This window comes from Dendronalium phyllosphericum CENA369 (genome assembly GCF_016056275.1).
GTDB lineage: Bacteria > Cyanobacteriota > Cyanobacteriia > Cyanobacteriales > Nostocaceae > Dendronalium > Dendronalium phyllosphericum.
In genome coordinates, this window is sequence record NZ_JAECZA010000038.1 from 1 (window position 1) to 43,736 (window position 43,736).

General features: G+C 42.2%; 39 protein-coding genes. 16 read left to right on the forward strand and 23 right to left on the reverse strand.

The features are described 5' to 3' along the window. Window positions 1–200 precede the first annotated feature (200 nt). A complete protein-coding gene (rplI, locus tag I8752_RS11350) occupies window positions 201–659 on the forward strand; it encodes a 50S ribosomal protein L9 (RefSeq protein WP_214432420.1) in 459 nt (152 codons plus the stop codon). 91 nt (window positions 660–750) lie between these two features. Then, window positions 751–3,393 carry a replicative DNA helicase gene (locus I8752_RS11355; protein ID WP_214432421.1) on the forward strand — a complete coding sequence of 881 codons (2,643 nt, stop codon included), beginning with the start codon at window positions 751–753 and terminating at the stop codon, window positions 3,391–3,393. Between the two features lie 263 nt (window positions 3,394–3,656). On the opposite strand, the gene I8752_RS11360 is transcribed toward I8752_RS11355, so the two are convergent. Continuing rightward, on the reverse strand, window positions 3,657–4,955 hold the full coding sequence (locus I8752_RS11360; protein WP_214432422.1) for a glycosyltransferase family 4 protein: 1,299 nt from the start codon (window positions 4,953–4,955) through the stop codon (window positions 3,657–3,659). 287 nt (window positions 4,956–5,242) lie between these two features. On the opposite strand from I8752_RS11360, the gene I8752_RS11365 reads away from it, so the two are divergent. Continuing rightward, window positions 5,243–5,701 (forward strand): hypothetical protein, encoded by a 459-nt coding sequence (locus I8752_RS11365; protein ID WP_214432423.1) that lies wholly within the window; start codon window positions 5,243–5,245, stop codon window positions 5,699–5,701. A gap of 7 nt (window positions 5,702–5,708) precedes the next feature. Here the strand turns inward: I8752_RS11365 and I8752_RS11370 are convergent, their stop codons facing one another. Then, on the reverse strand, window positions 5,709–6,917 hold the full coding sequence (locus I8752_RS11370) for a NupC/NupG family nucleoside CNT transporter (protein WP_214432424.1): 1,209 nt from the start codon (window positions 6,915–6,917) through the stop codon (window positions 5,709–5,711). 229 nt (window positions 6,918–7,146) lie between these two features. On the opposite strand from I8752_RS11370, the gene I8752_RS11375 reads away from it, so the two are divergent. Further along, window positions 7,147–7,410, forward strand: a complete 264-nt coding sequence (locus I8752_RS11375) for a peptidase (protein ID WP_214432425.1) — start codon at window positions 7,147–7,149, stop codon at window positions 7,408–7,410. A 43-nt stretch (window positions 7,411–7,453) separates the two neighbouring features. Here I8752_RS11375 and I8752_RS11380 read toward each other — a convergent pair whose 3' ends face one another. Together I8752_RS11380 and I8752_RS11385 are read right to left on the reverse strand one after the other, a co-directional pair. Continuing rightward, window positions 7,454–8,230, reverse strand: coding sequence for a hypothetical protein (locus tag I8752_RS11380; protein WP_214432426.1), 777 nt, complete (start codon window positions 8,228–8,230; stop codon window positions 7,454–7,456). A 101-nt stretch (window positions 8,231–8,331) separates the two neighbouring features. Continuing rightward, window positions 8,332–9,753: an amidohydrolase gene (locus tag I8752_RS11385; protein ID WP_214432427.1), complete on the reverse strand. Its 1,422-nt coding sequence runs from the start codon at window positions 9,751–9,753 to the stop codon at window positions 8,332–8,334. 83 nt (window positions 9,754–9,836) lie between these two features. Between I8752_RS11385 and I8752_RS11390 the strand changes: the two genes are divergently transcribed. Further along, window positions 9,837–10,616 (forward strand): cysteine hydrolase family protein, encoded by a 780-nt coding sequence (locus tag I8752_RS11390; protein WP_214432428.1) that lies wholly within the window; start codon window positions 9,837–9,839, stop codon window positions 10,614–10,616. A 131-nt stretch (window positions 10,617–10,747) separates the two neighbouring features. After that, a complete protein-coding gene (locus I8752_RS11395; protein WP_214432429.1) occupies window positions 10,748–11,203 on the forward strand; it encodes a cupin domain-containing protein in 456 nt (151 codons plus the stop codon). Window positions 11,204–11,300: 97 nt separating this feature from the next. Here the strand turns inward: I8752_RS11395 and I8752_RS11400 are convergent, their stop codons facing one another. The 4 genes from I8752_RS11400 to I8752_RS11415 form a co-directional block, all read right to left on the reverse strand. Then, a complete protein-coding gene (locus I8752_RS11400; protein ID WP_214432430.1) occupies window positions 11,301–12,704 on the reverse strand; it encodes a ferredoxin:protochlorophyllide reductase (ATP-dependent) subunit N in 1,404 nt (467 codons plus the stop codon). A 215-nt stretch (window positions 12,705–12,919) separates the two neighbouring features. Continuing rightward, window positions 12,920–13,660 (reverse strand): DUF5331 domain-containing protein, encoded by a 741-nt coding sequence (locus I8752_RS11405; RefSeq protein WP_214432431.1) that lies wholly within the window; start codon window positions 13,658–13,660, stop codon window positions 12,920–12,922. A 30-nt stretch (window positions 13,661–13,690) separates the two neighbouring features. Then, window positions 13,691–14,557, reverse strand: a complete 867-nt coding sequence (gene bchL / locus I8752_RS11410) for a ferredoxin:protochlorophyllide reductase (ATP-dependent) iron-sulfur ATP-binding protein (RefSeq protein ID WP_214432432.1) — start codon at window positions 14,555–14,557, stop codon at window positions 13,691–13,693. A 525-nt stretch (window positions 14,558–15,082) separates the two neighbouring features. Next, window positions 15,083–15,355 (reverse strand): TIGR02450 family Trp-rich protein, encoded by a 273-nt coding sequence (locus I8752_RS11415; RefSeq protein WP_214432433.1) that lies wholly within the window; start codon window positions 15,353–15,355, stop codon window positions 15,083–15,085. Between the two features lie 238 nt (window positions 15,356–15,593). Here I8752_RS11415 and I8752_RS11420 point away from each other — a divergent pair, with 238 nt between their 5' ends. The 5 genes from I8752_RS11420 to I8752_RS11440 all read left to right on the forward strand — a co-directional run bounded on the left by I8752_RS11420 (window position 15,594) and on the right by I8752_RS11440 (window position 21,078). Continuing rightward, window positions 15,594–16,505: a hypothetical protein gene (locus I8752_RS11420; RefSeq protein ID WP_214432434.1), complete on the forward strand. Its 912-nt coding sequence runs from the start codon at window positions 15,594–15,596 to the stop codon at window positions 16,503–16,505. A 305-nt stretch (window positions 16,506–16,810) separates the two neighbouring features. Continuing rightward, window positions 16,811–17,086, forward strand: coding sequence for a DUF2281 domain-containing protein (locus I8752_RS11425; protein ID WP_214432435.1), 276 nt, complete (start codon window positions 16,811–16,813; stop codon window positions 17,084–17,086). Further along, a complete protein-coding gene (locus I8752_RS11430) occupies window positions 17,083–17,496 on the forward strand; it encodes a type II toxin-antitoxin system VapC family toxin (RefSeq protein WP_214432436.1) in 414 nt (137 codons plus the stop codon). The genes I8752_RS11425 and I8752_RS11430 overlap by 4 nt, the downstream gene beginning before the upstream one ends. A gap of 239 nt (window positions 17,497–17,735) precedes the next feature. Beyond that, on the forward strand, window positions 17,736–20,354 hold the full coding sequence (gene clpB, locus I8752_RS11435; protein ID WP_214432437.1) for an ATP-dependent chaperone ClpB: 2,619 nt from the start codon (window positions 17,736–17,738) through the stop codon (window positions 20,352–20,354). Window positions 20,355–20,592: 238 nt separating this feature from the next. Beyond that, window positions 20,593–21,078: a molybdenum cofactor biosynthesis protein MoaE gene (locus tag I8752_RS11440; RefSeq protein WP_214432438.1), complete on the forward strand. Its 486-nt coding sequence runs from the start codon at window positions 20,593–20,595 to the stop codon at window positions 21,076–21,078. Window positions 21,079–21,157: 79 nt separating this feature from the next. Here the strand turns inward: I8752_RS11440 and I8752_RS11445 are convergent, their stop codons facing one another. The 4 genes from I8752_RS11445 to alaS form a co-directional block, all read right to left on the reverse strand. Next, the gene (locus I8752_RS11445; RefSeq protein ID WP_214432439.1) at window positions 21,158–21,397 is read right to left on the reverse strand and encodes a type II toxin-antitoxin system Phd/YefM family antitoxin; all 240 of its coding nucleotides are present in this window, start codon (window positions 21,395–21,397) and stop codon (window positions 21,158–21,160) included. 216 nt (window positions 21,398–21,613) lie between these two features. Beyond that, the gene (locus I8752_RS38000; RefSeq protein ID WP_263985298.1) at window positions 21,614–21,736 is read right to left on the reverse strand and encodes a hypothetical protein; all 123 of its coding nucleotides are present in this window, start codon (window positions 21,734–21,736) and stop codon (window positions 21,614–21,616) included. 213 nt (window positions 21,737–21,949) lie between these two features. Continuing rightward, window positions 21,950–22,888, reverse strand: coding sequence for a hypothetical protein (locus I8752_RS11450; protein WP_214432440.1), 939 nt, complete (start codon window positions 22,886–22,888; stop codon window positions 21,950–21,952). 155 nt (window positions 22,889–23,043) lie between these two features. Further along, complete coding sequence (gene alaS, locus I8752_RS11455) at window positions 23,044–25,686, reverse strand: alanine--tRNA ligase (protein WP_214432441.1); 2,643 nt, start codon at window positions 25,684–25,686, stop codon at window positions 23,044–23,046. Between the two features lie 280 nt (window positions 25,687–25,966). Between alaS and I8752_RS11460 the strand changes: the two genes are divergently transcribed. Beyond that, window positions 25,967–26,170, forward strand: a complete 204-nt coding sequence (locus I8752_RS11460; protein ID WP_214432442.1) for a heavy-metal-associated domain-containing protein — start codon at window positions 25,967–25,969, stop codon at window positions 26,168–26,170. A 766-nt stretch (window positions 26,171–26,936) separates the two neighbouring features. Then, window positions 26,937–27,962 (forward strand): GGDEF domain-containing protein, encoded by a 1,026-nt coding sequence (locus I8752_RS11465; RefSeq protein WP_214432443.1) that lies wholly within the window; start codon window positions 26,937–26,939, stop codon window positions 27,960–27,962. 67 nt (window positions 27,963–28,029) lie between these two features. On the opposite strand, the gene I8752_RS11470 is transcribed toward I8752_RS11465, so the two are convergent. Then, a complete protein-coding gene (locus tag I8752_RS11470) occupies window positions 28,030–28,704 on the reverse strand; it encodes an ATP-dependent Zn protease (RefSeq protein WP_214432444.1) in 675 nt (224 codons plus the stop codon). An 81-nt stretch (window positions 28,705–28,785) separates the two neighbouring features. Next, complete coding sequence (gene leuS / locus I8752_RS11475) at window positions 28,786–31,386, reverse strand: leucine--tRNA ligase (RefSeq protein WP_214432456.1); 2,601 nt, start codon at window positions 31,384–31,386, stop codon at window positions 28,786–28,788. A gap of 87 nt (window positions 31,387–31,473) precedes the next feature. On the opposite strand from leuS, the gene I8752_RS11480 reads away from it, so the two are divergent. After that, window positions 31,474–31,902, forward strand: coding sequence for a gamma-glutamylcyclotransferase family protein (locus I8752_RS11480; RefSeq protein WP_214432445.1), 429 nt, complete (start codon window positions 31,474–31,476; stop codon window positions 31,900–31,902). Window positions 31,903–31,943: 41 nt separating this feature from the next. On the opposite strand, the gene I8752_RS11485 is transcribed toward I8752_RS11480, so the two are convergent. The 3 genes from I8752_RS11485 to I8752_RS11495 form a co-directional block, all read right to left on the reverse strand. After that, window positions 31,944–32,558 (reverse strand): anti-sigma factor family protein, encoded by a 615-nt coding sequence (locus tag I8752_RS11485; RefSeq protein WP_214432446.1) that lies wholly within the window; start codon window positions 32,556–32,558, stop codon window positions 31,944–31,946. Between the two features lie 155 nt (window positions 32,559–32,713). After that, on the reverse strand, window positions 32,714–33,370 hold the full coding sequence (locus tag I8752_RS11490; protein ID WP_214432447.1) for a sigma-70 family RNA polymerase sigma factor: 657 nt from the start codon (window positions 33,368–33,370) through the stop codon (window positions 32,714–32,716). A gap of 796 nt (window positions 33,371–34,166) precedes the next feature. Then, window positions 34,167–34,442 carry a hypothetical protein gene (locus tag I8752_RS11495; RefSeq protein ID WP_214432457.1) on the reverse strand — a complete coding sequence of 92 codons (276 nt, stop codon included), beginning with the start codon at window positions 34,440–34,442 and terminating at the stop codon, window positions 34,167–34,169. Window positions 34,443–34,553: 111 nt separating this feature from the next. Between I8752_RS11495 and I8752_RS11500 the strand changes: the two genes are divergently transcribed. Beyond that, window positions 34,554–35,378 carry a L,D-transpeptidase gene (locus I8752_RS11500; RefSeq protein WP_214432448.1) on the forward strand — a complete coding sequence of 275 codons (825 nt, stop codon included), beginning with the start codon at window positions 34,554–34,556 and terminating at the stop codon, window positions 35,376–35,378. A gap of 179 nt (window positions 35,379–35,557) precedes the next feature. Here the strand turns inward: I8752_RS11500 and I8752_RS11505 are convergent, their stop codons facing one another. The 5 genes from I8752_RS11505 to I8752_RS11525 all read right to left on the reverse strand — a co-directional run bounded on the left by I8752_RS11505 (window position 35,558) and on the right by I8752_RS11525 (window position 41,550). Continuing rightward, window positions 35,558–36,100: a late competence development ComFB family protein gene (locus I8752_RS11505; protein ID WP_214432449.1), complete on the reverse strand. Its 543-nt coding sequence runs from the start codon at window positions 36,098–36,100 to the stop codon at window positions 35,558–35,560. Window positions 36,101–36,220: 120 nt separating this feature from the next. Next, on the reverse strand, window positions 36,221–37,156 hold the full coding sequence (locus I8752_RS11510) for a M23 family metallopeptidase (protein ID WP_214432450.1): 936 nt from the start codon (window positions 37,154–37,156) through the stop codon (window positions 36,221–36,223). 936 nt (window positions 37,157–38,092) lie between these two features. Further along, the gene (locus I8752_RS11515; RefSeq protein ID WP_214432451.1) at window positions 38,093–38,797 is read right to left on the reverse strand and encodes a DevA family ABC transporter ATP-binding protein; all 705 of its coding nucleotides are present in this window, start codon (window positions 38,795–38,797) and stop codon (window positions 38,093–38,095) included. Window positions 38,798–39,047: 250 nt separating this feature from the next. Further along, a complete protein-coding gene (gene devC, locus I8752_RS11520; RefSeq protein ID WP_214432452.1) occupies window positions 39,048–40,220 on the reverse strand; it encodes an ABC transporter permease DevC in 1,173 nt (390 codons plus the stop codon). Window positions 40,221–40,353: 133 nt separating this feature from the next. Next, window positions 40,354–41,550 carry an ABC exporter membrane fusion protein gene (locus I8752_RS11525; RefSeq protein ID WP_214432453.1) on the reverse strand — a complete coding sequence of 399 codons (1,197 nt, stop codon included), beginning with the start codon at window positions 41,548–41,550 and terminating at the stop codon, window positions 40,354–40,356. Window positions 41,551–41,912: 362 nt separating this feature from the next. On the opposite strand from I8752_RS11525, the gene I8752_RS11530 reads away from it, so the two are divergent. Then, on the forward strand, window positions 41,913–42,530 hold the full coding sequence (locus I8752_RS11530; protein ID WP_214432454.1) for a TetR/AcrR family transcriptional regulator: 618 nt from the start codon (window positions 41,913–41,915) through the stop codon (window positions 42,528–42,530). A gap of 168 nt (window positions 42,531–42,698) precedes the next feature. Here the strand turns inward: I8752_RS11530 and I8752_RS11535 are convergent, their stop codons facing one another. Beyond that, complete coding sequence (locus I8752_RS11535; protein ID WP_214432455.1) at window positions 42,699–43,472, reverse strand: sulfite exporter TauE/SafE family protein; 774 nt, start codon at window positions 43,470–43,472, stop codon at window positions 42,699–42,701. Window positions 43,473–43,736: the final 264 nt, after the last annotated feature.

A 43,736-nucleotide genomic window follows, 5' to 3' on the forward strand; every position in this document is an offset into this window, starting at 1 on the left:
GCGTCCCCGCGTCCCCGCGTCCCCGCGTCTCCCCATCTCCCTCATATTTTTCTCAGGGCTAATAGTTGCGATCGCCCCCTGCCTTTCGCTAGGATCTGTAAGCTTTAGGGTATAGGCAAAGCTACTTGGGATACTACATATATGTGAGCTATCCTGCCCAAACCTAAGTTAATGAGATTTTACAGGAAAAACGAAAAACAATGGTGAAACGCGTGCAGTTAGTATTGAATCAAGATGTCAGCAAGCTGGGAAAATCCGGCGACTTAGTGGATGTAGCTCCCGGCTATGCTCGTAATTATTTGATTCCCCAGAATTTGGCAACTCATGCCACTCCCGGTATTCTCAAGCAAGTAGAACGTCGCCGCGAGCAAGAGCGTCAACGGCAGTTAGAACTCAAACAACAAGCTTTAGAACAAAAAGCAGCTTTAGAAGGAGTTGGTAGCTTGAAAATTGCCAAGCAAGTTGGTGAAAACGAAGCAATTTTCGGTACTGTCACCAATCAAGAAGTCGCGGATGCAATTCAGGCTGCTACCAGTCAAGAAGTCGATCGTCGTGGTATTACCATCCCCGATATTGGCAAACTCGGTACTTATAAAGCCGAAATTAAGCTACATTCGGAAGTAACCGCACAAATTGATATTGAAGTTGTAGCTAATTAATTGTTAATTAAAAATTAAAAATTAAAAATGAGTCAAGTAGTTTTTAATTTTTAATTTTTAATTTGAGCTGCTGGTAAATCTGAAATCGCTTATGGCTGAAGAATTAAGTTTTCAAGGAGATGGTAGCGATCGCCTACCACCCCAAAATATCGAAGCAGAAGAAGCGATTTTGGGGGGAATTTTACTAGATCCAGAAGCGATTGGTCGAGTTAGCGATCGCTTGGTTACTGAAGCTTTTTACATTAGCGCTCACAAAGATATCTATCAAGCTGCACTACGCCTCCACGCTCAAGGTAAACCCACAGACTTACTCGCGGTTACAAGTTGGCTGGCTGATAACGATATGTTAACCCGCATCGGTGGGAGAAATAAATTAGCCACCTTAGTAGATCGCACAGTGTCAGCCGTTAATATTGATGCCTTAGCAGGGTTAGTAATGGAAAAATACCTGCGACGACAGTTAATTAAAGCTGGTAATGAAATTGTGCATCTCGGTTACGAGACAGAATCTGAGTTACCCCAAGTCCTGGATAAAGCAGAACAGAAAGTCTTTAGCGTCACTCAAGAGCGACCGCAATCAGGTTTAGTTCACATTTCTGATACCCTAATTAATAATTTTCAAGATATTGAAGATCGAAATCAAGGTATCGCTTTACCTGGTATTCCCTGCGGATTTTACGATTTAGATGCCATGACTAGTGGCTTTCAGCGTTCTGATTTAATTATTGTCGCTGGCAGACCTTCAATGGGGAAAACGGCCTTCTGCCTCAACCTTGCTCATAATATCGCCGCTTCTTATAAATTACCTGTTGCTGTTTTCAGTTTGGAAATGTCCAAAGAGCAGTTGACACAGCGTCTATTAGCTAGTGAGGCGCAAATTGAAAGTGGTTATCTGCGGAGTGGTCGCCTCAGTCAAACACAGTGGGAACCTTTAAGCCGCGCTATTGGTATCCTCTCAGAAATGCCAATTTATATTGACGATACGCCGAATATTACAGTCACCCAAATGCGTAGTCAGGCAAGGCGGCTGCAAGCAGAACAGGGAATGGAATTAGGGTTGATTGTCATAGATTACTTGCAATTAATGGAAGGAGCTGGCGATAACCGCGTACAGGAATTGTCAAAAATTACGCGTCAACTCAAAGGTCTAGCCCGTGAATTATCTGTGCCAGTGATTGCCTTATCTCAGTTGAGTCGAGGTGTAGAAGCACGTACCAACAAGCGCCCGATGTTATCTGATTTGAGAGAATCGGGTTGTTTGACAGGTGATAGCTTAGTAACATTGGCAGATAATGGCTCTCAAGTGCCAATTAAGAAATTAGTAGGCAAATCTGGTTTTGCCGTTTGGGCGCTGAACGAAGCCAAAATGCAGCTAGAAAAAGCAGTTGTCAGCAATGCTTTTTGTACAGGTATAAAACCCGTCTTTTCGTTAAAAACTCGTCTAGGGCGTACAATTCGAGCCACCGGAAATCACAAGTTTTTAACAATTCACGGCTGGCGACGACTTGATGAGTTAGAAATAGGCGATCGCCTTGCTTTACCTAGATACTTACAAAGCTCTTCTATGAAGACTATGAGCAATGCTGAAATCGCCTTGCTAGGACATTTGATAGGAGATGGCTGTACTTTACCTCGGCACGTTATTCAATACACTACAAGAGAAAAAGATTTAGCTGATACGGTGGCATATTTAGCAACTGAATCTTTTGCAGGTTCGGTAATTCCCCGTATTAGCCAGGAGCGTGACTGGTATCAAGTCTATCTTACAGCGAGATATCGTTTAACACAAACGGTCAGAAATCCTATAGCTGAATGGCTAGATTCTCTTAATATTTTTGGTTTGAGATCGTATGAAAAATTTATTCCCAACCAAATTTTTGAGCAACCCCAAGAATCTATAGCCCTTTTCTTACGGCATCTCTGGAGTACTGACGGTTGCATTCAATCTACCAAAAGTAAATACCTTTATCCAGTAGTCTATTATACTTCCAGTAGTGAAAAATTGGCTAGAGGTGTCCAGTCACTTTTACTGAGGCTTAATATTAATGCCAAATTATCTGTAGTTTCTCAAGGGAGTAAAGGACGGGATCAATATCAAGTTTGGGTGACTGGTAAATATGATTTAGAAAAGTTTATTGAGATAATTGGTGCAGTAGGTAGTTATAAACAGCAAGCTATCGAAGAAATTTTCAAATATACTCAAGTACGTTCTGCTAATACTAATAGAGATATAATACCTTATGATATATGGAAACTTTATGCTGTTCCATCAATGCAGCAGCATGGGATAACTATACGCCAGATGCAGACTTTACTTGGTGTAGCTCATTGTGGTACAACACTTTATAAACAGAATGTAAGTAGAGAAAGAGCTTTAAGACTAGCTACTGTTGTCAAATCTGAGAAAATAACGTTTTTAGCTAAAAGCGATGTTTACTGGGATGAAATTGTTTCTATAGACGCTGACGGGGAAGAAGAAGTTTACGATTTAACTGTTGCTAATTTACACAATTTTATTGCTAACAACATCATAGTTCACAACTCTATTGAACAAGATGCGGATTTGGTAATCATGTTGTACCGAGATGAATATTACAATCCTGACAGTCCCGATCGCGGTATTGCAGAAGCAATAGTAGCTAAACATCGTAACGGTCCTACAGGTATCGTCAAACTTTTGTTCGACCCCCAATTTACAAAGTTTAAGAATTTAGCCAGACCGGGCAATTATTGATATCAAACTAGTAGCACTACCCTCTTGCAAAAGTGCTTTTTGCACTCTTGTGGTCAAAGGGACTCATCTTTCTTGGGGAAAGGAAAAATACCAAACCTTTCCCCCTCCCCCGACTTCTGCAAGAGGTCTATTAAAAAACGCTTGCAGTAACATAGTTAAAACTTTGATACTATAAGCGTTTAATGTAGTGATGCTGTATCTATTTGTTACTAAGTGTTTGTGGATACTATCTTTATAGGTAGCTCCATAGTAAATCCCGCTGTTTAAGCACTAACAGCAGATGCAGCAACTTTAGTACTAACAACAGATGCAGGAACTTTAACAGGTTGTTGCAGCAGATCGATATAAAGGTCGCTTAGTTGTGAAGCAACACCATCCCAACTAAACTTAGTTCTCACGCGATGTTTAGCTGCTTCGCCTAATTTATTTCTCCAAGTCGGGTTAGAGATAATTTGGTCAATTGCAGCAGCAAAGGCAACTTCATCCTTTGCTGGAGCAAGTAATCCAGTTTCTCCAGGAACAACAGTAAATTGTAGACCGCCCACATCACTAGCTACTACTGGGGTTCCACTCGCCATAGCTTCAATTGCCACCAACCCAAAGGGTTCGTAGTGACTGGGAACTACGCAGACATCAGCTGCGGCATAGTAAGTCGGCAGTATCTCATGATCGAGGTTGCCAGGAAAACTGGTAAATGAACTCATTCCTAGTTCGTTAACAATGCTTTCGATGCGATCGCGTTCTAGTCCGTCACTTTGACCTGGACGACTACCACCGCCAATAATCAGTTTCAAAGGAGTTTTGCCACGCAATTGCGACTGACTTACAGCCCGTACAAGAGTTTCAATACCCTTGCGTTGGTCAAATCTTCCTACGTAAAAAATTACTTTTGTTTCAGGGTCTATTCCTAACTGTTGTCTGGCTTCTTCTCGCTCAACTGAGCCAAATCTTTCAACATCAGTACCACAAGGAATAATATCAATGTTGCCCTTAGAAGACACAAGCGCTCGCATGTGTTCTTTTTCTTGAGGGCTAGTTGCCACAATTGTTTCGGCTGTTTCTAAAACAGCTTTTTCAACTCCTAAACGTGTTTTGGAAATTAAAGGAATTGTGCTTATTGACTTGTATTTTACTGCTCCGAGAGAGTGGTAGGTATGAACTTGCTTAGTACCTTGAATTTTATTGAGTTCCATTCCCACCCAACTAGAGATCCAGTAGTTTGTGTGTACTATTTGGTATTGAATACCCGATTGCTTCTGAAACTTTAGAAATTGCTCGACAAACTCTGGAGCATACCCAAAAATATTGTCTCTAGGCACAAACTCGGCAGGCCCCGCAGTTAACCTAATTGTACGACAATTCTCTGCATGTTCAACTACTGTCGCTTGTTCGCTACTCGCTCTGCGAGTAAACATATCTACTTTCCAACCTTGTTTGGCTAGGGCTTCACCTACTTGCCGCACGTAAACATTTTGTCCCCCAGCTTCTTCTTTACCAATTTCAATTGCCGGATCGCCGTGGACGGAAATCAGAGCGATGTGTTTTTGAATTGCAGATTTCATAACAATGTCTGAAAGGGCTAAAATTAAATTAAAGATGAGATGCAACAGAAGTTAACGCCATCGGCTACCTCAATGCAGCCCAAAAACCGTTAACATTAATGTAAATGAAGTTATAGTTAGTGGAATCTGTTGTAAGAAAGACTTTGACTCAGCAAACCTTCATTCCAAAGAATTACATTTAGCCTAATAAGCATTTTTTCTGATCTTCCACCTCTAGCCAAAGGAGAGGTTATTAACCTATTAGCTAAAATATAACGGTAAATCTAAGTAGTCTGGGATTCTGACAAGTGCGAAAACAAGTATTCTATCTCTTATTTGTACTGAGCTTAGTTGGCGTTCTGGGCTTTTCTTACGTATCAGATATTATAGAGCGATCGCCTACAGTCAGTTGCCGCCGCTGGGGATTTATTTCTCCAAAAGTAGAAAAATACTATTCTTCTCCTGAAAAAATAGTAGTCGAGCCTTGGCGAGGTCGGCATAACGTCTACGGTATTTTTATGATTCCAGATGGATACCGTAGCGATCATTTTGTCACCTTAAAAATACCAGGCGAGAAAACTCACTGCGGACTGCTTCTGGGTGTCAATAGCTTTAATGAGGGAATTCATGCCAAGCCTGGATATTACCTGTTGCGGGGATACTTTAACACGCGAGTTGCTGTTGAGTTAATTCTTAAAGGCAAAGGAGATCAGTTAAAACAACCTCTTAACTGGAGATTAGGTTACGCTCAACTAAAACAAAAATAATCCTGTTTTACACAAGCATCCCAGCAATACAAGCAGTGATAAAACTCGCAAGTAATCCACCAATCATTGCCCTGACACCCATACGAGCTAAGTCTTGCTGGCGTTGCGGAGCCATTCCTGTAATCCCACCAATCATAATTCCAATCGAACCGATATTGGCAAAATTACACAGTGCGTAAGTAGCAATAATTATGGCACGCTGAGAAATTTTGCCACTCTCAATTAGTGTTTTCAAATCTAAGAAAGCGATAAACTCATTGAGAATTGTTTTTGTACCCAACAACGCCCCTACTTGCCTGCAATCATTCCAAGGTACTCCCATCAAAAATGCTACGGGAGCCATAACAAAAGATAATATCCATTGTAATGATAGCTGCTCTAAACCAACACGCGCTCCTAACCATCCCAACAGTGCATTCACAGCAGCCAACAACCCCAAAAAGGCAATGATTGTTACGCCGACATTAACTGCGAGTTTCACACCGTCAATTGCCCCGCTAGTAGCAGCATCGATCGCATTCACGTAACTGGTTTCTATATCCATATTGGCTTTACCAGTCGTTTCTGAAATCTCCGTTTCCGGGTACATCAGTTTTGATACTACCAATGATGTGGGAGCAGTCATAAAGAAAGCTGCAATCAAGTGTTCTGGGGGAATACCAAAAGAAAGATACGCCCCCAGAACTCCACCTGCAATAGTGGCAAAACCTCCAGTCATCAAAGCATGGAGTTCCGATTGCGTCATATTCGCTACATAAGGTTTGACCATCAGCGCCGACTCTGTTGGCCCCAAAAAGATGTTACCCGCACAAGATAAAGATTCAGAACCTGATGTTTTCATCGTTGCAATCATTACCCAAGCTACTGCATTCACTACTCTTTGCAATATGCCGTAGTAATACAAGACGCTAATGAAAGCGGAGAAAAAGATAATTGTGGGCAGCACTTGGAAGGCAAATAAATGCTCCTTAAAATTATCTCCAAAAACAAATTTGGCCCCCACATCAGAGAATGCCAAAAAATTGCTGATAATATTACCCAAAGACTTAAAGGCATTTAGACCCCAAGGGGTTTTCAGAATTATTAACGCAAATACAAACTCTAGTCCTAAACCCCACGCCACCGTCCGCCACCGCACCGCATGACGCTGAATAGATAGGGCGTAGGAGATGCCGATGAAAACTATTATTCCTAATGCGGAAATGGCACGTTCCATGTTTACTTCCCAAAAAAAGATTACCGCTAAGACATTTTGTGACAAAGCATACACAAAAATCTGCCTTTGTGGTTAGTTTCTAGGATTTTGAGATGGCGATGATTTAGCGATCGCCTAACAAATTATCGGAGAAAAACATGGTAGTATCGTGGAGCTAAATTCTATACTAAGACAAAGCTCAGGGTTAGCGATTTAGAAGAACCTGAAGTTACTTTTTCAGAGATTATTTATGAATCGGATGTTTCGACGGTATCATCGTCAAATTGCGATCGTGCTATGTCTGCCTTTATTTTTAACAGTGTTAACTGGTATGGGCTACACTATCGCCCATGAATGGTTACATCAAAATGAGTTTGGCGAATTTCTCCTCGGACTGCATACGCTGGAAATTTTGCATCTAGAGGCAATTTATCCAATTTTGAATGGCTTGGGCTTAATTGGCTTATTAATTACTGGTCTAAGTATGACAGGCTTATTTCGCACACGAGCTTAACAATATCAGCTAGGTTGCGCGCAACATTAACAACAACCTACCTTTAACGTATGAACCAGTCGTACAAAATAGCTGGTAAAGGAATAACCCACCACCATTTATTCAAAAATTGAGCTATTTGTTTTTTCCAGTCAGTGTTGACTTCTGGCTCGAACGACTGCAAATTAAACTTGGCTTTATACCCTTGGTATATACCGTATTGATTTGTACTCCAGACTTGTTCTCCCATTTTAATAGTAAATGGATAATATAACGGCGTATCTGAGTTGTTACAAAAATCACTCATAAGTTGCTGTAGAAATTTACTTAGCTTTCTAGCTCTTTCGGTATCCCGCATTACAGCTTTAACAGGTCTAACAGGTTTGCCTTCGGAGTTGGAGAATGTATTGACCATATCTAGGCATAGCACAACATCAATGTGAACTAAACCTCCTAACATTTTCCTGTTACTTGCATCTATAAGAGACAGAACAGATAAATCATCTTCGATCAAATTTTCCAGAATCACTAAGCCTAAAGCATCGGTACAACCAAGAGCTTTTTTGCTCTCTTCAATCTGTCCATTAGCTTTGCTTAATGCCTTGTTGATTGAGTTGTAAAAATCACGTTGAAAGTTCTGTTTTGAGATATTACTTTTACGGGCTAGTTTCTCAACCTGATGCTGAACTTTGATATTCTGAATATCTTTGACTTCACAAACAACTTGACTGTCGAATAGTAAAAAATCTGATCGATCAATCCCATGTGAAAAATAGCTATCGTACTGTTTGCCATCTAAATTAATGGCTTGCCCATAGACTTCTAAGAACTCTCGCATCATCCGTATTGCAAAATGGCACTTTTACAGATTATAAAGTTAATTTTTGGATATTTTACTCTAAAATTAAGGATTTACTAATCTTGACTTTGCATATAACTATTTTACAACCCCATAACCGTGCGATAATGAGCTTCAATTTGCGCGACTGTTTGAGACTTACGCGTTATTTCCCACTGACTGCGGTTAAATAATTCTTGCCGCAAATCATCAACATTAATTGTGGTAACTTTGCCATCAGCAATAATTTGCTTGCCATTCACCCAAGCACTATCAACAACATTGGTAGGACGACCTAAAACCAATAAACCAATGGGATCTGTACGAGGAAGTAATGATAAATTGGTGAGATCGTAAAGTACTAAATCAGCTTGTTTGCCTACTGTAAGAGAACCAAGTTTGTCTGCCAAATTCAGTCCTTTTGCGCCTCCCAAAGATGCCATTTCTACAGCTTGCCGGGGTGTAATCCAGTGTTGATAATCTGAGTCTGTAACGTTGTGCAAAATAGAACCAATTTTGATGGCTTCTAGCAAATCTTGGGAGTCATTGCTGGAAGCACCATCACAACCAAAAGTTACGTTGATCCCAGCTTGCCGATATTTTAAAATCGGGGCGATGCCACTGCCTAAACGCAAATTACTTAAGGGATTGTGAACGACTGTAGATTGAGTTTCTGCCACGATCGCAATATCAGCATCATTTAAATGGACGCAATGGGCTAGAGTTGTGCGATCGCTCAAATAACCTATCCTCTTCAAATGTTCCACAGCAGTACAACCGTATTTTTCTTGGGCGAGTTTTTCTTGCGCCCTAGTTTCTAGCAAGTGGGAGTGACGGCAAAGATTGTAGCGATCGCTTAATTCAATACATCCCTCAAATAAAGCATCAGTACACAACTGAATCCCTGTGGGTGCAACTAAAATATTTACACCCTCATCTGGGCGATGGAACTGTCTTACCGCCTCTTCGATGATTTCCAGGGTTGCCGCCGTTGAGCGAAAATAAGGCTCATGAGTTTGTGTTGATTCTCCTGACGGTATGCCGGCAGTTAGGGATTCATCTTGAATTAAGGGGGCGATAAAAGCGCGAATCCCCACTTCTTTGTAGGCGCGAACTGCGGTGGCGATCGTTTCAAACTCTTGTCCGGGAATTAATACCAGATGGTCTACCACACTCGTACCGCCGGAAAGAAGAGTTTCGACTGCTGTTCCCAAAGCGCTGAGATAAACCTTTTCAGTATCGATGGGGGCAAAATCATACAGTTCCGCCAGCCATAATTCTAAAGGAAAGGCTGACATGATTCCACGCTGCCACATTTCTGATGAGTGGGTATGAGCGTTGACAAAACCAGGCAGTAACAGCTTGTTTCTACCATCAAAGGTAGTACCGAAAACATCTAAGTCGGCTGCGTAAGCGCGAAGCGTGTCGTCAGAAATTGCTGCGATTTTACCGTCTATAACTTGTACATCTACGGTTGCATAAGCATCATGGGCAGCAATTAAAACATTTTCGATAGTAAAATTCACGATTTTAACCTTGATTAAGTAAACGAACGCTCAACAAGATTTCAAGTTACAAAATAAAAACAGGTGTTGGGTGTTGCAATTTTATGGATCTACCATTTCGGACATTGGGGGTTACACCAAATGCTTGGACTGTGAATCATGCGAGCGCAGATATCACTCGTCCTCAAAAAACCCCACAACCCGTTATCTTATCAACAGAAACTAAAACCCTGCGCCTAGACTTGGCAAAAGCTGCCATCCTCGTTATTGATATGCAAAACGACTTTTGTCACCCTGATGGCTGGTTAGCGCATATCGGCGTGGATGTCACTCCGGCGCGTCAACCCATTGAACCTTTAAACAGTTTACTACCAGAACTGCGTGCAGTTGGCGTTCCTGTAATTTGGGTAAATTGGGGAAATCGTCCCGACTTACTCAATATTAGTGCTGCTTCACATCACGTCTACAACCCCACAGGAGAGGGCGTAGGATTGGGCGATCCACTACCTAGTAATGGTGCTAAAGTACTCATGGCAGGGAGTTGGGCCGCAGCAGTAGTAGACGAACTACCACAATCACTAGAGGATATTTGCATTGATAAATACCGTATGAGTGGCTTTTGGGATACCCCTTTAGATAGTATCTTGCGAAATCTGGGAAGGACGACACTGTTTTTTACTGGTGTTAATGCCGATCAATGTGTAATGACTACGCTGTGTGATGCCAACTTCTTAGGATATGATTGCGTGTTAGTAAAAGACTGCACTGCTACAACTTCTCCTGAATACTGTTGGTTAGCAACTTTGTACAACGTCAAACAATGCTTCGGCTTTGTCACTAATTCACAAGCAATTTTAACAGCCTTGCAAAAGAGTGCTGAGTGAGGAGAAGTTAGGATAGTTGTTTATGCAAAACCTCTGACTTTATTGATTTAGACCTACAACTAACCATTCAAGATTCAAGACTATAAACTCAGGATCTCGATCGCTATCCACAATTTAAGAGGGTATAAAAAATGTACGCTACCCGTTGTGTAATTCCTGTTATCAAGTCTCCTAAAGATTACCAAGTATATCGCATTAGTCCCCACGATACTAATCGACTAGCGATTATCTTTGACTCAGTCAATGCGAATACTTCCTTAACTTGTTGCTTAGAAATTTTTGATGTTGGCGGGCAAACACCACCAAATCGACATCAGTGGGCAATAGAAATGTTTTTCGTTCTCAAAGGAGAAGGAGTAGCTATTTGTGACGGTAAGAATGTTTCAATTCAAGCGGGAGATAGTTTATTAGTGCCTCCTACTGGTACTCATTTGATTAAAAATACTGGTTCTACTCGCTTGTACACATTAACTATTATGGTTCCCAATGAAGACTTTTCTGAACTAATCCGTAGTGGTACTCGATTAGAGTTAGATGCAGAAGATATGGCAGTGTTAGGAAGATTAGATGCTTTAATGCCTTGTTAAGGCTATTTTCAGGTAAATAAACCACTATAGTAAGGGCGAACGGTTGTTCGCCCTTACTAGAATTTGTAGTTTAAATCAATGAAAACTGCTGTAACTTCTAAATCTTCGCTTCTTCCTTGACCAACTTATCCCAACCTAAATCTTTCAAGTTGTTATTGCGACGCAACGGACGAGTTACCAACTCTAGAATGTCACGCGCATTCGTAAAACCGTGAATCTGAGCAAAAGTGAACTCTACAGACCACTTGGTATTAATACCGCGCGCTTCCAAGGGGTTGGCATGAGCCATACCAGTAATTACTAAGTCTGGTTTCAACTCATAAATCCGCTGAATTTGATTGTAATTATCTGGCTTTTCCACAATTTTTGGCAGTGGTACGCCCATTTCCTGGCAAGTCTTCTCTAGCAATGCTAACTCAGCAGCTTGATAGCGCTTATCCATGTAGGGGATACCGATTTCGGGAACTGTCATCCCGCAGCGTACCAAGAACCGTGCTAAGGAGATTTCTAGCAAGTTATCACCCATGAAGAATACAGACTTGCCACGAATCAATTTTACGTAGTCTTCCAAACCTTCCCAGATTTGGGCTTCGCGCTCGTCCAAACCTTTGGGGGTAATGCCGAATACTGAGCAGATTTTTTCAATCCAAGCGCGCGTGCCATCTGGGCCGATGGGGAAGGGTGCACCAATTAATTTACATTTGCGACGACGCATCAAGGTGGTAGCAGTGCGACTCAGGAAGGGATTGACACCAGCGACATAATACCCTTCTTCTATTACTGGTAGTTCGGTGAAGCGCTTGGCAGGTAGCCAACCAGAAACTTTGATGCCTTGTTTTTTCAATTCCAAGGTTAACTGCGTCACAACGGGATCGGGAAGGGAACCGAAGAGAACTAGAGGGGGATGATCTACGTACTCAGATTCTTCTTGCACAACTTCTTCTTTCTTTTTACCGAAGTTGAGCAGTTTTTGAATGGCGTTGCGTTCGTTTTTGTCTGTTTCTGCCACAGGTGACTTATCGGGACAACGATTAGCCATTGCTGCTAATACGGTGTCTTCTCCTTGGGTAAAGGCGTAATCTAGACCGTTAGCACGAGCGACGACAATGGGAATGCCAATTTCTGATTCGAGTTTCGGTGCTAAACCTTCTAAGTCAGTTTTGATGATTTCGGTAGTGCAAGTCCCAATCCAGACAATAACACTAGGATTGCGATCGCGCTTAATTTGCAAACACAAGCGCTTTAACTCTTCGTAATCATTTAGCTGTGCCGAAATATCCCCTTCTTCCAACTCTGCCATGGCATAGCGGGGTTCAGCAAAAATCATTACTCCCATCGCGTTTTGCAGGAAGTAGCCACAAGTCTTAGTCCCGATCACCAAAAAGAAGCTATCTTCAATTTTTTGGTACAACCACGCCACGCAGCTAATTGGGCAAAAGGTGTGATAATTCCCAGTTTCACATTCAAAGTTTAAAGCTTCTGGTTGTTGAGCGACAGTCATTTTGGTTTTTTCTCCCCTTGATTTTTTAAGTTAGGAGTTAACAGTTACGAATTTAGTAATTAAAACTTATATTCTTAACTCAGCACTCAGCGAGAAGTTGCAAGGAGGGTCTCCCTCCGGGCAAACTTCGGTGACTCAGCAACGCCACTTGCTACAACGGAGGGAACCTCCGCAACGCAGTGGCTCCTCAGCACTCTAAACTCCTAACTTAGTAATTAAGCGTTGGGGAAGAGACGGGCAATCTCCGATTCATCAAAAACGCCAGCTGGTAGTTCTTCCCCTAAAAAATCGTTATTCTCTTCGCTTTTTTGCAAAGATGTTTCATCACCCCAGACATCTGACAACACTTCACTAAAAGCATTCTCATCTGTTGTATTCAACTCGCCGAGAATTTGCTCGTCTTGCTTTTCTTGTGGTGCATCAAAGGAAATATCGCCAAAATCATCTGCTGAGATATTGGATGCTTGCTGAGACTCATCTTCTAAGTTGTGTCCGTTGGATGAGGAAATATCACTCAGCCCATTTTGGCTTTCCTTGGGTGCGAACTCTTGAGCCATCAATCCTTCCCCAAAGCCATTTGCATGGGAAACCGCTAAAGTTTCATCTTCAGAGATTTCATCCCCAGTAATGGCTGACTCGTATCTAGCCATCTCTGGTTCTGATTGGGGAACAAAACGATTGCCAAGAGCAATGTCTGGGTCAAAATGCAAATCCAGCACCTCAATTAAAGTATCGGCATCGGGATTCAGCCGAGAAAAAGGCAACATTAATTGCGCTAACTTCGGTTCTAGCGCATTGACAACGCCCAGGATGAGGTAAGAAGATGGTCGCTTCCCGCCATCAGGAGTGTACACCGATTCCGCCTTCATGTGCAGGGTAATCCAGTCACGATTTACCTGGAAAAATTGCAACCACTTTTGTCTTATTGAGTCTGTAAAGCTATTAAAGAAAGCCATATGTCCCCTCATCCTGAGAACTAGATGATGTTATACAATCATCAAGTCTAGTTCCTCTTCTGAATTAGGAACCTGGGGTTTACCCGGATTTAGATAAAAATCGGACAACAAAGAGAACAATTCCCGATCTGGGGAGTCGTTTGGCACTACTCCCTCTGGACACGCCAAAATTTGGTCGGCGATATTGAGGTAATAATCGCAAACGTAGTCTAAAGATGGGTCTTGCTCTGCCATTTCAAACAAAGTTTTACCCTTGACACGGGAAACACGGATATCTTCAATTAAAGGCAGGACTTCTAAAACTGGCATGGGTACTGCTTCTACGTATTTCTCAATTAAGTCACGCTTGGAAGTACGGTTGCCAATTAGACCAGCTAGACGTAAGGGGTGAGTCCGGGCTTTTTCTCTGACGGAAGCTGCAATCCGATTGGCAGCAAATAAAGCATCGAAGCCATTATCAGTCACAATCAAGCAGTAATCTGCATAATTAAGTGGCGCAGCAAAACCACCGCAAACAACATCACCTAGTACGTCAAATAAAATGACATCATACTCATCGAAAGCGTTGAGTTCTTTGAGTAATTTCACGGTTTCGCCAACTACGTAGCCGCCACATCCAGCACCCGCAGGCGGGCCGCCAGCTTCTACGCAATCAACACCGCCATACCCTTTGTAGATCACATCTTCCGGCCAGACATCTTCGTAATGGTAGTCTTTTTCTTGGAGGGTGTCGATAATTGTAGGAATCAAAAACCCTGTCAGGGTAAAGGTGCTGTCGTGTTTGGGGTCGCAACCAATTTGTAAGACTTTTTTGCCGCGTTTGGCTAGGGCGACTGATATGTTACAGCTAGTTGTGGATTTACCGATACCACCTTTTCCGTAAACTGCTAGTTTCACTTTTGTTTGCCTCTTATAGTTTTTTATCAAACTCGTGGCTTTAACTTTTGCCTTCACCTAGCCGTAGATGGCAATGTGTGAGGTCTCGTGAATGTCATTATTGTCGAGATTAGTTTGAAAATAAAGGGGGTTGAAATCTCAAAAAACAAGCTATCAAGCTTTTAAGTGTTTAAAATGTTTTATTTTCAAATATTTACTTAAATTTAGAGCTTTAGGTCTTTAATAAACAATATTTTTATGTTTAATTAACTTTTTTTTAAAAAAGAGTTACAAAAGACAAAAAACTATAGTAGCTCACCATATATGGTTTTCATAGATTTAGGCGATCGCAATCCCAACTCACATTGGCTAGGAAAGATCGGCTAGGTTCTCACCACAGTCGAGATATTTGCCAATCTGGCGCTAGAAATAACCTTGCAAGTTTATATAAAAGGCTGTGCTTGGTAGTTAAAGTACGCTTGCCAAGAATATCTAATATTGGGTGTGGTGCGAGCGCTCTTAATTATGTAAAAAATTATTAATGTTTTAAATATCGGCTGGGGATCGAGAAAAATCAGGCGAGAGTGCCTCGATTTCCTGTAATGTTTGCCAGCCAGCTTGCCACTGGGAACTGTCTTGTAATAATTTAGCATTGAGCCAAAAGCGAACTTTGGGGTCGCAGGCAGCAACCATTTCGGCATACACCCACTTACCTTGATTTTTCCGGTTGACAACTTGGAAGTGTCTCCAGCCATCTACTTTTCGCTGTGCTGTCCACTTAGAACCAACTAGATAAGGAAACTTTTGCTTTTTAGTCATTTGTCAATGGTAAATAGTTATTGTTTAAATAAATACTTTTAAATACTTCTTTTTTATACAAAAAGAAAGTATGATTTTTATCGGTAAAATTTTTATGTGTTTCCCATTGCATCAGATATTCAAGAATTTCTGGTGCTAATTTATAGTTTTTACTGCGCTATTGCCGTGAGTCTACAAATATAGTCTGCAAACGGCATAAAAATTTATGCTGTGAATAGTTCAAGAAAAGATAACTTCTATGAGTCAAAGTAATAAAAAATCTAACTTCAATAGAAGAATTAGTATTATAGGTATCGCGATCGCTCTAGCTGGAGTTATCGTTCCTCTTGCTATGCCAGAGATTAGATGTTTTTTGTTTCCAAATAGCTGTCCTCCATCACCTACAAAGAAAGAAGTGAAAGAAGTGACACTGATAACACAAACAGAAACAGGAGAACCTCTAGCGGGAGTTAAGGTTATAGCTACTGGTACGGATGTACCGGAGCTTCAATATACTGATAGCAATGGCTATGCGAACGTCAGAATTGCTAGCGAGGGAAAGGTTCATGTCAACTTAAGCAAGCCAGGGTCAAGCTATCAGCCTAAAGACTTTACCTATGATTTAGTCGATCAAAACACAACTAGGACATATCGGTTTACTAAAGACGGTCAAATTGAAGATAAATCTGTTCCAACAGTTCCTCCTAATTCTCCCACTCCAACACCAACTATATCTTCACCAGAAACGACTAGAACAAGCGAGGGTGTCAATTATGACAAAGATCCCATTAAAGCCACAGCATTAGGTGCTTCGTTTGATAGAAATGAGTATGCTCAGGCAGGTTTGATTATTGAGAATAAGAGCGAGAAGGATTTACTGTTAGCTGTTGAACATACGGGAGTTAGAGCGATTTCCGATTCGGGTCAATCGAGTGAATGTCGTCTTGAGGGACTCAAGTCAATAAATATATCAGCGATCGCGCCCAATCCCTTAAGTTTTTCAAAATTAAAATCCAAAACAACAGTAACTATTAGCGTTTCCAATTGCACAGGCATTACTCCAGCATCTAAAGCCAACAGCCTTAATGTTAACATTCCTCTAGTAATGCTGGAAAATGATAAGTATGCTACATTCATACTCCCCTTGAGCGGTATTCCAATCAAAAAATAAAAAATTCATTGGAATCCCTGTGAAGCAAGAATCCCCGAATTAAAAATTTGGGGAGTGTCAACTCATCATCTGGAGTTTCTTAATGAGTGTCCTTGACAGAGGTTCAACCAGCTTCGGCAATAACCTTGCCAATTTGAAGGGTTGACTGTTGCCAGCATCGCACGTATCAACAATTAAATAAACTCGCTTTCTTTTAGTTAGTATCAATTACACTCGTATCTCTGTTCTTTGCAAAGACCTGTGGTTTTAAATGAACACATTTGCAGTAGTAGAATAGGGCTAATCCCTTTCGCCAAGTTTTAGTGATGGATGGAAATACTGTAGAGCGACAAAAGTTAATTGAAACAGTCAGCACTCTGCCTGATGAGGTTCTGCTTGAGCTTGCCAGTTTTCTTGACTATCTTCGCTACAAGTCAGTTCACTTGAAAGAACCTGACAAAAATGCTTCCGGTTTTTTACTTGCAGTTGCAGGTTTAGGCAACTCTGGTCAACATGATATTTCAGAGCGAGACGAAGAGATTCTACGTAATGAAATCGATCCTGTTTCTGGCTGGAATCTTAAGCCGAGTAATCCTACATGACAGCGATACTCGACACCAGTTTTTTGTTTGCATTGACCGACCGAGGAGATAGTAACCATCAGCGTGTGTTGTCTGTTGCTCAAAGTGTGAATGAGGCATTAATTCTACCTGTAGTTGTTTTACCCGAAATCTGTTATCTGGCTGCATCAAGATTAGGGCATAAGGCAATGCGTAGTTTTTTGTCTAGCCTTACAACTAGTACAGTGCAGATTGAGCCGATTGCATCAGCGGATTTAATGAGAATACATCAGGTTTTAGAGCAATATGCCGATAGCCAACTTGATTTTACAGACGCGGCAATTGTTGCCATAGCTGAAAGGCTTAGGGTTACTCGCCTTTACACCCTTGACCGTCGAGATTTTTCGATTATTCGCCCAAGTCATTGCGATTATTTTGAGTTACTGCCCTAAGCCACTAGTCTCTAAATTTCCACTTCAATAAAATTACAGCTATTCTTAAGATTATGCTGACAAAAATAGCCTTGCTCTCCAGAACTCTGCACAAAATGGGCAGTAATACTACTACTATATAAAGACGTGAAGACCGATCCAGCTAACTGTACCCCTGTCTCTACAATGACCGTATAAGAACAAAGCTGACTCTTGTTCTCTCTGCACATTTGCGACTAGAGTAGTTCCTCAATCAGCCTATGCAACCTACTAATCCTAACCAATTTACAGAAAAAGCCTGGGAAGCGATCGCGCATACTCCAGAAATTGCCAAACAATATCACCAACAGCAAATAGAAAGCGAACACTTAATGAAAGCGCTGCTAGAACAAGAAGGTCTAGCTAGCAGCATTTTGACAAAGGCAAGTGTTAACTTCCAAAAACTGCGCGATCGCACCGACCAGTTTCTCCAGCGTCAGCCGAAAGTATCAGGTAACAGTACTTCTGTATACTTAGGACGCAGCTTAGATACACTTCTAGACCGAGCCGACGGATATCGTCAAGATTTTAAAGATGAATATATTTCAATCGAACATTTATTGCTAGGTTACGCCAAGGACGACCGCTTTGGTAAAGGTTTATTCCAAGAATTGGGTTTAGACGAAGGCAAGCTAAAAAACATTATTAAACAAATTCGTGGGAGCCAAAAAGTGACCGACCAAAATCCAGAAGGTAAATATGATGCACTGGAAAAGTATGGACGTGACTTGACAGAAGCTGCCCGTAACGGTCAACTCGATCCAGTGATTGGCCGGGATGATGAAATTCGTCGTACCGTGCAAATTCTCTCTCGCCGGACAAAGAACAACCCCGTGCTTATTGGCGAACCAGGTGTTGGTAAAACTGCGATCGCCGAAGGACTAGCACAGCGCATCGTTGCTGGTGATGTACCTCAATCCCTCAAAGACCGCAAGCTAATCGCTTTAGACATGGGTGCTTTGATTGCTGGGGCAAAATTCCGGGGTGAATTTGAAGAACGCTTGAAAGCAGTATTAAAAGAAGTTACTGAATCTCGCGGCAATATAGTTTTATTTATTGATGAAATTCACACCGTTGTCGGTGCTGGGGCAACTCAAGGGGCAATGGATGCCGGCAACTTGTTAAAACCAATGTTGGCGCGGGGCGAGTTGCGCTGTATTGGGGCGACAACTTTGGATGAATATCGTAAGTATATTGAAAAAGATGCCGCTTTAGAAAGACGCTTCCAGCAGGTTTATGTAGATCAGCCTAGTGTCGAAGATACTATTTCCATTTTGCGCGGATTGAAAGAACGCTATGAAGTCCACCACGGGGTGAAGATTTCTGATAGTTCTCTAGTGGCAGCAGCTACTTTGTCTAGTCGTTATATTAGCGATCGCTTCTTGCCTGATAAAGCCATTGATTTGGTCGATGAAGCCGCCGCCAGATTAAAAATGGAGATTACCTCCAAACCCGAAGAACTCGACGAAATCGACCGCAAGATTTTGCAATTGGAAATGGAGAAGCTATCCTTGCAAAAAGAAAGCGATGCAGCTTCCCGCGAACGCTTAGAAAGATTAGAAAAAGAACTTGCCGATCTCAAAGAAGAACAAAGGTCATTGAGTGCCCAATGGCAATCTGAAAAAGATATCATCACTAAAATTCAGTCTGTCAAAGAAGAGATCGATAGGGTGAATTTAGAGATTCAGCAAGCTGAGAGAAACTACGATCTCAACCGGGCTGCCGAGTTGAAATACGGCAAATTAACTAGTTTGCATCGGCAATTAGAAGCAGTAGAAAATGAACTGGCAAACGCCCAAAGAACTGGCAAATCATTATTACGCGAGGAAGTAACCGAAGCTGATATCGCGGAAATTATTTCTAAGTGGACGGGAATTCCGATCAGCAAGTTGGTGGAATCCGAGAAAGAGAAACTATTGCACTTAGAAGACGAATTGCACCGTCGGGTAGTTGGACAAGCCGAAGCAGTCACAGCAGTAGCCGATGCCATTCAGCGATCGCGTGCTGGACTTGCCGATCCCAATCGTCCCATTGCTAGCTTTATTTTCCTCGGTCCGACGGGTGTGGGTAAAACTGAGTTGGCAAAAGCGCTGGCGGCATATATGTTCGATACCGAAGAGGCATTGGTGCGAATTGATATGTCCGAGTATATGGAGAAACACGCTGTTTCTCGCTTAATCGGCGCGCCTCCGGGATACGTGGGTTATGAAGAAGGCGGACAACTTACAGAAGCGATTCGCCGTCGTCCTTATGCGGTGATTCTCTTCGATGAAATCGAGAAAGCCCACCCGGATGTGTTTAATATCTTCTTGCAAATTCTCGATGATGGTCGCGTTACTGATGCCCAAGGTCATACAGTAGACTTTAAGAACGCGATTATCATCATGACCAGCAACATCGGTTCGCAGTACATTCTTGATATTTCTGGAGATAACGCCCACTACGACGAAATGCGCCGTCGGGTGATGGAAGCAATGCGAAATAGCTTCCGTCCAGAATTCCTCAACCGGATTGACGAAATTATCATCTTCCACGGTTTGGATAAGCGGGAATTGCGGCAAATTGTCCAGTTGCAAACAGATAGACTGCGGCAAAGACTCAGCGATCGCAAAATGTCCCTGAGACTTTCTGATGCTGCTCTTGACTTTTTAGCCGAAGTAGGGTATGACCCAGTATATGGAGCGCGTCCGCTGAAGCGGGCAATTCAGCGAGAGTTGGAAACGCAGATAGCGAAAGCCATCTTGCGGGGCGAATTCAACGATGGTGATAGTATATTTGTCGATGTCCAAAATGAGCGTCTTTCCTTTAGTCGCTTACCCGTTGAGGTCTTTAGTAGTTAATTTAATCGGACGCAATCATATTTTTCATCAAGGGTGCAAGGGTTTTGAACGCTTGCACCCCTTAGCTTAAACTCTTGGTAAGAGTGCGATCGTGCCTAAGTCCTATATATAGCTATAGCCACACCCTTTAGGACAGTATTGATTGCTCAAAGCCTATGAAGTAACTAGGTTTCTACTCAGCACTCAGCACTCAGCACTTTGCTATAAATACTGTTATTAAAAAATTATGAACTCGGCGATGAAAACTACATTTGCATCTGCTATTCAGCCAAGAACCGAAGATAGTTTTGCCATTACCTTTGCGCCATTATCCATTGAAGAAATTTATGCTAAAGCCGACGATCCGGCTAATGGTGCAGTGGTATTAATGAGTGGGATGGTTCGCAATCAAACCGATGGACAACCTGTGGTTGCTTTAGAATATCAGGCTTACGAACCGATGGCATTGCGAGTGTTTTATCAAATTGCTGCTGATATGCGTTCTCTTTGGCCTGATGTCAAACGAGTAGTCATCCATCATCGCGTTGGGCGTTTACGAGTTGGAGAAATCAGCGTTTTAGTAGCGGTGGGTTGTCCCCATCGTAGTGAAGCTTTTGAAGCTTGCCGTTATGCGATTGATACCCTCAAACATAATGCACCCATTTGGAAAAAAGAACATTGGCAAGATGGTTCTAGCAGCTGGGTAAGTATTGGTGCTTGCGAACAGTCAGGAGAAAATTGTTAATATTGCGAATTTAATTAATTTATTTTGTGTGGTGCGATCGCTCTTTGTTGTAAGTTGAGTTAAAAGTCTGAGAGAATTTTTATCCGCCCTCAAATGCATTTAAAATATCTTCAGGTAGAGGTGCATCAAAATCATCAGGTAATGTAAATTCTCCAGCACATAACCCAAACGGTCTTAGCTGTTTATTGCTATTAATAATTGGTTTTAGTTCAGCAATTGGCTTGTCTGCTTGGACAATAATAAAGCTTTCACCTGCTTCAACTTGATTAAGGTACTTCAAGGGATTTTTTTGTATTTCATGAACAGTGATTTTCTGCATCTGAATATTTCAGCGTAGTGGTATGGGGATATTACACTGCCTAACTCAATTTTAGTGTGATGGCGCTTCGTAAGAGGTTGATAGAAGTACGCTCGTAACTATTGTTTATTGAAGAAATTAATATTGAGTCTTTGAATTGACGTTAGGTATTAGACAAGCCAATATAAAATATTATGCTTGTTGGGTTGCGCGGTCTATCCCCTAACCTACCAAATTTCAGTTGTAATTTGAGAAATCACCTGATTTGGGTAAGAAGCCGTTAGAAATAGCTTTGTCGAGACTTCCTTGCCTAACAATTTCATCCAGGTCATGACCAATTACTTTAAGAGCAAGCGACATATTCAGGTCATGATCTAGTACGAAGTCGATTAGGAATCTCATATCCTGAAGAAGTTTCTTTTCTTCAGGTGTTAGCCCAACAGGGAACTGTGTCTTAAGTCTTTTTATGAAATCTGGGTGCATATAAATCCTGAAGAAATAGTAAGCTTAACTTTTGTTTTAACCAATGTATATGTTTAGCACCAAAGCCGAACTATAATCAGTAATCTTGCTCTACTTATTTTTCTTTGATGACTTTTTGGCATCCAGTACGCGGTGAACGTCTTGTCTTGTTACACGATCTCCTAGTTTGGGTTCCTCTAACTCAATCATCAGCGCGCCAGCAGCAGCTCTAATCGCTTCAATAGGATTTAAGCCTTTACGTTGAATGTATTTTGCTGCCAGATCCTCAATTTGAGCAATGCGCTGAAGCTGGTTGACATTAACATTATCTTTTGGCGTTCTGTAGGCAGCTACATCTAAAAATTGATTTATCTGTGCCTTGTTTCTTCCAAATAAAACTTGATAAATCTCTCCTAAAGCAGATGCATATATTCCCCTATATCCGCCTCTAATAGAGTGTGTTTTTGTATAATTCTGAATATTATGCTGGTTGTTCTCAATCCACTCTGTAATAGCTTGTCTCAGGTCTTTGTTGAGCAAAATTGAGGCATAACGATACTCGAATTTTTGGATGTATTCGTCTTCATCTCTGACAACCCCAAAAGCATGATCTGCCCGGCGCTCCAAGGTTTCCTGCATAGCAGCAGCCATTAAAGCGATTGCTGGTCTCTGATACCCTACCATCACTGCATAAAGTATCACCGCCATAAAGTCTTCAGTTGAAACGAGGTGGCTTTTGATAAAGCCCTGCCCTGAAGACTCAACGATTTTACCTTTGAATCCGTAGCCCTGAAGTTTAATTAAGGCATTACCTCCGGCTTGAATAGTGTCTCTTAACCAACCTTCGTTGTATCCTACCGCTTTACTCGCCTGCCTCATTGACCAACGGTATTCACCGTTCGGCATCATGTAAACAGGCATGGGAATGCCGCCAATTTTTATTTCCTTGCGTTTCCCGTGCTTGACTTTAGGCTCATCTGTAGACTCCGTATCTTCTGGCTCTAAATCTTGCAGAAAAAAGAATGCTTCCATTTCCATTTGTTCTGTCATACATTTTTTATATACTGGTGTTTGCCGTGGGGTTAACCCCTTGGCTAATAAAATACCAGTACTTTCGCCGTGGGGTCAACCCTGTGGCAAAAACTTTGTATAAATCAAATCGTAATTTCGAGGCAGGCAAAACGCCCACCTCTCAAAAAACACAACTAACTAAAAGCAGACTTTAACTCACTCCGCCCTTGTTCCAATGCTTCTGGTAATTTACTAGCATCGCGTCCGCCGGCTTGGGCTAAGTTCCCTCTACCGCCGCCGCCACCACCGCAAATTTTAGCAATATTACCCACAAATTTACCTGCTTGCAATCCTTTTTTATTCACTTCGGGGCTGAAAGCTGCAACTATGCTAACTTTCCCAGCTTCGGGAACGGAACCCAGTACCACCGCACCGTTACCGATTTTTTGTAGCAAGCGTTCCGCAGCAGATTTCAATGATTCGGGATCGACATCTTCCAACTGGGCAACCAAAATTTTATAATCGCCCACAGATTCAACTGTTTGCAGCAAGCTGTCAGATTTGGCGATCGCCAGCTGTGATTTCAGAGTAGCAAGTTGTTTTTCACTGTTTCTCAGTTCGGTTTGCAGAGTGGTGATTCTCTCTGGTAGTTCTTCGGGTTTGACTTTAAAGCGATCGCTCAAATCCTTGACTACTTTATCCCGAACGTTGAGATAATCCAGGATTGCTGGTCCCGAAACAGCTTCAATCCGCCGCACCCCAGAAGCCACACCAGCTTCCGAGATAATCTTGAATACCCCAATCTCAGCAGTATTACTGACATGAGTGCCGCCGCACAATTCCATTGACACGCCAGTAAAGTCAATCACCCGCACTTCTTCACCGTATTTTTCCCCAAACATGGCAACAGCACCTCTAGCTTTTGCCTCTGCTAAAGGTAATACTTCTACTTTCGCAGCATGGGCTTCAGCAATCCAAGTATTCACCTGTTCTTCAACTTGTTGGACTTCTTCTGCTGTCAAAGCACGGGGACAGTTGAAGTCAAAGCGTAACCTGTCAAAGGAAACCAGGGAACCAGCTTGAGATATGCCATCATCGACAATTTTTTTCAACGCAGCTTGCAGCAGATGTGTTGCTGTATGGTTAGCTTGGGCGCGACGACGACAAGCGCGATCGATTTGGGCAGTTACAGCATCTCCGACTCGGATTGTACCGCGTTCGATGCGTCCGAAATGAACGAAGAAATCGGATTCTTTTTTCACGTCTTCAACGCGAACAACAATACCATCACCGGAAATATAACCGCGATCGCCGATTTGTCCCCCAGATTCGGCATAAAATGGCGTTTGGTTGAGGACGATTTGGACTTCTGTCCCGGCTTCTGCTTCCTCTTGGGAAACTCCTTCTACCAAAATCGCTTCGACTTTGGCTGTCGCCGCAGGTTGGGTATAACCTAAGAACTCGGTAACATTAATCTGTTCTGCTAGCTTGTCGAGAGAACTTTGCACGGTTAAATCGATGGTTTCATGTGCTTCCTTAGCGCGGGTTCTCTGCTTTTCCATTTCGGCATCGAATTCTGCTTCATCGATAGTAAGGTTATTCTCAGCCGCGATTTCCTGGGTGAGTTCGAGGGGGAAACCGTAGGTATCGTACAGGGTAAAGGCACTTTCACCACTAATAGAGGTTTTTCCTTGCTGCTTCACTTCTTGGATGATTTCTTCTAGTAGCTTTTCACCTCTTTCTAGAGTTTTGAGGAAATTTACCTCTTCCCGTTGCAGTTCCGCTTTAATTGCTGCTTCCCGTTGGCGTACATTAGGGTAAGCTGATTCGGAAAGAGCGATCGCTCTTTCGGCAACTTGAGTGATAAATTCGCCAGTAATGCCAATTAATCGCCCATGACGCACCACCCGCCGAATTAATCGCCGTAGCACATAACCCCGTCCCACGTTGGAGGCGCGAATTTCATCAGCAATCATGTGGACAACCGCCCGAACGTGATCGCCAATAACTTTTAGCGAGACTTTGGTTTTATCGTCGCTAACATGGTAGTCAATGCCAGCAATTTGCGCTGCTGTTTGGATAATGGGAAAAATTAAGTCAGTTTCATAGTTATTTGGCACTTTTTGCAGGATTTGCGCCATCCTATCCAAACCCATGCCAGTGTCGATATTCTTGTTTTGCAGTGGTGTTAAATTGCCTGATGCATCGCGGTTATATTGCATGAAAACGAGATTATAAAACTCGATAAACCGTGAGTCATCTTCTAAATCAATGTTTTCGTCTCCCCGTTCTGGGTGGAAATCGTAATAAATTTCCGAACATGGCCCACAAGGCCCAGTCGGCCCAGATGTCCAAAAGTTATCATCTGCGCCCATACGCTTAATTCTTGCTTGCTTTACGCCAATTCGATCGCGCCAAATATTATAAGCTTCATCATCATCTTCAAAGACGCTGACAACCAGGTTGTTTGGGGACAAACCAAAGACTTTTGTGGAAATTTCCCAACCCCAGGCGATCGCTTGTTCTTTAAAATAATCTCCAAAGCTGAAGTTACCCAGCATCTCAAAGAAGGTGTGATGGCGTTTGGTGCGTCCGACATTTTCGATATCGTTAGTACGGATGCACTTTTGAGATGTGGTAGCCCGATTAAATTCTGGCGTGCGCTGTCCCAGGAATACTGGTTTAAATGGTAGCATCCCCGCGATCGTCAGCAGCACGGTTGGGTCTTCTGGTACGAGGGAAGCACTTGGGAGAATCTGATGTCCCCGTTGGGTATAGAAGTCGAGGAATAGGGTGCGAATTTCGTTACCGCTGAGGTTTTGGGGATTAGAAGACATGGGTGGACTGAAGTATGAGTATGAAGTCTAAAGGGTGAAGTCTGAAGCAGTTGGTTATTTTCTCGTACTTCCGACTTCGCTTTTCTGTAGTTTTATATATTTTTGCATTTTGTTTCGTTTTGCTGCCAGTAAATTCTGCCTCAAGGATATGTGCAACTACTATGCATTGCTATATCTCTAATCTCATAGTTACCTAACTCTAGTCAGATGTGCGATCGCCATCCGAGACAATACCATTGTTTTTTAAATGAAAATTAAACTTTACGTCATGAGGTAAGTAATGTCACTCAAACTCAAAGTTCCGAATATTGCGTGTGAAGATTGTGCAGGAACAATTAGAGATTCTATTCATGTAATGGAACCTGATGCCAAGGTAGATGTAGATGTTAATTCTAAAACTGTCACAGTAGAATCTCAGGCTTCTGAAGAGTCAATTAAGCAGGCAATTGTTGCTGCTGGGTACCACATCGAAGGCTATCAATAATTTCTAAATTTCTATCAAATTTAGATTAACTAGCTTAACCATCACAATTAATTACCGAGATATCCGCCCGCAAAACGGGCGGGCTATTATTAAGCAAATGTAGCTCTATAAAGAATCAATAAAGTTATTTATCTATTTATTTTTTGTGTAAAATTACTAGTTGCTTTATCAAAAGTAAAAATATATCAACAATTAAGCATCTGTAAATTTAGCTACCTCTAATAATCCATTATATTCCTTAAAGATTCGCTTAAACTCTTCAAACCCCTTATAAAAACAGGTAAAAACATTGATTGCTAAAGAAATATCTTAATAACTTTTCGGTATATAACATTTTTTAGATTCAAAAAGCATCTCGGCTTTTACGGAGGTTTTCTAAATTTTAGATTTTTTTAAACTTTTTAAAAGTCTCTAATATTGTTCTGTTTCAGGTAATAAGTAACGCCAAAAACTTATGATTATGGATTCATTGCAATATGACCTGAAAAATACAGAACTAGTTTAATCACTAAAAAATAATATTCAGTATTTTTACTGTTTGAAAAAAAATATAGAAAAGTAGAAATTAATAATCAGAGTTTAAACCTTCAGAGACTGTTTAAAAATCAGGTATTAAGAGGAGATTAAAATTGTTAGTTGGTTGTGAATTTAGCGCTAAGACTATCAAATATAGGGTAATAACCCTGTGAAAGAAATACCGAGTAAATTCAATATTCGGAATAAATACCAGTAAGTTTTAGCTTAAAATAGGGCAGAAGGCACAGCAATGAATATTTCCATTCTGGTCTTTGGAAGTGATACCTTTCTCGCCAAACTTCCCGATCAGATCCGTGACACAACCGCTTTTAATTTAGAAGTTATTACCGATATCCACCAGACAATATTACAAATTCAAACTGCGCCGCCCGATATAATACTTGTGCAGGCTAGTCTGGATGGCAGTATGAAAATATGTTCTTGGTTAAAAGAACAGACTCAGCTATCTTGGATATATTGTATTTTTCTAGAGGATCGTCCCCAGAAGTTCGCTGCTAGAAGTAAGTATGGCTGGGAGTGGGAATTGCAAATGACTGCCACTGTACTCAATCAAGGAGCTGATGCTTATATTTGGCATCTTTGTGAAGAAAATACAGAGCATACTTTGGCAGGTGTAACAGCAAATCATCGGCTCATTCTAGCTCAGTTGGAGGTTGGTTTGCGTAAAGTGCAAAAATACCGCGATTTACTTCAAAAAAATGATTTATTATCAGCGATCGCTTTAGCTGATTCGTTGACGGAACTTAATAATCGTCGGGCCTTGGAATGGGATTTACCTAGGCAAATTCACAAAGCCCGCACTCAAGGAACTCCTTTGAGTTTAATTATTTTAGATGTAGATTATTTTAAGAAAGTTAACGACACTTATGGGCATTTAGCTGGCGATCGCCTTTTGCAGTTGTTGGGTAGTCGTCTGCGGCAAAACCTGCGTTCTCAAGATACTGCCTTCCGTTATGGTGGTGAAGAATTTGTAGTGGTTTTGGCTAACACTACTAGTTACGAAGCATTGGGAGTCGCAGAACGTCTCAATCGCAAAGTTAGCGAACAACCATTCGCCATCAATAGTAAATTATCTATTGATATTACGATTAGCTTGGGTGTTGCCAGTTTAGAAGCAGATGACGATGAAAAAGGGCTTAGTCTAATACATCGCGCCGATCAATGCTTATTTCATGCCAAAGCTTCTGGACGTAACCAAGCGATTAGTTGGGACTATTTATCTCACTTTTCCCAATTAGAAGCTGTTTCTTCTTAGAGAAGGCTGGGGATTGGGGACAAAAGAGTGTTTTTACTTTTGCCTCCTGACAACTGACAACTGACAACTAACCACTGACAATAACACTTTGACATTCTGTTACTGAAGCACGTTCTCGCATGGCTTGGACTAGTGCTTCGTAACTAGACCAATTTTCTTGCAGTAGAGTTTTAGCCTGAAGAGCATGAAAACGCTGTTTCTGCTGATAAGCTGATTCAGAAAAACCCAAAATCTTCAAGACTTCTGCTAACTTACTTTTATCATCACCTCCACCTTCAGCGTTATTAAAAACTAGGGTTTCAGCAGCAATCCCAGCCATCCAAAGAGTGCAGTAACGATCCAGCATTTGAGCGCCGATTTTTCCCTGTGCTAGTTGCGCTGCTAATTCTCCATCATTAAATGTAACGCCACCTTGCCCAGGTTGTCCCTCTTTCCAGGCTTCCCATGCGCTGAGGGTGTAACCTGTCACGGGAATACCCAATAGATGAGCAACAAGGAAGTGTCCAGCTTCGTGATGGACGATGCGATCGCGGTGTTCGGGAGAAAAACTAGCAATCCAATCTAAAAAGATACTAGCTCCCTTACCTTGTAAGCTGAAGCTATCGAAAGTGGCTATTCCTAAGATAGTGAAGGTAGCAAGTGCCGGTACTGTGGGGGACAAGTTGATTAATGGCCCTAGCAGTACCGATAAAGTCATGAGAAAGATAGATATGGCAACTAAATTTAGGGCAGTCTGGCTCATTATCAGTTTGTTAAATCTCGCTTAATATTTCTTTATTATGAAGCAAGATTCGCTGCAAAGGAAATTGCAAATCAACTACTCTCAGGCAACTACAAAATTCACCAACTTTCCAGGTACTACAATTACCTTTTTAATCTCTTTGCCTTCAATATAACGCTGGGCAACTTCTGACTCACGAGCAAACTTCTCCTGCGCTGCTTTATCTGCTTGCGCTGGTACTTGAATTGCGCCGCGAGTTTTGCCCATAATTTGAATCACCAAAGTAATTTCATCGGCTACCAAAGCAGCAGAGTCAAAAGTTGGCCAAGCATGAGTATGAACTGAATTACTATTACCCATTAAATGCCACAATTCATCAGCAATGTGCGGGGCAAAAGGTGCGAGCAACACCACTAAAGTCTCGATACCTTCTGCATAAATTGGTGAATCTTTGCAGCTGGCATCTGTTAAGGCATTACTCAACTTCATCAATTCAGAAACTGCCGTGTTAAATTGATATTCGTCTTCTACATCTTCAGAAACTGCTTTGATAGCAGTATGTATTGCTCGCCGTAAGTCCTTTTCAGACTTAGTTAAATCGGAAAGTGTATTTCCACGAGATACCCCAGAGGCAATATAATCCGTAACCAAGCGCCACACCCGATTTAAGAAGCGGAATTGTCCTTCCACATCAGCTTCATCCCATTCCAAGTCTTTTTCTGGCGGCGCTTTAAACAATATGAACATCCGAGCCGTATCTACACCATATTTAGCAATTACATCTTCCGGGGCGACACCGTTGCCTTTTGACTTAGACATAGTAGCGTAAACAAGTTGCAGTGGATCGCCTGTCTTCGGATCTCGCGGATCGGCAGGATCTACCAAATTAACAGGAACCCATTTATCTTTATCGCTTTTCTTAGGATTTGTATAAGTTAAACCCTGCACCATGCCTTGAGTTAACAGACGTTGAAAAGGTTCGTCAAAGTTCAATAAGCCCCTATCCCGCAACACTTTGGTAAAAAACCGCGAATATAACAAATGCAAAATCGCGTGTTCAATCCCACCCACATATTGATCTACTGGCATTAAGTCGTTGGTTTTACTAGAATCGAACACCTGCTGTTCGTTCTTAGCATCTGTAAACCGCAAGAAATACCACGAGGAATCAATAAAAGTATCCATCGTGTCAGTTTCCCGCTTGGCTGGCGTACCACAAGTAGGACAAGGCACATTTACCCAGCTTTCTAACTGAGTCAATGGCGAACCACCGCGTCCGGTAAATTCTACTTCTTCTGGCAACTGCACTGGCAAATCTTTGTCCGGGACTGGCACTATGCCGCAATTAGGACAGTGAATTACGGGAATGGGTGCGCCCCAATAGCGTTGTCGAGAAATCAACCAATCCCGCAAACGATATTGGATGCGTTCTTTGCCAAATCCTTCTTCTTCGGCATATTTAACTATTGCTTGCTTGGCATCTGTGGAATTCATACCAGTAAACTGCCCAGAATTAATTAAAATTCCTGGTTCAGTGTATGCACTGTCATAATCAATCATGATTAATGGTGGATCTTCTTGCTGAAAATCCACATTGGCAACCGCCTCCGGTTCTACGATGACAAACTCAATCGGCAGGTTATAGTTATTGGCAAACTTAAAATCTCGGACATCGTGTGCAGGTACACCCATCACTGCCCCAGTACCATACTCATACAGTACATAGTCAGCAATCCAGATGGGCACTTCTTCCCCTGTAAACGGATTGATTACTTTACCACCTGTCGGAATGCCCCGCTTGGGTTTGTCTTCAGCAGTACGTTCTAACTCACTTTGATTGGCAACTTCTTGAATAAAGGCTTCTACGGTTGCTTTTTGTTCTTTTGTGGTGACGCGCTTGGTTAAAGGATGTTCTGGTGCTAATACCAAGTAACTGACACCATAAACGGTATCTGGGCGGGTGGTGTACACGCCGATTTTTTCATTCAATCCAACGATCGCAAATTCCAAGTAAGCACCTATGGATTTACCAATCCAGTTCGCCTGCATCAATTTGACGCGTTCCGGCCAGCCTGGCAATTTATCCAAGTCATTGAGCAATTGTTCGGCGTAGTCGGTAATCTTTAAAAACCACTGACGCAACAATTTGCGCTCGACTATAGCCCCACTACGCCAAGAACGTCCATCGATAACCTGCTCGTTTGCCAGTACGGTTTGGTCAACAGGGTCCCAGTTGACTGCGGCTTCTTTTTGGTAAGCTAAACCCGCTTGCAAAAACTGTAAGAAAATCCACTGCGTCCACTTATAATAATCAGGCGAACAAGTAGCAACTTCGCTGTCCCAGTCAATGGATAAACCGAGACGCTGCAATTGCTGCCGCATTTGGGCAATATTTTGATAAGTCCACTTGGCAGGTGGTACTCCTCGGTCAATGGCGGCGTTTTCTGCTGGTAAGCCAAAGGCATCCCAACCCATAGGGTGCAGTACTCGATAGCCTTGCATTCGCTTGAGACGAGCAATCACATCGGTAATCGTATAATTACGGACGTGACCCATGTGTAGGCTGCCCGATGGATAGGGGAACATGGATAAAGCGTAGAATTTTGGCTGATTGCTATTTGTAGGTGTTTTATCTAAGCCTTGTTCTGCCCATGTTTTTTGCCATTTTTCCTCAATTGCTGCTGGGTTATATCGGGAATCCACCGAGAAGTCTCCTACTGGGTCTATTATCGTGTCTGCCTCCATATTGTAGATGATGGAAGGCAAAGGAATAAGTTGGTTAAAAAGAGGATGACTAAATCAAAAGCAAAATTCCCTGGTTTAGTCCGAGTTTTCGTTTACGGCACGCTCAAACCAGGTGAAGCTAATTACGATCGATACTGTGCTGGCAAGGTAGTTGATGCCCAAAGAGCATTTGCCATAGGCGAATTATTTGCTCTGCCAATGGGCTATCCAGCCATGACCATAGGAGAACACTTCATTCACGGTTATCTACTCTTTTTTGCCGACTTAAAGATTTTAGATATTCTAGACGAACTGGAAGATTACCAACCCACTAGACAAATTTCGCAAAACCTCTATAGTCGCCAGCAAGTAGAAATATACAACCTACAGGGCTTATCCCTTGGTTGCGCTTGGGTCTACTTGATGACTTGGGAGCGAGTATCGTGTTTAGAAGGTGTTCTCCAACCTGACGGCTGGTGGAGTGGTTGTATTTAACCGCAAAGCTAAAAGATGTAATTTAACACCTTGCTTGGCGATTAATTAATGTCTTGTTGTGCTTCCTTTGGTCGAGGCTGTTCTAGAATAGCTGGCTTTTCTGGAGAAACTACCGCCGCCTTGGGAATTTCGATTACTGGGTTATTTATAGCTACCATCAGCGGTGAAGCTGGTGGAGTTACGGGTGTTGTGGTAGCTTGTGTTGATTCTACTTTTGGTTTTTGCGCCAGTTGTAGCTTGGATTGACCACTTGGTAGTAACCCAGATACTGTACCAATAACACAAGCAGCGATCGCCGCACCGCCAAAAACCCAAACGAAACGGGAACGGCGACGCAAACGCGCCAATACTTGCTGTGCTGTTGCTTCTGGCGACTGTTGGGCTGCTGGCACTGGGAGAGTTTTTATGCCTTGCCGTAGCTTTAACAATCGGGCATACAAACACTGAACGGCAGTGTCGCTGGCTAGCCATTCTTCTACTTGTCTGCTTTCGGCGGCTGTAACTTCACCATCTAGATAAGCACTCAATAACTCGAAGCGATCGCGCTTCACCATATCCATAGCACCCGTTGAATCATTGGTATGCTGGCCCATCCCATCTGACACTCTATTAAATTGCAAGGGGGAACGGTCGGAAAATCGAGAATCAGTAGTCATCTTAGCATTATTACCAATTCATATACGGGTAAACGCAACGAGTAATCCTGAGAAATTCATCAATTTTATTCCTAATGGCTTAGTCCTATACATTTCATCGTCTTGCCTTATTAATGTTAAATTCTGCCATTAGGCAGAGGCAAGATACTGGCAATTTAGGTGTCTAGATAATTTTGCAACTGAGCTTGCAATCTGGATCTAGCTCTAGCTATTCTCGACTTGACTGTTCCTAAAGAAACTCCGGTAATTTCGGCAATTTCTTCATATGCCATACCTTCGATTTCTCTAAGAACAATAGTAGTGCGAAACACCTCTGGTAAATCCGCGATCGCTTCTCGCAATTGCTCGTAAAATTCTCTAGTTGTCAGTTCTTCCTCAGGCCCTGGAGTATCTCCAGCAATTTCCCAATCCATCTCGCCATCGTCTACCGAACGGGGAGCATCCAGCGATAAAGGACTGACAACCCGCTTGCGTTTACGCAACTCGTCGTAAAACAAGTTGGTAGCAATACGGCTTAACCAGCCCCGAAACTTCGCTGGTTCTTGTAATCGGTTAATATTCCGATACACGCGAATCCAAACTTCTTGAGCCAAATCGGCTCTATCAGGCCAATCTGGAGCTAGGTGATACAAAACTCTATCAACTTGGGACTGATAGCGGCGCAATAGCTCTGCAAAGGCAGCACGATCTGGACGCAGTCCTATTTGACAGCGCAAAATTAGATCGTGGTTAGAGAGTTTGTCAACTTGCACCGATGCTTCCGGATACCTTGCATCAAATGTTGACCAGGATACAGTAATCGATTGACTCATAGATCGTACTGGCTGTAAATCATCCCTATCTATTAGACATGCTAATTAACACGATGTTCCTGCGTCAGGGACGGATTTATGACTGGAACACTCAGGTATATAAGTTTAGGCATGTTCTCGATCGCTAAAAGAGCTAATTTTGGCTTCTAGCAATTGTATAGCTAACTTCTCAGCCATTGTTTGTTACCTATTAAGAGACAGCAATGTTACGTATGATTGTGCAAATAACGTCATCTGACCGCATACGATTGACAAAAAATCAAATGTATGTTTTATCACATGAAAAATTAAACATTCTAGCTATCGAGTTGAAAGTAGCTTTTTGCTCCTGTAGCAGTGTACATTGTTGTGGAACAGAGTCAAAAGTTTCTTGTTGCTAGTGGCAAGGAAAGATGGCAAGGATGAGAAGAATAAATCTCCTGGCAAAAACAAGAAAGAGAAAATCCAATCTTTTCAACTCTGTTGTCAACTTCTGTAAGCAATTTAATGGAACTTAAGATGACTTGTAAGATGAATTCAAAAAATCAGTCTTGCGGCAGGCCAAAAAGCAATTTTTTAGTTTACGTTTTTAAATACTAAATTAGTGTTTTAAAGCCGCTTAACTACTTGAAATTAGCGTAGAATGTAACTTGTAGTTAATACTGTAATGATATTTTGGGGTTAAATCTATATTTGGATCGTTAGTTTTATAAGTTATGGTAAAACCTTTATGGGAAAGGCTTTTAATCCAAAATTAGTATCCTCCATAAGTGCAAGTCCAATTTATTTGATATAAGCGATCGCAGCTATTTCAGTCTTATTTTTCCGGTATTGTTACTAAAATTGTTGTTGATGTTTCTGTATGCTGCTGAGAAATAGCGCCAGTCTGAGTTTGATTGGGTACGCGAACTTGAAAACAGAAATTTAGAGAAAATGTAATCGTCACCGCCAGTAATAATTTTTCAAACATGATCTTTATCCCACCCACACCATTAATAATCGATTGCTGCACTTGGAGAGTGCCACTAGTAAATAAAGTTCTTATTTGGGCATTTTGTTTGACGAAATGTCCGTATAGCCCTAGTTTGCCCAAGAGTATCGGAAGAGTTATAAGAGAACAGATAAGAATTTATAAATTCTTGATAATGAAATTATGAGCGCATCCAATAAGTTTTTTGGATATGTCAGAGATAAACAATAGGCTATGGCAATGATAAGAAATGAATCTGTAGCGCGTATAGTAATGTTTCTCTGTTTTGGTACAGCCATTTTATCGCTGGCTGTCTATTGGCGCATCACTTCAACGCAACAGCAGTTTGAGAAGCCAGTGTTTGCTGGAGGAAACCGCCCAGCTAACTTGCAAGAAAAATTTACTGGGGGTATAGGGGAAACTGCTTTTGGTGCATCTACACCTCCTAACGAAGCCACCTTTAAGACAAATGCCCAGAGAACTAATGCATTAAAATTTTCTGCTGTCAAGTCTAATAATACGTTGCTGACAGGAGGCCAAAATGTAGCTGAAGCAACCGTTCCAAGAATGCGGTTTGCAACTCCAGGACAACAGCAGAATTTCAATACAGAACAGCCCTTGCGTTTACCTTGGGCTTCAAATCCCCAAAAATCATCTAGCCTAGCAGCTGCGAAGACGCAAGTGGTAGTTGATTTAAGCGATCGCCGCGCTTATGTTTATGCAAGAGATGAGGTAATAGCTAGCTACCCAATTGCTGTAGGTAAGAAAGGTTGGGAGACACCTACAGGTTCTTTCCAAATACAGCACATGCAACACGACCCCATTTGGCGACATCCGATTACTGGCAAAGTATTTCCAGCTGGTGCTGATAGTCCTTTGGGAGAAAGATGGATTGGTTTTTGGTCGGATGGACGCAATCAAATTGGCTTTCATGGCACACCCAATACCGAAGTCATGGGGGCTGCTGTATCTCACGGCTGCTTACGAATGCGTAATCCTGATGTCCGCTTATTATACGAACAAGTCAAATTGGGCACTACTGTAATGGTGCGTGAGTGAATAGTTTTTTATGACTTGTCAGTTGTCAGTTGTGAGCTAGCCCGGTCTTGGGGAGCTAGTGCAGTCTTGGGGTCTCCCCAAGTGGAGCATCTGGCGTGGTTTTCCCCATGAGCGACTGGCGAACCCGTAAGAGTCAGTTGTCTTTTTAGCTACTGACTGCTGACGACTGACTACTAACTTTAATATTGTGATTTCTGCTCAAAGTTTGGTGCGTAGACTTGAAGTAAGTTACTGACTTGGCGCAGAACTTCATTACCAGTATTTTTGGCTAAGACTGGCGTTCTGTTATCGTTGGGTTGGTCGAGGTTACGACCGATCGCCTCACTAACTTGTTGTGAAATTAATTCTTCAAGTTCTGCTTGAGCGCGTTGGCGTTGGTAGTTGGCCCCTTCTTCTGTAGTAGCGTACAAGGGTGGAAGTCTATTTAGAGCATAAGCGGCAATATCCCCTACATCTAGGGAGCTTTCGCTAGTAGCCTCAATTTCTGCTACTCGTGCGATCGCCTCGGTTAGTACTAATTCTTCCATAACGTTAATAAATTGTTTGCGAGGAACCGCCACTACCTCACCTGTTAATAGCGCCCCCATCAGTCGATCTAGCGCCATGTACTCTTCAATGGAGAGTTCCGATGCGTTATCACAAATTCGCCCAACTTCTGCCTCCATTGCTGGTGTAAGATAACCATCCTGGAGAGCTTGTTCTACAATTTTTTCAATACTCATAACGCTCATCTTCTGTTAAGCCACCAAGTAAGGTAGGGACGGTATCAGTCCAATTTATTTTGCCTAAATATCAGCGAAAAATATACAAGTTATGCAAGGACGCGATTTATGCAGCTTTGACTAATCAAAGACTTTGTTTCGCCAGGGTACTGGGTCAACAGATTGTCCGTTGACATAGAGACCCCAATGTAAATGCGGCCCAGTGGCAGCGCCTGTCGAACCCACTGCGCCAATTACTTGGCCAGCTTTTACGATATCGCCTTCTTTGACATTAATCCGACTTAGGTGCATGAAAATGCTTGTCACTCCCTGCCCGTGGTCAATGCCAACTACGTTACCGTGAATTCGAAACCCTTGGGATACTTTGCCCACCAAAGCAACTCGCCCAGCTGCTGGAGCTGTTACAGGCGAACCCGCAGCACCAGCATAGTCAACGCCACGATGGTAGTAGTCCTTTGCAAATGTACCATTATAGTAGCGACGTACACCATAAATTGTACTAATCCGCCCTGCGTTTGGTTTCAAGAAGGGGCCGCTCCAATATTTTTGTGGTGTTTCTAATGCCTTAAAAGCCGCTACACGCTTGAGTTCATACTCGGTTGCATCTACTCCGGCTTTTCCTGGTGGCAAGGTGATGCGTTGTACTGGAAAATTGCGATCGCTGACTTTCAATGCCAAACTTTTTACTTGACCATCACCAGAAATTTTAATAGTTCTCGTTCCAGCTTTTTCCAATGGAGTTGTGGGAATAAAAGCCCGATATTTATTGGGTGCAATCGCAAATGCTGGATAAGTTTTTTCGCCAATAGCCACTGATGGATTGCTACCATTACTGGGAATATTTAAATTAATTACCACAGACACAGTATCCCCCAACCCAGGATTAGTCGGAATCACCTGTACTTGTAAAGCATCTACAGGCAATGCCAAGGTGACAGGAAAAGAGGCTAACATGCCTATCAACAACTTTGTCTTACGGCGATTGGGTTTCCAATCTTTGATGTCAATAAAAGGCAACTTATTTTGAGAGTTTCCAGTGCGAGCCTTGGTAGTCATAGAGCGATAAAACAATCTCTGAATTTCTGCTGACCAACAGATTAGCTTATGAATGCTAGTGTTTCCAAACAGAAGCAGATTTTTTGGAAAACAATGCAATAATATATTAAGTAATATTAAGCAGTACTGAGGGAACTAAACTATACTAACTCAGGCAATCGCTTCTTGGGGAAAATAACTTCAACAAAGTGAAAACACTTTAATGCAATAAACTAGCACACTGAGAAAAAGCTGCCTACTCTCGCTGTAAGAGTGTGTTTTGTATGTAAAGATAAATGATGAGATGTATAGATATAAATACATCTAAAAAAATAAAAGGTAGGAAGTCCTACCTTAAACCCAAACAAAAGCATTTTGTAACCAAATACAAAACTAAATATCACACACACTTATGACAGAACTATTACAAGATAACGACAAAAGTGTGAAGAATTTAAGGCTATAAAGTCAAATTGAGTAGTTTTTAATAATTTTGGCTTGCATCTATGTAAAGATAGATGATGAAATGATATTCCTATTTAATTTTTTTTAAATTAAGTATAATTTTATTCCTTATTCCTGTTCGCTATTGCCTACATCTATGTAGTAAGTTCGGAAATTGAACTGAGTAACTCTATATATAAAAAAAAGTAAAAGGCAGGAAGTCCTACCTTTAACCCAAACAAAAGCATTTTGTAACCAAATACAAAACTAAATATTGCATACAGTTATGACAGAACTATTACAAGATTACGACGGAAGTGTGAATAATTCCAGGCTGTAAAGTCACTAACAGGGTGTGGGGTGCAGGGGGTAGGGTGTAGGGGAAAACGGCGTTGGATGGAGCTTGAACTCCGAAGGGCGCAAGCGTCTTAACTCATACGGGGCTTGTGTCAATAGCGGTTGTTGGGGCTATTTCTTCCCCCCCACCCCACACCCCGCCCCAACGGGGCTTGGTCAAATTAAATAGTTTTTAGTTACTGTGCCTTCTTGCACTAGTTTGCCATCTTGCATCCGAACAATGCGATCGGCAATGTCTAGAATGCGATGGTCGTGAGTAACCATTAGGATTGTACAGCTTTGTTCTTTGGCAAGTTTTTGCATTAAGTTAACCACATCTCGACCCGATTGACTATCAAGGGAAGCTGTGGGTTCATCCGCTAATACAATTTGAGGATGGCTAACCAAAGCACGAGCGATCGCTACTCGTTGTTTTTGTCCGCCCGACAGTTGAGCGGGATAATAATCAAAATGATTTCCTAATCCTACCTGCTCAAGCATTTTGACTGACCGAGTTTGCATCTGTTGTTGGCTAATGTATTTGTGCAGTTCTAAACCCATTTTGACGTTCTGGAGTGCCGTCAAACTACCATGCAGGTTGTGTGCTTGGAAAATATAACCGTTACAGCGTCGTGCTTGCACTAGTTGTTCGGCATTAGCGCCACAGAGTTCTCTTTTAAGGACTTGCAAACTACCAGATTGAGCAGAGCGCAGTCCACCGACTAAAGTCAAAAGAGTAGTCTTGCCAGAACCAGAGGGGCCAGTCAAAATAATAATTTCACCAGCATCTATCTCTAGATTGATGTTGAATAAAACTTGCTTGCGGAGTTTACCATCACCGAAATAGTAGTCGAGATTATGGATGCAAATGACTTTAGTCATAGGGGAGTTGTCAGTTGTCAGTTATCGTAGAGACGCAATTAACCCTTGTCTGTACAAAAGTCAGTTGTTGTAAAGACGCGATTATACTCTTACGAGAAGCCGCTTTTACGAGCGTCTACGCGTCTGTACAAAAGTCAGTTGTCAGGAGTAACAAGAGGATGGGGAGCCGAGGAGATAAGTTGATAAGAGTAATTTCTGCAATCGTTTTTTTCTCCTTTGCCCCTCATCCCCTGTTCCCAGCCCTCATTTTTTAGAACATATCTGCGGGGTCAGCGGCTTGGAGTTTGCGGGTAGCGATCGCGCCGGAAATGGTACACATGATGATGGTTAGTACTAGCACTTGCAATCCTCGGATGGCGGTCATGTACATCGGCAAGTTTGTAGCGCTGCTAGTTAAATGGTAAAGTCCCAAGGAAACTACGACTCCTGGCATAAAACCCAATATTGCCAAAATTAGGGCCTCTTCAAACACCACACCTAACAGATAGTAATTGCGATACCCTATAGCTTTAAAGGTGGCATATTCTCTGACATGGGCATTAACATCGGTGGAAAGGACTTGATAGACAAGAATTACACCCACTACGAAGCCCATCGATACACCTATGCTGAAAATAAACCCAATTGGAGAGTTTCGTCTCCAGAAGTCGTTCTCAAATTGAATGAATTCTTCGTGGGTTAGCACTTTGACATCATCTGTTAAGTGTGCTCTCAATGCTGCTACCACACGCTTTTTATCGAAGCCAGGTTGCACCTCAATCAAACCGACACCGACGCTGGAAGCAAGTTGCCGAGGAAATAGCCGCAAAAAGTTCTGATCGCTGGTGATTAAAGTGCCATCAGCGCTAAAAGATGCCCCAAGTTTAAATAAACCACTAATAGTAACTGTCCGCCGTTCCACTTCCGTCTTTACAGCTTTACCTAGTTCGAGTTGGGCGATCGTTTCTTGGTAATCTCCTCTAGCAGCACGGTCAAACAAGACGGTATCTGGTAGCTTGATATCTGATAATTGTTGGTTAACTTCTGGCAAGTCAAAAGCTGGCTTATCTGGATTGAACCCAATCACTAAAATTTCTGTATCGCGGCGTGTTTGGGGATTCTTCCAAATCATGTTGCTCACATACATAGCCTCTGCTGATTTCACTCCTGGTATATCCATTGCCTGATACAACCGTCGGCGAGAGAATGTAGATATTCTTTGCAGATTACGGGTTTGGGAGCCGATTAAAACAACGTCTGAGCGCAAACTGTGATGTAGTCTGGTGTTACTGTCATACAGCGCGGTCTGAAAGCCCAACTGCATGAACATCAACAGGTCGGCAAAGGCAATGCCTGACAATGCTACCAACAGACGACTTTTTTCATGACTCAGTTGCAACCATCCTAAAGGCGTTCGCCGTTGTAATTGTTTGAGTATTCCCATTTTTATAGTGCTGAGTTAAAAGTAGAGACGCGATTAATCGCGTCTGTACAAGAGTTGTGATTAATCGCGTCTGTACAAGAGTTAAGAGTTTTATTTCCTTTTACCTCCCCTGACAACTGACAACTACCCCTTATCACAGTTCAATGACTGCCTTGACTTGCATATTGGTTAAGTCGGCAGCTTTTTGGCTGGAGGCATCATCTAGTCGGATATGGACTTCTATAACTCTGTTATCAATATTGCTGGAAGGGTCAGTATTAACCACATTCTGCCGTCGCACTTGTAAGGCTTTGCGTTCTACTATTCCCTGCAATTCGCTAGGTAGGACATCACTAATTACTCGTACTTTTTGCCCCGATCGCACTTTACTGATATCACTTTCGTAAACTTCGGCTACTACATACATCCGATTGGTTTGCCCGATATCGGCAATACCATCATTTGACACCACCTCCCCTGGAAGGGTATGAATTTCAAATACCTGACCATCTTGAGGCGATCGCACGTAAGCTTGTTTTAAATTTGCCTCTGCCCGATTCATGGTTGCTACAGCATGGCTAACTTCTGCTTTGGCAGCTTCTACATCTACTCCTCGCACTTCAGCAATCCGATTTAATGTGGCTGTGGCTTCTTTTAATTGTTGCTGGCTGGTTGACTGGATGCGCTGTAATTGAGCCTGTGCTGCTTGTAATTCTTTTTGGGCTGTTTCTAAAGTTAAGTGCTTGCTATCCCTTTGAGAGGAAGAGATTGCTCCTTGTTGGTATAGCACCTGATAGCGTCCATCTTCTGCTTGAGCATTACTCACTTCCGCTTGCAATCGGGCAACATTTGCTACTTGAGATTTTATATCTCCTTGGCGTTCTGCTGCGAGGCGGGCAATGGTTGCTTGTTGGGCTGCAATTTCTCCAGGTCTTGCACCTGCTTGCGTGCGAATCAGGTTTGCCTGTTCCACTTTCACTTGTTCCTGTGCTTCTTTGAATGCTGCTTGTAAGCGATCGCGACTGTCCAAAATTGCGATCGTCTGCCCTGCTTTTACCCTATCTCCCTCCTTCACCAACAATTGCTCTACCCGACTCCCGTCGGGAGATGTGGTAGCAGAGAGTTTGATTACTTTTCCCTTTGGCTCAATCCGTCCCAAGGCTGTGACCGTTTTGAGTTCTGTCAATACTGCTGCTGGAGCTTGTGCCTTTTGATTAGAAGTTTCCTGAAATTTTAGTACCGTATAAACACTAGTTCCAATTACAGTCAAAGATACAATAATAGCTATTAAAATGGGCGGACGCAGAATCGACTGAGGAGATACTGAACCGTCTAGCTTTGAATTTTGCACGATAGCATACCTTTGAAGCAATTCCAAATTCGCTGATTTAAATAGGAAAAATCGAATTTTGGTAAATGTCCCGATTTTGAGAGGACGCGGGGACGCGGGGAAAGAGGGATGAGGGAGATGAGGGAGTAATTTTCCCAGTCCCCTGCCTCCTTCAGTTGTATGCTCAACAAACAGAACGATCTGTAAGATACAAAACTAAACTGTATAGTTATATAATAGGATTATACTAAACTGAGTAGTTTAGTCAAGTGCTTGCCAAAAACTATTGGGTTGTCTACTGACTGTACTGCACAAGCTTTTGAGTCAGGTGTGACAGATTACAGAAATTCTTAAGGCTATTTACAAAAAAGGATTATTTAAAAATGGCACGCCCAAAAGTTGGGGAAATAGATCGGTCAAGTTCAGCAGATAAAGTAGAAAAAATTCTGCAAGGGGCGATGCAAGAGTTTCTGGTTCATGGCTACGCTGCTACGAGTATGGATAAGGTAGCAGAGGCAGCAGGGGTTTCTAAAGCCACGGTATACAGTCACTTTCAAGACAAAGAAGGACTCTTTAGGGCACTAATAGAGAGGCTGGCAAGAAAGCGGTTTCACTCAATTTTGGGGACGCAATCCTTAGTAGGAGAACCATACATCGTACTGCGACGTTTAGCAAAAACCGCATTAGATCAAATGGTCAATGACCAAGAATATCAGGCGTTTGAGCGACTTTTGATCGGAGAGTCAGCGCGGTTTCCTGAATTGGCTCAGGTTTTCATTGGTAGTATCGCTAAACCGGCTATAGAGACTATTAGTAAATATTTAGCTTCTCGTTCTGAACTCCAGATACCCGACCCAGAGGCAACAGCAAGGATTTTGATTGGGTCATTAGTGCATTTTGTGATGACTCAGGAGATTATGCAGGGTAAAGATATTATGCCAATGGAAAGCGATCGCCTGATTGATGCTTTGACACACTTGATCGTCAACTGTGCTGATTGAATGTATGGCAAAGTGCTGAGTGCTGAGTCACCGAAGTTTGCTCAACGGGGGGAACCCCCGCACGCAACTTCTCGCTGAGTGCTGAGTAGCCACTGCTGACATTCATGTTAAAAGAAGAAGCTAAAATTCTTCTTTGCAACTAATTATCAATTCAAACTTGGAACTTTTTTATTGATAATTTATCCAAGATTCCCAAAAAACATAAACTGATAGTATTCCTAAGAAAATACGAAGCACAAGGCTAACAACAGAATCGGGTAATTTTGGCAATGTGCGAGTACTCATCTGAACGCCTAAAAGACCTCCAAAACCTAAAATTAGACCTTGAACAAACAAAATATTTCCTTCTAATGTATGTCCCGTGCAGGCAGCTAGAGCAGTGATGACAATCACACCAAGACTCGTCTGAATTGCTACTTTAATTTCTTCTCCTAGTAATAACATTTGTAGGGGAACCATAATTGTTCCGCCACCTAAGCCAAAGAAGCCTGCTAAAATTCCTGCGGCTCCGCCAGTACCAATTTTAGAAAGTAATGGGTTAAATTCTGGTAATGTTTTTTCTGCTTGCTTTAAAACTAGTTGTTTGCGGAGTTCTATCAAATAGATGTTAGCTAATAATATGATTCCGAATGTAAAAAGTATGATGTAAGGTGGAATTTTATTGGCGAAATATACTCCAACTCCAGTAGTTAGAAAAGCTGGAATTCCTAAATAAATTACTCGCTTCCAATCAAAGTAACCCATCCACCAATTCTGCAAACTTCCAGAAATTGAAGTAATAACAATAGCAAGGCTACTGGTCGCGATCGCTTGCACGGGAGTATAACCGAGTGTGACTAAAAGTGGAATTGTGATAATACCGCCACCTATTCCTAAAAGTCCAGCTATGACTCCAGATATTAAACCCCCAATCCCTAAAATCAACCAACTAAAATCATTCATAAACGTCAGTTGTCAGTTGTCAGTTGTCAGTTGTCAGGAGGCAGAAGTCGCAAGTCGCAAGTTATTCTATCTCACTCCCTTGTCTCCCTTGTCTCCCTTGTCTCCCTCATCTCCCCCAGCCCCTCTGCCTCATCCCTCACGTACTGTTACTGGATGGCTAACAACGCCTCCATACAGCAATCCCACATCATTCCACGGAACTGTACTCGGCTGGGTGTTACCTAAATTGTCAGTAGCACGAGCTTGCAAAGAATACTCCCCAGG

Excerpts from the sequence above, each read along its gene's own strand:
- I8752_RS11370 (WP_214432424.1), bottom strand. The coding sequence starts at position 6,917 with ATGGAACGTGCCATTTCCGCATTAGGAATAATAGTTTTCATCGGCATC.
- I8752_RS11515 (WP_214432451.1), bottom strand. The coding sequence starts at position 38,797 with ATGACTAAAGTCATTTGCATCCATAATCTCGACTACTATTTCGGTGAT.
- I8752_RS11390 (WP_214432428.1), top strand. The coding sequence starts at position 9,837 with ATGGATCTACCATTTCGGACATTGGGGGTTACACCAAATGCTTGGACT.
- I8752_RS11480 (WP_214432445.1), top strand. The coding sequence starts at position 31,474 with ATGACTAAATCAAAAGCAAAATTCCCTGGTTTAGTCCGAGTTTTCGTT.
- I8752_RS11355 (WP_214432421.1), top strand. The coding sequence starts at position 751 with ATGGCTGAAGAATTAAGTTTTCAAGGAGATGGTAGCGATCGCCTACCA.
- I8752_RS11430 (WP_214432436.1), top strand. The coding sequence starts at position 17,083 with ATGACAGCGATACTCGACACCAGTTTTTTGTTTGCATTGACCGACCGA.
- I8752_RS11465 (WP_214432443.1), top strand. The coding sequence starts at position 26,937 with ATGAATATTTCCATTCTGGTCTTTGGAAGTGATACCTTTCTCGCCAAA.
- I8752_RS11395 (WP_214432429.1), top strand. The coding sequence starts at position 10,748 with ATGTACGCTACCCGTTGTGTAATTCCTGTTATCAAGTCTCCTAAAGAT.
- I8752_RS11530 (WP_214432454.1), top strand. The coding sequence starts at position 41,913 with ATGGCACGCCCAAAAGTTGGGGAAATAGATCGGTCAAGTTCAGCAGAT.
- I8752_RS11500 (WP_214432448.1), top strand. The coding sequence starts at position 34,554 with ATGGCAATGATAAGAAATGAATCTGTAGCGCGTATAGTAATGTTTCTC.
- I8752_RS11470 (WP_214432444.1), bottom strand. The coding sequence starts at position 28,704 with ATGAGCCAGACTGCCCTAAATTTAGTTGCCATATCTATCTTTCTCATG.
- alaS (WP_214432441.1), bottom strand. The coding sequence starts at position 25,686 with ATGTCTTCTAATCCCCAAAACCTCAGCGGTAACGAAATTCGCACCCTA.
- I8752_RS11460 (WP_214432442.1), top strand. The coding sequence starts at position 25,967 with ATGTCACTCAAACTCAAAGTTCCGAATATTGCGTGTGAAGATTGTGCA.
- I8752_RS11485 (WP_214432446.1), bottom strand. The coding sequence starts at position 32,558 with ATGACTACTGATTCTCGATTTTCCGACCGTTCCCCCTTGCAATTTAAT.
- I8752_RS11450 (WP_214432440.1), bottom strand. The coding sequence starts at position 22,888 with ATGACAGAACAAATGGAAATGGAAGCATTCTTTTTTCTGCAAGATTTA.
- I8752_RS11535 (WP_214432455.1), bottom strand. The coding sequence starts at position 43,472 with ATGAATGATTTTAGTTGGTTGATTTTAGGGATTGGGGGTTTAATATCT.
- I8752_RS11445 (WP_214432439.1), bottom strand. The coding sequence starts at position 21,397 with ATGCAGAAAATCACTGTTCATGAAATACAAAAAAATCCCTTGAAGTAC.
- I8752_RS11380 (WP_214432426.1), bottom strand. The coding sequence starts at position 8,230 with ATGATGCGAGAGTTCTTAGAAGTCTATGGGCAAGCCATTAATTTAGAT.
- I8752_RS11400 (WP_214432430.1), bottom strand. The coding sequence starts at position 12,704 with ATGACTGTCGCTCAACAACCAGAAGCTTTAAACTTTGAATGTGAAACT.
- I8752_RS11490 (WP_214432447.1), bottom strand. The coding sequence starts at position 33,370 with ATGAGTCAATCGATTACTGTATCCTGGTCAACATTTGATGCAAGGTAT.
- I8752_RS11420 (WP_214432434.1), top strand. The coding sequence starts at position 15,594 with ATGAGTCAAAGTAATAAAAAATCTAACTTCAATAGAAGAATTAGTATT.
- clpB (WP_214432437.1), top strand. The coding sequence starts at position 17,736 with ATGCAACCTACTAATCCTAACCAATTTACAGAAAAAGCCTGGGAAGCG.
- I8752_RS11505 (WP_214432449.1), bottom strand. The coding sequence starts at position 36,100 with ATGAGTATTGAAAAAATTGTAGAACAAGCTCTCCAGGATGGTTATCTT.
- I8752_RS38000 (WP_263985298.1), bottom strand. The coding sequence starts at position 21,736 with ATGTCGCTTGCTCTTAAAGTAATTGGTCATGACCTGGATGAAATTGTT.
- rplI (WP_214432420.1), top strand. The coding sequence starts at position 201 with ATGGTGAAACGCGTGCAGTTAGTATTGAATCAAGATGTCAGCAAGCTG.
- I8752_RS11360 (WP_214432422.1), bottom strand. The coding sequence starts at position 4,955 with ATGAAATCTGCAATTCAAAAACACATCGCTCTGATTTCCGTCCACGGC.
- I8752_RS11415 (WP_214432433.1), bottom strand. The coding sequence starts at position 15,355 with ATGACTAAAAAGCAAAAGTTTCCTTATCTAGTTGGTTCTAAGTGGACA.
- I8752_RS11375 (WP_214432425.1), top strand. The coding sequence starts at position 7,147 with ATGAATCGGATGTTTCGACGGTATCATCGTCAAATTGCGATCGTGCTA.
- devC (WP_214432452.1), bottom strand. The coding sequence starts at position 40,220 with ATGGGAATACTCAAACAATTACAACGGCGAACGCCTTTAGGATGGTTG.
- I8752_RS11405 (WP_214432431.1), bottom strand. The coding sequence starts at position 13,660 with ATGGCTTTCTTTAATAGCTTTACAGACTCAATAAGACAAAAGTGGTTG.
- I8752_RS11425 (WP_214432435.1), top strand. The coding sequence starts at position 16,811 with ATGGATGGAAATACTGTAGAGCGACAAAAGTTAATTGAAACAGTCAGC.
- I8752_RS11440 (WP_214432438.1), top strand. The coding sequence starts at position 20,593 with ATGAAAACTACATTTGCATCTGCTATTCAGCCAAGAACCGAAGATAGT.
- I8752_RS11510 (WP_214432450.1), bottom strand. The coding sequence starts at position 37,156 with ATGACTACCAAGGCTCGCACTGGAAACTCTCAAAATAAGTTGCCTTTT.